The sequence below is a fragment of the Hominimerdicola alba genome (assembly GCF_900109655.1).
In the GTDB taxonomy this organism is placed as follows: domain Bacteria; phylum Bacillota; class Clostridia; order Oscillospirales; family Ruminococcaceae; genus Hominimerdicola; species Hominimerdicola alba_B.
Map to the genome: position 1 here is coordinate 1 of NZ_FOAT01000012.1, position 57,671 is coordinate 57,671.

General features: G+C 46.2%; 48 protein-coding genes and 1 pseudogene (1 of these 49 running past the window's edge). 14 read left to right on the forward strand and 35 right to left on the reverse strand.

Features of this window, described 5'->3' with window-relative positions:
* Positions 1–273: DUF4368 domain-containing protein (locus tag BMY75_RS12335; protein ID WP_139199816.1), on the forward strand; the 273-nt coding region annotated here is incomplete at its 5' end.
* A gap of 822 nt (positions 274–1,095) precedes the next feature.
* On the forward strand, positions 1,096–2,991 hold the full coding sequence (locus BMY75_RS12340) for a glycosyl hydrolase (protein ID WP_074834174.1): 1,896 nt from the start codon (positions 1,096–1,098) through the stop codon (positions 2,989–2,991).
* A gap of 104 nt (positions 2,992–3,095) precedes the next feature.
* Here BMY75_RS12340 and BMY75_RS12345 read toward each other — a convergent pair whose 3' ends face one another.
* The 5 genes from BMY75_RS12345 to BMY75_RS12365 all read right to left on the reverse strand — a co-directional run bounded on the left by BMY75_RS12345 (position 3,096) and on the right by BMY75_RS12365 (position 10,756).
* The gene (locus BMY75_RS12345; RefSeq protein ID WP_074834175.1) at positions 3,096–5,447 is read right to left on the reverse strand and encodes an HD-GYP domain-containing protein; all 2,352 of its coding nucleotides are present in this window, start codon (positions 5,445–5,447) and stop codon (positions 3,096–3,098) included.
* 22 nt (positions 5,448–5,469) lie between these two features.
* Positions 5,470–7,170, reverse strand: a complete 1,701-nt coding sequence (locus tag BMY75_RS12350) for a sensor histidine kinase (protein WP_074834176.1) — start codon at positions 7,168–7,170, stop codon at positions 5,470–5,472.
* A 12-nt stretch (positions 7,171–7,182) separates the two neighbouring features.
* Positions 7,183–9,219: an HD-GYP domain-containing protein gene (locus BMY75_RS12355; RefSeq protein ID WP_207646275.1), complete on the reverse strand. Its 2,037-nt coding sequence runs from the start codon at positions 9,217–9,219 to the stop codon at positions 7,183–7,185.
* Between the two features lie 383 nt (positions 9,220–9,602).
* The gene (locus BMY75_RS12360; RefSeq protein WP_242940233.1) at positions 9,603–10,469 is read right to left on the reverse strand and encodes an endo alpha-1,4 polygalactosaminidase; all 867 of its coding nucleotides are present in this window, start codon (positions 10,467–10,469) and stop codon (positions 9,603–9,605) included.
* A complete protein-coding gene (locus BMY75_RS12365) occupies positions 10,466–10,756 on the reverse strand; it encodes a hypothetical protein (protein WP_074834178.1) in 291 nt (96 codons plus the stop codon). The genes BMY75_RS12360 and BMY75_RS12365 overlap by 4 nt, the downstream gene beginning before the upstream one ends.
* Before the next feature lie 244 nt (positions 10,757–11,000).
* On the opposite strand from BMY75_RS12365, the gene BMY75_RS12370 reads away from it, so the two are divergent.
* Genes BMY75_RS12370 through BMY75_RS12390 form a run of 5 tightly spaced genes read left to right on the forward strand, consistent with a single transcriptional unit; the run spans position 11,001 to position 14,657 of the window.
* Positions 11,001–11,387 carry a GntR family transcriptional regulator gene (locus BMY75_RS12370; protein WP_074834179.1) on the forward strand — a complete coding sequence of 129 codons (387 nt, stop codon included), beginning with the start codon at positions 11,001–11,003 and terminating at the stop codon, positions 11,385–11,387.
* Positions 11,380–12,258, forward strand: coding sequence for an ABC transporter ATP-binding protein (locus BMY75_RS12375; RefSeq protein WP_074834180.1), 879 nt, complete (start codon positions 11,380–11,382; stop codon positions 12,256–12,258). Before BMY75_RS12370 ends, BMY75_RS12375 begins: the two co-directional genes overlap by 8 nt.
* Positions 12,258–13,043: a hypothetical protein gene (locus BMY75_RS12380; protein WP_074834181.1), complete on the forward strand. Its 786-nt coding sequence runs from the start codon at positions 12,258–12,260 to the stop codon at positions 13,041–13,043. The genes BMY75_RS12375 and BMY75_RS12380 overlap by 1 nt, the downstream gene beginning before the upstream one ends.
* On the forward strand, positions 13,043–13,765 hold the full coding sequence (locus BMY75_RS12385) for an ABC-2 transporter permease (RefSeq protein WP_074834182.1): 723 nt from the start codon (positions 13,043–13,045) through the stop codon (positions 13,763–13,765). The genes BMY75_RS12380 and BMY75_RS12385 overlap by 1 nt, the downstream gene beginning before the upstream one ends.
* On the forward strand, positions 13,755–14,657 hold the full coding sequence (locus BMY75_RS12390; RefSeq protein WP_074834183.1) for a CPBP family intramembrane glutamic endopeptidase: 903 nt from the start codon (positions 13,755–13,757) through the stop codon (positions 14,655–14,657). Before BMY75_RS12385 ends, BMY75_RS12390 begins: the two co-directional genes overlap by 11 nt.
* Positions 14,658–14,713: 56 nt before the next feature.
* Here BMY75_RS12390 and rlmD read toward each other — a convergent pair whose 3' ends face one another.
* The 9 genes from rlmD to BMY75_RS12435 all read right to left on the reverse strand — a co-directional run bounded on the left by rlmD (position 14,714) and on the right by BMY75_RS12435 (position 28,486).
* Positions 14,714–16,084 carry a 23S rRNA (uracil(1939)-C(5))-methyltransferase RlmD gene (gene rlmD, locus BMY75_RS12395; protein ID WP_074834184.1) on the reverse strand — a complete coding sequence of 457 codons (1,371 nt, stop codon included), beginning with the start codon at positions 16,082–16,084 and terminating at the stop codon, positions 14,714–14,716.
* Positions 16,062–17,531 carry a coproporphyrinogen dehydrogenase HemZ gene (gene hemZ / locus BMY75_RS12400; RefSeq protein WP_074834185.1) on the reverse strand — a complete coding sequence of 490 codons (1,470 nt, stop codon included), beginning with the start codon at positions 17,529–17,531 and terminating at the stop codon, positions 16,062–16,064. The genes rlmD and hemZ overlap by 23 nt, the downstream gene beginning before the upstream one ends.
* Positions 17,531–18,175, reverse strand: a complete 645-nt coding sequence (locus BMY75_RS12405; RefSeq protein ID WP_081350546.1) for an MBL fold metallo-hydrolase — start codon at positions 18,173–18,175, stop codon at positions 17,531–17,533. The genes hemZ and BMY75_RS12405 overlap by 1 nt, the downstream gene beginning before the upstream one ends.
* A 6-nt stretch (positions 18,176–18,181) precedes the next feature.
* The gene (locus BMY75_RS12410) at positions 18,182–20,470 is read right to left on the reverse strand and encodes a RelA/SpoT family protein (protein WP_081350547.1); all 2,289 of its coding nucleotides are present in this window, start codon (positions 20,468–20,470) and stop codon (positions 18,182–18,184) included.
* 19 nt (positions 20,471–20,489) lie between these two features.
* Complete coding sequence (gene recJ / locus BMY75_RS12415; protein ID WP_242940234.1) at positions 20,490–22,538, reverse strand: single-stranded-DNA-specific exonuclease RecJ; 2,049 nt, start codon at positions 22,536–22,538, stop codon at positions 20,490–20,492.
* 138 nt (positions 22,539–22,676) lie between these two features.
* Positions 22,677–23,741, reverse strand: a complete 1,065-nt coding sequence (locus tag BMY75_RS12420; protein ID WP_074834187.1) for an ATPase — start codon at positions 23,739–23,741, stop codon at positions 22,677–22,679.
* Positions 23,742–23,875: 134 nt separating this feature from the next.
* Positions 23,876–24,709: an alpha/beta hydrolase gene (locus tag BMY75_RS12425; RefSeq protein ID WP_074834194.1), complete on the reverse strand. Its 834-nt coding sequence runs from the start codon at positions 24,707–24,709 to the stop codon at positions 23,876–23,878.
* Between the two features lie 35 nt (positions 24,710–24,744).
* Positions 24,745–25,701 (reverse strand): M15 family metallopeptidase domain-containing protein, encoded by a 957-nt coding sequence (locus tag BMY75_RS12430; RefSeq protein WP_074834195.1) that lies wholly within the window; start codon positions 25,699–25,701, stop codon positions 24,745–24,747.
* A gap of 139 nt (positions 25,702–25,840) precedes the next feature.
* A complete protein-coding gene (locus BMY75_RS12435) occupies positions 25,841–28,486 on the reverse strand; it encodes a glycoside hydrolase family 2 protein (RefSeq protein WP_207646276.1) in 2,646 nt (881 codons plus the stop codon).
* A gap of 234 nt (positions 28,487–28,720) precedes the next feature.
* Here BMY75_RS12435 and dprA point away from each other — a divergent pair, with 234 nt between their 5' ends.
* Together dprA and BMY75_RS12445 are read left to right on the forward strand one after the other, a co-directional pair.
* A complete protein-coding gene (gene dprA, locus BMY75_RS12440) occupies positions 28,721–29,581 on the forward strand; it encodes a DNA-processing protein DprA (RefSeq protein ID WP_074834198.1) in 861 nt (286 codons plus the stop codon).
* A 155-nt stretch (positions 29,582–29,736) separates the two neighbouring features.
* Complete coding sequence (locus BMY75_RS12445) at positions 29,737–30,072, forward strand: hypothetical protein (protein ID WP_074834201.1); 336 nt, start codon at positions 29,737–29,739, stop codon at positions 30,070–30,072.
* An 82-nt stretch (positions 30,073–30,154) separates the two neighbouring features.
* Here the strand turns inward: BMY75_RS12445 and tsf are convergent, their stop codons facing one another.
* From tsf to BMY75_RS12460, 3 genes are all read right to left on the reverse strand, one after another.
* On the reverse strand, positions 30,155–31,072 hold the full coding sequence (tsf, locus tag BMY75_RS12450) for a translation elongation factor Ts (RefSeq protein ID WP_074834204.1): 918 nt from the start codon (positions 31,070–31,072) through the stop codon (positions 30,155–30,157).
* Positions 31,073–31,168: 96 nt separating this feature from the next.
* Entirely contained in the window at positions 31,169–31,906 is a 738-nt protein-coding gene (gene rpsB, locus BMY75_RS12455) for a 30S ribosomal protein S2 (protein WP_024856846.1), read from the reverse strand.
* Positions 31,907–32,113: 207 nt separating this feature from the next.
* Positions 32,114–32,413: a YlmC/YmxH family sporulation protein gene (locus tag BMY75_RS12460; protein WP_074834205.1), complete on the reverse strand. Its 300-nt coding sequence runs from the start codon at positions 32,411–32,413 to the stop codon at positions 32,114–32,116.
* Between the two features lie 187 nt (positions 32,414–32,600).
* On the opposite strand from BMY75_RS12460, the pseudogene BMY75_RS12465 reads away from it, so the two are divergent.
* Positions 32,601–32,888 (forward strand): annotated as a pseudogene (locus tag BMY75_RS12465) (sigma-70 family RNA polymerase sigma factor); the annotation flags it as partial.
* Between the two features lie 21 nt (positions 32,889–32,909).
* On the opposite strand, the gene BMY75_RS12470 reads toward BMY75_RS12465, so the two are convergent.
* Both BMY75_RS12470 and BMY75_RS18665 read right to left on the reverse strand, forming a co-directional pair.
* On the reverse strand, positions 32,910–34,268 hold the full coding sequence (locus BMY75_RS12470; protein ID WP_074834207.1) for a recombinase family protein: 1,359 nt from the start codon (positions 34,266–34,268) through the stop codon (positions 32,910–32,912).
* A complete protein-coding gene (locus BMY75_RS18665; RefSeq protein ID WP_278289266.1) occupies positions 34,265–34,390 on the reverse strand; it encodes a hypothetical protein in 126 nt (41 codons plus the stop codon). The genes BMY75_RS12470 and BMY75_RS18665 overlap by 4 nt, the downstream gene beginning before the upstream one ends.
* Positions 34,391–34,543: 153 nt before the next feature.
* Here BMY75_RS18665 and BMY75_RS12475 point away from each other — a divergent pair, with 153 nt between their 5' ends.
* On the forward strand, positions 34,544–35,710 hold the full coding sequence (locus tag BMY75_RS12475) for an MFS transporter (RefSeq protein ID WP_074834209.1): 1,167 nt from the start codon (positions 34,544–34,546) through the stop codon (positions 35,708–35,710).
* Between the two features lie 80 nt (positions 35,711–35,790).
* Here the strand turns inward: BMY75_RS12475 and BMY75_RS12480 are convergent, their stop codons facing one another.
* Genes BMY75_RS12480 through BMY75_RS12490 form a run of 3 tightly spaced genes read right to left on the reverse strand, consistent with a single transcriptional unit; the run spans position 35,791 to position 38,696 of the window.
* Positions 35,791–37,311 carry a nicotinamide phosphoribosyltransferase domain-containing protein gene (locus tag BMY75_RS12480; protein ID WP_074834211.1) on the reverse strand — a complete coding sequence of 507 codons (1,521 nt, stop codon included), beginning with the start codon at positions 37,309–37,311 and terminating at the stop codon, positions 35,791–35,793.
* Between the two features lie 18 nt (positions 37,312–37,329).
* Positions 37,330–38,148, reverse strand: a complete 819-nt coding sequence (locus tag BMY75_RS12485) for a ribose-phosphate diphosphokinase (RefSeq protein ID WP_074834212.1) — start codon at positions 38,146–38,148, stop codon at positions 37,330–37,332.
* Entirely contained in the window at positions 38,148–38,696 is a 549-nt protein-coding gene (locus BMY75_RS12490; RefSeq protein ID WP_074834213.1) for a cysteine hydrolase family protein, read from the reverse strand. Before BMY75_RS12490 ends, BMY75_RS12485 begins: the two co-directional genes overlap by 1 nt.
* Positions 38,697–39,033: 337 nt before the next feature.
* On the opposite strand from BMY75_RS12490, the gene BMY75_RS12495 reads away from it, so the two are divergent.
* Positions 39,034–39,516 (forward strand): sigma-70 family RNA polymerase sigma factor, encoded by a 483-nt coding sequence (locus BMY75_RS12495; RefSeq protein WP_242940235.1) that lies wholly within the window; start codon positions 39,034–39,036, stop codon positions 39,514–39,516.
* Here the strand turns inward: BMY75_RS12495 and BMY75_RS12500 are convergent.
* The 5 genes from BMY75_RS12500 to BMY75_RS12520 all read right to left on the reverse strand — a co-directional run bounded on the left by BMY75_RS12500 (position 39,505) and on the right by BMY75_RS12520 (position 44,208).
* Complete coding sequence (locus BMY75_RS12500; protein WP_074834215.1) at positions 39,505–40,368, reverse strand: histidinol-phosphatase HisJ family protein; 864 nt, start codon at positions 40,366–40,368, stop codon at positions 39,505–39,507. The two genes, BMY75_RS12495 and BMY75_RS12500, sit on opposite strands and share 12 nt — an antisense overlap.
* 3 nt (positions 40,369–40,371) lie before the next feature.
* A complete protein-coding gene (locus BMY75_RS12505; RefSeq protein ID WP_074834217.1) occupies positions 40,372–41,151 on the reverse strand; it encodes a sugar phosphate isomerase/epimerase family protein in 780 nt (259 codons plus the stop codon).
* A 141-nt stretch (positions 41,152–41,292) separates the two neighbouring features.
* Entirely contained in the window at positions 41,293–42,648 is a 1,356-nt protein-coding gene (locus BMY75_RS12510; protein ID WP_074834218.1) for a PFL family protein, read from the reverse strand.
* Positions 42,649–42,666: 18 nt separating this feature from the next.
* Positions 42,667–42,936, reverse strand: coding sequence for an ACT domain-containing protein (locus BMY75_RS12515; protein WP_024856856.1), 270 nt, complete (start codon positions 42,934–42,936; stop codon positions 42,667–42,669).
* Between the two features lie 105 nt (positions 42,937–43,041).
* Positions 43,042–44,208 carry a tRNA(Met) cytidine acetate ligase gene (locus BMY75_RS12520; RefSeq protein WP_074834220.1) on the reverse strand — a complete coding sequence of 389 codons (1,167 nt, stop codon included), beginning with the start codon at positions 44,206–44,208 and terminating at the stop codon, positions 43,042–43,044.
* 180 nt (positions 44,209–44,388) lie between these two features.
* On the opposite strand from BMY75_RS12520, the gene BMY75_RS12525 reads away from it, so the two are divergent.
* Positions 44,389–45,585, forward strand: coding sequence for an acetate/propionate family kinase (locus BMY75_RS12525; protein WP_074834222.1), 1,197 nt, complete (start codon positions 44,389–44,391; stop codon positions 45,583–45,585).
* Between the two features lie 91 nt (positions 45,586–45,676).
* Here the strand turns inward: BMY75_RS12525 and BMY75_RS12530 are convergent, their stop codons facing one another.
* The 8 genes from BMY75_RS12530 to BMY75_RS12565 all read right to left on the reverse strand — a co-directional run bounded on the left by BMY75_RS12530 (position 45,677) and on the right by BMY75_RS12565 (position 56,142).
* Positions 45,677–45,937, reverse strand: coding sequence for a stage V sporulation protein S (locus tag BMY75_RS12530; RefSeq protein ID WP_024856859.1), 261 nt, complete (start codon positions 45,935–45,937; stop codon positions 45,677–45,679).
* Positions 45,938–46,033: 96 nt separating this feature from the next.
* Positions 46,034–46,804, reverse strand: a complete 771-nt coding sequence (locus BMY75_RS12535) for a TIGR00282 family metallophosphoesterase (protein ID WP_074834224.1) — start codon at positions 46,802–46,804, stop codon at positions 46,034–46,036.
* Between the two features lie 119 nt (positions 46,805–46,923).
* Entirely contained in the window at positions 46,924–48,942 is a 2,019-nt protein-coding gene (gene ftsH, locus BMY75_RS12540) for an ATP-dependent zinc metalloprotease FtsH (RefSeq protein WP_074834226.1), read from the reverse strand.
* Positions 48,943–49,046: 104 nt separating this feature from the next.
* Positions 49,047–50,381: a tRNA lysidine(34) synthetase TilS gene (tilS, locus tag BMY75_RS12545; RefSeq protein WP_074834229.1), complete on the reverse strand. Its 1,335-nt coding sequence runs from the start codon at positions 50,379–50,381 to the stop codon at positions 49,047–49,049.
* Positions 50,371–51,747 carry a replicative DNA helicase gene (gene dnaB, locus BMY75_RS12550; protein WP_074834232.1) on the reverse strand — a complete coding sequence of 459 codons (1,377 nt, stop codon included), beginning with the start codon at positions 51,745–51,747 and terminating at the stop codon, positions 50,371–50,373. The genes tilS and dnaB overlap by 11 nt, the downstream gene beginning before the upstream one ends.
* Complete coding sequence (gene rplI / locus BMY75_RS12555; RefSeq protein ID WP_074834235.1) at positions 51,748–52,194, reverse strand: 50S ribosomal protein L9; 447 nt, start codon at positions 52,192–52,194, stop codon at positions 51,748–51,750.
* 20 nt (positions 52,195–52,214) lie between these two features.
* Positions 52,215–54,233 carry a DHH family phosphoesterase gene (locus tag BMY75_RS12560; protein WP_074834238.1) on the reverse strand — a complete coding sequence of 673 codons (2,019 nt, stop codon included), beginning with the start codon at positions 54,231–54,233 and terminating at the stop codon, positions 52,215–52,217.
* Positions 54,234–54,285: 52 nt separating this feature from the next.
* Positions 54,286–56,142, reverse strand: a complete 1,857-nt coding sequence (locus BMY75_RS12565) for a ribonuclease J (RefSeq protein ID WP_074834240.1) — start codon at positions 56,140–56,142, stop codon at positions 54,286–54,288.
* Positions 56,143–56,625: 483 nt separating this feature from the next.
* Between BMY75_RS12565 and BMY75_RS12570 the strand changes: the two genes are divergently transcribed.
* Positions 56,626–57,671: the beginning of an ATP-dependent helicase gene (locus BMY75_RS12570; RefSeq protein WP_074834242.1), read on the forward strand. Its footprint extends 1,297 nt past the window's final position; 1,046 of the gene's 2,343 nt are visible here — the first part of the coding sequence; its start codon is at positions 56,626–56,628; its stop codon lies beyond the right edge, outside the window.

The following is a 57,671-nucleotide window of genomic DNA, read 5'->3' on the forward strand; positions in this document are numbered from 1 at the left end:
AAAGTCGCAGAGCTTACCAAGTTCATCGAGGACAAAGAGCAGAAATGCTCGGATATTCACGATTTTATAGAGCTAGTCAAGAAGATAAAGCACATCGACGAGCTGACACCAAAGAACCTGCGTGAAATGATCGAACGGATAATAGTCCATGAACCCGATAAATCCAGCGGTCACAGACAGCAGGAGATCGAGATCATTTTCAGGTTCAATGTTGTTAAATCAAGGATAGTCCTTGACGGCAGAGATTTCGACAGGCGTAAAAAAGCCGCATAAAGCGGTATTAGTGCTTTATCGCTAGTGAACATTTGGTCAAGCTTTTCGCGAAAAGCTTGCGGATGAGCACACAGTCAGAAAAGCTGTCTGTTAAGGGCAGAGCCCTTCGGTCAAGGTGCAAAGGCGAAGTGGCAACAAAGTAATAAATAGCAAAGCAAACTTCCGAACAATATGGCGCGGCAATACCAAATTATACGAGCGTATACGACCGTATGCGCTCGTATAATTTTGTACGTGAATTATTTATTCCCCGCGTTCATAATCAAACAGCAACAGCGTTTCCGATGACTCGACCCGTCAGAGGCGACAAATGTCCACGCTATTTCTCCGTCCGTAAAATATTGCCGCGCCCGCTGTCAAACAGCGAAGCGTCTTTGACAGCTCGACCCGAGGAACGAGGGGCGGCAACCAGCAAACTTCTAACCAAAGCAAATATCCGACTATCACAACAAAACCGGATTCACAATAGCAGACAAATCTTCATTATGATTATACATCTTATTGATGAAATGTTTATCTGATAATATAACTATATGAAACTATCACATTACATTAAACCCACGTGACCAAAACTTCTGACCTCATATTTCAGGGCGTTAACTATTAAGAAACAAATGTTCCACGTTCGACATTTGAGATTTATCGCCAACTTTGTGAATTGTTATTATATTCAATTAATTTTTACTCAAAATGCTAAAATTATTTAAATTGTTAATCGATTACATAAATTGACAAAATACAAATTTCGCTGTATAATACAAAAAAAGAGGAATTAATGACAATTTTTTATTGTTATTTTTTATTTAATGGAGGGTATATGACATGAAAAACTATCTGAAAAAAGCAATCTCGGCTTTGGCAGTATGCGCAGTTGCATCTGCCTCGATGTCGGCAGTTATGCCTGTAAATGCTGCGGGTTCAAGTTCTGCTGCCGATACTTTCCCATTCGTAATCGAAGGCGAAGACATGGAGGGTGCTTCACTGTGGACACAGAACTACGGTCCTTCACCCAAAAACAGTTCGGGCAAGGGATTTTTCTACCTGACTAACAGTGGTGCTTCATTCACCGTTAATGTTCCCGAGGACGGTATGTACACAATCACAGCAAGAACTGCCCAGACACTGGATAAAAACGGCAGAATGGAATCCGTTAAGGTAAACGGTGTTAAGCGTATGATGAATATGCCTTATTCCGAGGAATGGACTGATTTCAATTTCGGCAGTTTCCGCCTGAACAAGGGTGAGAATACCATCGAGTTCATCAATGAATACGGCTATATGGCTATCGACAAGGTGACTGTAAGTGTTACTCCCAAGCACGATTATTCGGTGGCTACCGATGAACTTAGTGACAAGAATGCTACACCCGAGGCTAAGTCGCTGATGAAGTACCTCAAGAGCGTTTACGGCAGCCATATTATCGCGGGACAGCAGGAAATCTACGGCGGCGGTCACAGCAATAACTACGAGTGGGAGAATGAATATCTTGAAGACCTGACAGGCAAAGTTCCTGCTATCAGGGGCGTGGATTTCATGAACTACAACCCGCTGTACGGCTGGGACGACGGCACTACCGAGCGCTGCATCGAATGGGCTACCAAGAGAAACGGTATCATCACCGCTTCGTGGCACATAAATATCCCCAAGGATTTTGACAATTACGTTCTCGGTGAGCCTGTGGGCTGGCAGCAGTGCAGCTACAAGAACTATCAGAGCGGCGAGGGTTCCATGAGCTTTGATACAAGGAATGTTGTAGTTAAGGGCACTAAGGAGTATGAATACTTCCAGCTGGCTATGAAAGACCTTGCTGAGCAGCTGCTGAAGCTTCAGGACGCAGGCGTTCCCGTTATCTGGAGGCCTCTCCACGAAGCACAGGGCAATGAGGGCAATTACTCCGACGGAACAGCATGGTTCTGGTGGGGCGACAGAGGCGCAGAGACCTACAAGGAGATCTGGAAGCTTCTGTACAAAACTCTCACCGAGGAATACGGTCTGCACAACCTCATCTGGGAATTCAACAGCTATGACTACTCAAATTCCGCAACATGGTATCCCGGCGATGAGTATGTCGATATCGTAGCTTATGACAAGTACAACGTTCAGTACAACCGCGGTGACGGCAAAAACAGCGGACCCAATCTTCTGGCTATAGCCTCTAAATTCGATTCGCTGTATGCGCTGACAGGCGGCAAGAAGATGATCGCTATGGCTGAAAATGATACCATCCCCGCTGTTGATAACCTGATGGTCGAAGACGCAGGCTGGCTGTATTTCTGCCCTTGGTATGACGGCGGTGAGGACGGCGGTGTGCCTTTCCTCGGACCCGAATATCAGGACATGGACGAGCTGAAAAAGATCTACCAGAGCGACTACTGCATAACTCTCGACGAGCTTCCTGTTGATCTTTACACAAACGGCGGAAACAACGATCCTCAGAAAGATACTTATCCTAAAAACATCAAGGTAAATTACAGTACGAAGTATCATCAGGTACAGTTCATCTGGGATAAGGTACAGGGCGCTGATAAGTACGGTATCGCTGTTTATCTGGCAGGTAAATGGAGAGTCCAGACTTCAAACATCACTACTAACAGCTATGTAACTCCCAAGAACCTGACACCCGGCATGAGCTACAAGGTAGCTATCGCTGCCAGAGTCAACGGCAAGTGGGATACAGCTAATGCTATAAAGAACGCTGTAAGTGTTACTATCAAGTAATTGCAGATCCACAATAATATCAATTGCATAAAAATACGGGACGGCCGCTTGGGTCGTCCCGTATTTTAGGTTTAACAACTTTAATAAGAGGTACAGATATCTACTTACAGAAACCTTATGTCCGTCAGTGCCACCTGATCTCCGGTCAGCGCGGCATACACTTTTGCAGATTGATCGACCGTTGTGATGCACTCTATCTCAATGCCAAGGTTGTTCGTCCTGACAATGACACTGTTATTTCTGCGCTCAAAGTAAACTTCACATTCCATGCCTTTACGGTTGTTCTCTTTCCATACGTCCCAGCCGGGGAAACCCTCATTCTTTTTCACATAGAAGCTGTTCTGCCCAAGGCTGTTTATCTCCTCGTTTTCACCGTTCAGCTTTATCAGGGCGTATTCATGATAATTTGCGCCATTCACCAAGCCGTCATCTGAACAGAACAGAACGATATAAGGGCAGTGCCATATGAGATTAGCACCGGGCAAACTCATAGTATGGAAAGCCAGCTTGAATTTATGGTCTATCTCAATGCCCTCGGTGGATACCGACCTTGTTCGGTCTACCTGAATATTCTTCAAATCTGATTCGATATGATCGGTATAGTTTATGGTTTTGGCTATCCTTGGGATATCCCCCTCAGACACAGTAAAGCCTGTGGTCTCAACTTTTATATCTGTGATATCACAGTGCTCCCCTGTTATGCCTATGTACGCAGACCTTGAACCATCAGGCAGGGCGATTATCATCTCTTTAGTACACTGGGGACTGCCCATCACAAGGCGGATATGGTCTTCGTATTTCGCCGCCGAGACATTATACCTGTTTCCGGCTGCGTTTTCCTTTTTATCCATCTTTGTTACTTCGATCCTGCGTATGCCAGTGGAGATCATATATTCATTGAACCAGAATTCACCGTACTCAAAGTAGTGGTATTCCTTGATGGTCTTTTCGTTGCGGTGTACACGATCATCAAAGGAATCGAAAAGGATTATGGAAGGTGCGCTGAAAACATTGTCACCCTCTTTGTTTGGCACACAGTCAAAGCTGATTATCTTGGTATCGCTTTCAACTGATACACCAAGTGAGATGCTGTCACGGTACTCGCCGCAGGACAAGGAAGTTTCCATCACAGGTCGTCCTTCGCCGGAATCATTTTTAATGTTCTTATCTATTATTTTCACCATGATCTCAGCGAAGGTGGGATCAAATTGTTCTCCCGAACCTTTTACGAAAGCTTCGCGTGCAACAAAATCCGGACGTGCGCCACGGTACCTTTTCTTAGTGGTCATTGAAACATAAGCATCAGCCACTGCGACTATCCTTGCTATCTCGGGGATATCTGTGCCTTTCAGCCCATCGGGATAGCCTGTGCCGTTGTATCTTTCGTGACTGTAATGGGCGGCTATGCTTAGATACGGATACTCGGTTATACATGATAATATCTCTCTGCCAATGAGGGGCTTCTGCCTTAAAAGTTCCGTATCAGCAGTCTCGGGCGAGGTATTGTTGATCACACTATCGGGAACACCAATAAGACCAACATCATGAAGAAGTGCCGCATAATATGCCTTTTCACAACACTCTTCGCTTTTTCCGCTCATTTTGGCAATCATTCGGGCATATTCAGCCACACGCACAGAACTGCCTTTGAGGTAGTCATCCTTTTTCTCAACGGCAGAAACAAAAGCTGTGGCTGTCTGATCGAATATCTTTTGCATACGCTTCTGTTCGCTTTGCATATACTCTATCTCCAGCTCGTGCATACGCTCAACAGTGTCGTTGATATCGATATAAGTTGATATATAAAGGGATACGGACACTGCCACCATAGACATATTCACTATGGAGATGCCGTAGGTGAATATCTGCAGTATCCCGCAGATTATTGGCACGAAGAGATAAAGGGTCAGTGTGATGAACATCTGCTTGCTGAAAAGGTTTCTATACTGAATAATGACCGTATAGAGTATAACAGGAGTAACAACAGGAGTTATATAGGCAATAAGAAAGCCGCTGCCTCTGTGATAGAGGTTGCTTTCATCAAAATAGTAGTAGAGGTCCGTCATCGCCGATACAACCGCAAGCATCATACCAAGTATGGTTATACTCCCGACTATCTTCATTCGCTTCGGCAGTTCTTCAAGCTTAGCTTCTTCCATAAGTATACCACCCAGATATCTGTAAAATCCAAATACCTCCGCAGGTGTCAGGAAGAATACCACAAAATTGCTTATCCTGACCATATAGTACGCAGTCATAGTTTCATCGCCTGCGTATATGTACGCCAGCCTGTCGAACCACAGCAGGAACAGTGCTATGACCTCCATGAGGAGTATATCACGCTTGCGCCGCGGGGAAATTGACCTTGTAAGCAGCAGAAGAAGTATAAGTATCCCGCAGCATCCACAGAGAAAAAGCATTATATTCAATTGATGATCTCTAATAAGCGCCATCATATGCTACAACTCCTTCGGATAGTCATTTTTCGCTCAGTCTGCTGAGTTTATCTTTGTAGGCTCCGTACATTGTCAGAAAATCTTCGATATGAGTATCGACAAATTCCATGTCATGGCTTAGAGCTGCTCTTTCAATTTCATCTGCGAACCTAGAAAGCTCCAGCGCACCGATTATCCTGGCTGAACGGCTCATGGAATGTATCTTGAATTTGAGATGCATAAGATCATTGACCTCGTAAAGACTTCGTATAGTCTGTATATTTGAGCCAATAGTTGCCGAAAACATTCTGAGGGCTGATATGAAAGTCTGTACACCGCCACAATTCCTTATGCCGTCAGCTGCAGATATTCCATCGGTCTCATTAAGCCAGCCCAGATCCCATGGTATATCCTGCGTGTCGGCGTTATCAGGGAGATTGGGAGGATCCTGCCTTATCTTTGAAGGGATATGCTTCAGTATAGTCTTTTCCAGGGTCACTCCGTCAACCGGCTTGGGGAGATAGCCCGTAAAGCCAATGGAGGTATAATACATCTCGCTTGACGCCGAATTAGATGTCAGCAGATAGATCGGCAGGTCGGGGTCTGATCTGCGCATATTTTCTATTATCTCAGCGGCGTTTTCCGGTATGAGCATCTGATCTATAAACACCACACTGAAAAGTGTATCATTTATCCTGTCGATACAGTCCTCGATACTTGCAGCCGAAGATACGAAAACATCGGTGTCCTTCAGCAGACCCTTGATTATCTTCAGGCTCATAGGGTCGTTGTCAATGACCAGTATGTCAGCATCGGGAGCAATAAACTGCGGGATAAACGGACCTCTGCCTGAAATGCCACCGGAATCGGTGATATCTCCAACAGGAGTCTGGTCTGTCATTTTCTGTGGAATGGTGAGTATAAATTCTGCGCCCTTGCCATACTCGCTTTTGCAGACCAGGTCACCACGCATAAGTATGGCGAATTTTTTTGATATATCCAGTCCGAGACCTGTGACTGTCTTATCCATACTCTTGTTTTCGTCAAGGCTATCATACACAGCAAAGATCTTTTCAGCTTCTTGCGGCGTAAGACCCATTCCCGTATCCTTTACGGAGTACTGAACTTTACAATAATTGTTCTCTCTTTCAAGCATTGAAACGGAAAATACCACTCCGCCGACCGCGGTATACTTTACCGCATTAGTCAGAAGATTTGTAAGTATCTGAGTTATCTTGTCAGTATCTCCGTACATTCCGGAGGGAAGAAGCTCATCAATATCAGCTTTGAAAGTCAGTTCCTTTTCGGCACATCTTCCCTGCGCCCTGCTTATCAGCGTAGACAGCATATCCTTTGTGTCGTAGTCCTGCTCTTCAAGATGTGCCTTGCCCGATTCGATATCCGACATGGCAAGCAGGTCGTTTATGAGGGCTACAAGGGATTCGGAAGCATCTCTGATATCAAAACAGTAATTCATTATCGACATGAAGTACTGGGTAGGAACATTCTCAGCATTTTCTCTCATCGCCATCTCGTTCATACCTACTATGGTATTAACCGGGGTCAGCAGTTCGTGGGAAATATTTGAAAGAAACCTTGTCTTTGCGGCATTAGCTGCAATGACCTCTGTCTTTGCCTTTGCAAGTTCTTCGCTCTTTCTGCGCATAACAAAGACCATCATGTACAGCCATACCAGAAATCCGGCTGCGGAGGCAGAAACAAGGATAATTATCACTGTATGCATGATGAACCTCCCTTACCCTTGATCGTACTTTCTGAGTACCTTCTTGACTTCCTCAAGAGAATCCATAAACGCCTCAATACATCTGGGGTCGAACTGTGTGCCGTTTCCTTCTGCGATAATAGAAAGTGCCTTATCCAGCGGATACGCAGGCTTATAAACACGCGGAGAAGTCAGGGCATCGAAAACATCAGCCACTGCCATTATCCTTGCAGAAAGGGGTATAACCTCACCGTGAAGCCCCTCGGGATAGCCCTTGCCGTCCCAGCGCTCATGGTGGTATGCCGCCATATTACGAGCTTCCTTGAGGTAGCTGTCACCCTCGACGGTTTCTATGGCATGCTCCATTATCTTTTTTCCGGCGATGGTATGTGTCTTCATTATCTCGTATTCCTCGGGTGTCAGCTTTCCGGGCTTATTGAGTACACCGTCGGGGATATTTATCTTGCCCACATCATGAAGAGGTGCTGAGCGCACAACATCTGACATGAACTTCGGAGTTATCTTCTCGGCATAGTAGCCCTTTTCTTTCAGTCCCTCAACTATTATCCTTACATAAGCCGCAGTCTTCTGGATATGATCACCCGTATCTGAGTCGCGGTTTTCCACCATATCCGCCATGGTTATGATAAGACCGTCCTGCATCTTCAAGGTGGAATCCGAAAGCCTGCGTATGCTTCGCATCTGCTCGGACTGATTAAGGGTCATGGTACACAATGACTGATAAAGCTGTTCTATTTCGTCGCCTGTATGTATCTTTAATTTTCTGATCTTTCTGACATCGTTGTCGAGACTGTCCTGATCGTCCCCTGATCTGGATATCTTATCTATCTGCATGGTAATAGATCTCAGCGGAAAGATGATATGATAATCCGTCAGCCAGATGACAAATGCACATATGATTATCAGTATGCTGGTGAACACGCTTATCATTTCAGTGAGAAAGCTATGCTTATCTTTCATAAGCATCTTGACATCAACATCTGCAATGGCATAGCACTGGCATACGCCCGCAGAATCAAATACCGGTTCCGCAACTGTCAGCAGATGACCGTACTCGTCATCGGTAATGATCGGTTCCACAGGCTCACCTGCCAGAAGTTCGGACATATAGGGCCCAAAACCCGAATCGTATGGCAGAATAGTTCCGATCTCATCCGCCGGGGTATCATCTGTTTCAACATCGAAAACAACATGAAATCCATCAAGCTCCATTCGATAGACATACAGATATGTTATCTCAGGGGAACTGTAAAGGATATCTTCAAGAAGCTTATGAGTTCTGCGATAATCCTCTGAATCGCCATTACATGTAACGAATTCCTCGATCATATCGCCGTCAACCGCTTTAGATGCAAGCTTTGCAGTGCCCTGAGCGAGAGCAATATGCTGGTTTATCATGGATTTGTAGTACACCCTTACACTTATGTAGGTCCCTGCCGCAGCAACGGTCGAAAGGGCTATCATCAGAACGATCAACATTTTAATTCGCATTGAAACTGCGCGGTTCTCAGACTTATCCTTATTTATTACTTCCTCTCCCGTGGTGGGGGTCTGCTGCCAACCCGTAAACTTAAACTTACGGCTGAATTTTACAGGAATAATCCGATACAGCAGAAGTGCAATAATGACCGTGAGAGTCTTATCCAAAAAGTTCGTTGCGGTATTGGATATCATATATGAAACGAAAGGTTCGAAAAAGCCTGTTTTATTTATCTCACCCGAAAGGGATTCACTATCAAGGGCAAGGCCGTCCATATACCATGGTATAACAGCCCCCAGTATGCCTGAAATCAAGGTAAGCGAAATTGCAAGGGCTATAAGTCCGCTGGGCTTTTTAAGCTTATTGCGTTCTGAAAGATGAGATGCGGCAACAGCGATCAAAACATTTATAACACCGTAATACAGCGAAGACGGCTGAGAGAAGCTGATGATAAAATTTGTGGCAAATCCCACCAGTACACCCGGGAGTGTACCGCCGAGGACAGCAGCAAGCACAGTACCGATAGTATCAAGATACAGCGGCACAGGAAGTTCGAACCTTGAGATCATGTTATTGAACAGAAGATTTATAAATACGCAGGCTATACAAAGTATAAGCGGCGCCGGATTATGTTTATTGTTTTTTACAGGTGCGGTTTTCCGTTTTAACATTCAGTATGGCACCTCCATTACGAATGAACTTTTTTATAATGATAGTCTGTTGAACTATACTAATTAATTATAACACATTCATTCATACTTTGTCAAATAATATTTCATTTATTTAAATCATTTACGCAATTATATCGTCAAAATATTCAAAATCAATGCATATGTCCTGACTATCTGTGTTAAATTTTGCAACACCAAAAAGTAAATTCAATGCCCCGAAGCAATATAAAAAGCTTCGGGGCAGAATATCTATATGTGTATCTTTTATTCGATCTGAAATTTTATTTTTTCTGTGAGCCTTTCTTCTGGGCAGGTGCGAGAAGTTCCAGTTTGTCCGATGCGTAATAGGTGTAACCTTTTTCGGCGCAGTAATCATCGATCTTTTGGATAAGACCGCTGTCCGTGGTATATTCTAGCAGATAAACATCTTTGCCGTAGCCGCTGACAAGATCGACATATTCCTGAAAATATTCGGTTTCGTTTTTTTCGTTCGATGTGAAAGTCTCATCGTCCCAGTTTATCTTACTGAATATAGTTTCCTGATTTTCTGCGTCCATGATGCTGTCAAGCTCCGAATTACGCTTTGCATACTCGGTAACATAGGCATCTCCGCCGTTGATGATAACATAGGTATCCAGATTTTTGAAACCTTTCAGAATATTCGTCACGCCGTCGAAGATCTCATCGGTGGGATAGTGATAGTAGACATCAGTGTTATCAACAAACAAACCGTCAACACCCTTATTTATGATATTTACCGCAAGTTCATCCACCACAAAACTCTGCCATTCAGCCTTAGATACATCGACCCACTTTTCTTCTTCCCAGTTTTCGTAAACTTCCAGCGTTATACCTTCATAATCCTTATAATATGGACGGAAATCCTCTACCGAACCGAGATTGATGTAGCTGTACACTGTATGACCAGAATCTTTCAGCGCAGCTATCTCCTTTGCTGTGAAATACTGCGCATCAATAACGACTTTTTCGTATTCATCCATATACTTCAAGTCATCTGGTGAAGCCCCTAAAAACACGCCGTAGCGGTACTTTATGCCATCGCCGCTCCCGCAGGAAGAGATCATCGTTGCCACTGCGATACAGCATAAGACCGCCCAAAGAAAGCTTTTATAATGAAATTTGCTCAAAATCCTTTTTCCTTTCGTATTTCCTTGAAATGTTCAAATTCCTTTGTAAGGTCAGCAATGCAGGCTTCAAGTCCCTCAGCCGAATATTCCTCCGAAAATTGTGCCACCAGTTCCTCAGTGATATCAAAGCACTTTGTCCCGTACCACACATCGACTTTCAGCTCTTTCTTTTCGTCAGATTTTTTCGGTGTTATGCGGTAGTTGAAATTCGTATACAAACTGCCTGTCCAGATATTTCCTTCCTCAAAAAAATAAAAGGTCGGCAGGTCAAAATAACCGTGAAGCATTTATCTTCCTCCTAGTATGATCGTTTATCTCCATTAGATTATATCATATTCCCGGTTGAAAATCAACCCCGTGCCGTTTATGCAGACAATAATATAGACCGTTTATAGTGATACAAACGGAATGCATTGCTCTTCGTTTGATTTAGAGTTATCTTAAAAAAATTTTCGGAACCCTCTTGACAAGAAGCTATGTTTATGCTACACTGTGTATAGTGTATATATACAATTTTCCTTGGAGGATTATATGGACATTATTTTACGCAATGAATCAGACGAGCCGATCTATCAGCAGATAACAGAGCAGATAAAGGCACAGATAATGGATGGTACGCTGACCGCAGGAGACGCTCTGCCGTCGATGCGCACTCTCGCGGCACAGCTGCGCATAAGCGTTATAACGACAAAACGCGCTTACGAAGAGCTGGAACGCTCAGGCTATATCGAAAATTACACGGGAAAGGGCTGTTTTGTTAAAAAGCAGAACACGGATTTTCTTCGTGAAGAAACTATCAGACAGACCGAGGAGATGCTTGCGCAGGTTTGCAAAAAGGCAAGGCTGTGCGGTCTTAGCGCAGATGACCTCAAAGAGATGGTGGATATTATGTATACGGAGGGGAATGACAATGACTGAATACGAGAATGCTATCGAGATAAAGAACATAACAAAAAAATATGATGGCTTTACACTAGACGATATCAGCTTCACCGTTGCAAAGGGCTCGATAATGGGATTTATTGGGCAGAACGGCGCAGGCAAGACCACAACTATCCGTTCACTGCTGAATATCATCGGTATAAACAGCGGCGAGATAAAACTGCTTGGGCTTGACCACATCAAAGACGAATACGCCATAAAAGAGCGTATCGCCGTGGTATTCGATGAACTTCCATTCCATGATTCCTTTACGGGTGAAGCCCTTTCAAAGATGTTTTCGGGGCTGTACGGAACCTGGGACAAGGACGAGTTTTTCAGGCTGTGCGACAGATTTGGTCTGCCCGTAAAGAAAAAGCTCTCGAAATTCTCCAAGGGCATGAAGATGAAAATGCAGATAGCCACAGCACTTTCCCACAAAGCGGAACTGCTGATAATGGACGAAGCAACCACAGGACTTGACCCCATAGTGCGCAACGAGATACTTGATATCTTCCGCGAGTACCTCATGGACGGCAACAGGTCGATACTCATGTCATCCCACATCACCAGCGACCTTGAAAAAATAGCCGACAGCGTAGCTTTCATCGATAAGGGCAAGATACTTATAACAGGCTACAAGGACGATATCCTGGATACCCATGGCATCATCAAATGCACCAAAGATGATGTCACCGAGATAGATCCTGCGGACTACATCAGCGCAAGGCTCAGCGATTTCGGCGCAGAGCTTATGACTACCGACCGCAGGAGCGCCACTAAAAAATACTCGGGGGCGATAATCGAAAAGCCGACTCTTGAAGAGATAATGCTGTTCTATGTCAACCGCTGCAAAAAGGAGTGGTCTTGATGAAAAAAGGTTCATTCACAGGGCTTTTGTACCGCGAATACTATCTCGGGAAAATCAGCTATAAAACGGCTCTGCTGTTTTATTTAGGTTCGGTGCTGCTGGGCTGGCTGATGCTTCTCAGTGTTAAATACGGCAACTTCGGTCTGCTGTTCGGCAAGGATCTGAAGGGCGGAATCATCAAAAACAAAGAAGCGTCTGAGATCTTAGGGCTCACTATCATTTTGACCATGAAGTTTTTTCCGCTCATGTCAGCAGCTTTGATGTGTACGGTTTCAGCGGATACGGTCGGAAAAGATATAATGACCAAATGGAACAGGTTTGAACACTGCACCCCCATGACCCCCATGAGATTCGCAGCTGTAAAGACGGTATCATCAGCCATACAGACAACCTTAGGGGCTATACTTTCCGTGGTATATCTTTTTACTATGGATCTTGCCCTCGGAGAAAAACTCACATACGGTGATATTTCGCTGATAGCGGTAACTATAGCTGTAATGTCCATGATAAGCATTTTGGCGCAGATATTTGTCACACTGCTTAAAAGCGTAGATAAGGGCTGGCTGTGTACTACTTTTCTGCTTATGGCTTCCTTCATCATCTTTGCAGTACGCAGTAATAAAAATACTAATGTTACAGACAAAACTATGGATATCAGTGAGATATTCTCTGAAGTAACGAAAGTGACCCAGAAATACTGCCCTATGATGCTCATTATGCTTGGTGTTTCATTCGGCCTGCTGTTCGTATCCATGTATCTGCTTTACAATAGGAGGGAGAAATAATGAGGGGTCTGCTTTACAAGAACTTTCGGATAAACCTTTCTTCTTTCCGCTTAAACATTATCGTCACGCTGATATGCTGCGGGATAGCGGTCATCTGCTGTGCCCTGAACGGCAAAGATTTAATTTCCGAAGAAAACGGCGGCACTTTGATGTTATTACTGCTGTACTATTTTGCCTTTATGATGCCCTCACTGACCTCTAACCTGCTGTTTGAAGCCGATGAAAACAAGACCGCCAGCGCCTTTGCCATGTCACTGCCGCAGGGCGGAAAAGGTCACATTGAATCCAAATACTGGTATATCCTAATACAATTCCTGATCGTGCTTTTCATCTCATTCTTGACCGATACAGTGATATACGGAATCCTGGGAGGAGCTTTCTCCGCTACTGCCCTGCTTGCGATGATATTCAGCTGGCGGCTCCTGCTTTCAGCGATAGAGATACCCTTTGTGATACGCTTCGGCTCGCAGAAAGGCATCGCCATCAAGGGTCTTGTGATAGCCTTTATCGCTATGATACTGCTGATATATCTTATGTTCGGGAATATCTCATGGCTGATAAACAGCGATGACCCATTGAAAGCATTGATGAACTGGCTGAATTGCGGCAAAGTACTTTTCCCCATATCCCTGTTCCCTTTTATAAGCTGTGGGGCATATCGGCTTTCCTGTAAGATATCCGTCAAGGTGTTCAGAGAGGGGGCAGAGAATTATGAGCAGTAAGAAAAAGCTGACTGTCAAACGGCTGGTGATATTTCTTGTGATATCATTCCTGCCACTTTCGATGCTGATACCAATACTGTGGGCAGTCTACGGAGAACCGCTGTATTCGGGCAAAAACGAACAGCTTGCGGTTATCTCATACCTCACAGGTGTTTTCGGCATGATGGTACCCGCTGTCGCTCATCTCATCACAAGGCTGGTAACAAAAGAGGGCTTTGACAACACCTATCTCGGCGTACATTTCAAAGGCAAAGAGGGCTACTGGTTCGCAGCGATGGCGGTTAAACTGATTGAGGGCTGGGCAGGACTTTTTCTACTGTGGGCGGTATTCATGAAAGGCACTGCATTTAATGAAGCCTACCCGAATATCAATATGCAGAATATGGGCGCGTATCTGTTACAGCTTGCGGCATCAATTATTATTTTCTTCCCTGCCTTTGGCGAGGAATGGGGCTGGCGTGGCTACATGATGCCTAAGCTTCTGGAACTTATGCCCAAGCCCGCAGCAGTAATTGTGGGCGGCATCATCTGGGGACTTTGGCACGCGCCCCTCACCATAGCAGGGCACAATTTCGGCACGGATTATCCCGGCTATCCCTTTACTGGAATACTGATGATGTGCCTGTTCTGCGTGCTGATGAACTGCTTCCTCACCCTTGTGACCGAAAAGACACGATCGATATATCCCGCATCTTTTATCCACATGATAAACAACAGCCTGGGTGCCGCGATTCTGCTTACCGTCTTCGGCAGTGAGACTGCCATTAAAAAGGTACAAGAGCTGAACAGCATTGAATTGTTCTTCGCTATGACGTGCTTCACCGCCATGACCGCGGTCATAAGCTTTGTGCTTTTTATAAAGAAAGATAAATCAAAGATAGAATCTATCTGAAAAAAACCGCTCTCTGAACTATCAGGGAGCGGTTTGCTATTTCAATGTATAATTGATCAAACATCTTTTTTGCGGGTCAGCAGGATAAGGGTCTCAACGCTTGTGGTGCGAGGGAAAAGATCAAATCCCATGACCTTATCACAGCTGTAGCCCAGTTCACCGAGGATAGCGCAGTCGCGGGCGGCAGTCGTGTGATTGCAGGATATCATAACTATCCTGTCCGGTGACATCTTCGCCATATACTCCAGCGAAGCCCTGTCACAGCCCTTTCGCGCAGGATCGGCGATTATCACATCGGGACGTTCGCCACGCTCGTACAGCACTTTCGCAACCGTACCCGCATCGCCGCAGATAAATTCGGCATTTGTGATTCCGTTGGCTTTTGCGTTGACGTTCGCGTTATCGATAGCAGCCTGAATGACTTCAACTCCGACAAGTTTTTTTACTTGTCTAGCCATTGAAAGTCCAATGGTGCCTGTACCGCAATAAAGATCAAGCAGGGTCGAATTCTCGGAAAGCCGAGAAAATTCGGCTGCTTTGTAGTACAGCAGTTCAGCCTGCCGGGTGTTGACCTGATAGAAGGACAGAGGTGATATATATATATTATTTCCGCACATGGTATCGGTTATAGTACCATCGCCTACCAGCGCTTTCATCTTATTACCAAGTATAACGTTGGTATTCTTTGGGTTTTCGTTGAGTACGACTGTTCTGATATCGGAAAATTTCTCCGTCAGCAGCGAAGCGAGTTTGCCAAAAACAGCCGACTTTTTAAAATCAGTTACAACCAGACAGACCATTATCTGCCCAGAATATGCTCCACGTCTTAAATAGATATGCCTTAAAAGCCCTTTCAGTGCTACTTCGTTATATGCGGGAATATGATGCTCGTTGACAAAAGCTATGATAAACTCAACTATCTCGGAGAATATCTCAGGCTGAAGTCGACACCTTGTGTACTCAACTACGCGGTGAGAGCGCCTTGCGTAAAATCCGCAGATGGCTTTTCCGTTGTCGTCCGCTACGGGATACTGTGCCTTATTTCTGTAAAGGTCAATATCGTTACAGCCGCAAAACGGCAGATATTCGGGAGAAAGCTTGCCTATCCTCTCAAAGGAATCGCGGATAAATTTATCCTTGGCTAGACATTCAGCCTCATAGTTGATATGCCTGAAAGAACAGCCACCACAGAACTTACTTACAGGACAATCGGATTCGATCCTGTCATCGGAAGTCTGTATCAAGCTTTCAACCCTGCCATAGCAAAAGGAGCTTTTCACCTTAACGATACGGCAGCTGATAACATCACCCACAGCCACCGCAGGTACGAAGATAGTGATGCCGTTGTAATGCCCGACGCCGTTTCCGTCGTTGGAAATATCTGTTATTTCAAGTTCTAAAAGATCATTTTTTCTGAGAATTTCCATAAAATTCCTCAATTACATCCTTTCTGGAAAGCATAAGATCAAAATGCTTGTTGTATTCAAGGGGGAATTTATAGTTAAAAACACGTTCCAGCCTGTCAGGATAATCCACAAGCTTGGTTGAAGCCCCCGCGCCGATGGCAAGGATAGTCTGGACTTCCTCCATGATATAGATATTGTAAAGACTTTCATGCCCAGGCTTTGACCATCCGATATTTTCGAGATTTCCCACCATATTTTTCTGCCTGTACAGATAATATGGCAGATAACCGCACTCCCACAGGCGTTTTGTGGCATGATCCACCATTTCATCTGTTGGGTTTTTGAGAACTTCCTTATCTCCCTGATTCAGCAGTGCAGCCCTTTTTATCGAGAGAGTGTGTACTGTGAAATTTTCAGGCGACAAGTTGAGTAACTTGTCGATAGTATCTGAGAAGCTCTCAAATGTATCATTCGGCAAACCTGCGATAACATCGGTATTTATGCAGTAAAATCCAATTTTGCTTGCCATATCATAGCTGTCATAAAACTGCTCTACGCTGTGAGAACGTCCAATCGCCGCAAGAACATCAGGATTAAGGCTCTGGGGATTTATCGAGATGCGTGTACAGCCATTTTCCTTGATAGTCCTCAGCTTTTCCTCGGTGATGGTGTCGGGTCTGCCTGCTTCTACGGTATATTCCCTGACCGATGACATATCAAAACTATGCTCGATACACTTCATTATCGCCGCAATCTGAGAGGCTTCTATGGAAGTAGGTGTTCCGCCGCCAAAATAGACTGTATCCAATTTCAGCCCAAGGCGTTTTGTTATCAGCGCAGTATGCCTTATCTCACGGCACATTTTATCGATATACTCGTGTATCAGTTTTCTGCCGCTGTCGAGGGTCTGAGAGATAAATGAGCAGTATGAGCACCGTGTTGGGCAGAACGGTATGGACACATAAAGACTGAAAGACATCTTATCAAGAGTGTCAAGTATCTGCTTCTGGGTGTTGGCGGTGGCGAAAGCGATATCGCATTTCTCCTTGCTGCAAAGGTATTCATTTTGCAAACGAGAGTATATCTCCGCCTTGTCACAGCCCTCGTTCAGCCATGTATTGACCCTTTTCACGGGTCGTATACCCGTCAGCACTCCCCATTTCGGGACAATGCCTGTTATCTCCGACAGGACTTTATACAGTATACGTGACAAGTAAAGTTCCTTGTCGATATTTGGATTATCCGCCTTGTAAAGCAATGTACCCTGTCGCTTTTTGATACCTTTATAACTGCATATAACATACATCAGCACGGTATTATCTGTTTCCTTGACCCTTGCGAAAACATAATCATCGGAAACATCGGTGTTATCCGCATATTTATGCTCGAACCTTGTGGCGGGTATGAAGAGTTTCAGCACACCCTCCAGCTCGTATTTGTAGTCGTTACCGCTGAGAATTAGCGTCATCAGTAGCCACCGCCCGAATTCTCCCTGAGATAGGGGTTATACTTTCTCTCGGTATCAAGGGTAGTGGTACCCATGTGTCCCGGGTAGATGGTGAGGTCGCCGCCCAAATCAGCTATGCGGCCCAGGGATTTTTTCATCTGCTGGAAGTTTCCTCCTTCAAGGTCGGTACGTCCTATTGACCTGCTGAACAGGGTATCCCCCGAAAACATCGCATCACCGCAGATATAGCATACCGAACCCGGAGTATGCCCGGGAGTTTCAAGTATATCGAATTCCAGTTCATCGAGGCGCAGGATATCGTTCTCGGTGAACAGCTTTACATCGCCGTTATAGCACTTGTATCCCTTAGACCTGAAAAGCGTTGCCAGCATTTCATCTCCTGTGCGGAGCATCTTCTCGTCCAGCGGGTGAATATACACATCACAGCCCGTAGCTTCAACCAGATCTGCTACTGCACCGATATGGTCGAAGTGACCGTGGGTCAGGAAGATCTGTTTCAGCGTGCAGCTGTTCGTTTTCAGTTCTTCTAATATATAAGGCGCATCATAGGGCGCATCTATCAGCACTGCATTATTCTGCTGGCTGATGACCAGATAACTGTTGGTCTCGCAGATGCTCAGCGGCTTTAATTTGATTACTCTCATTATGACCTACTTTCCGCTTCTCTCGACAGAGATCACATTCTTTATCTTCTGAAGCTTGCTCATAACAGTTTTAAGCTGATCCATGCCCGCTATGCTGACGGTTATCGACATTAGCGCGTTGCCGTTTTTAAGTTCACGTGAGGTGGATTCGTAAATGAACACGTTTATCATCGCCAGAGTTGAAGATACGTCAGCCAGCAGACCTATTCTATCCACAGCAACGATATCCAGCGTTGTTTTGAAATACGTGGTATTGTTCTTGCCGCTGGTCTGTGCCCAGGTGACATTTACCCAGCGCTCTGCATTTTCGCCCTTTTCCAGCTGAGTAAGATAATTCACGCAGTCCTTTTTGTGTACGGACACACCGTGACCTCTGGTTATGAAACCAATTATCTCATCACCCGGCAGAGGGTTACAGCACTGTGCGAACTTTATCATACAGTCCTCAATGCCGTCAACTATTACACCGGACGATGATTTTACGGGCTTAACAAGCTGTTCTTCGGGTTCTTCCGCCTTTTCACCGTACTTCTTGTTATAGGAATCCTTCAGCCTCTGCATAAGTTTTGAAAGCTGAACTCCACCATATCCGATAGCTGCAAGGAAATCGTCAAGCGTTTCGCAGTTGTGGCGCTTCATATCCAGATGCAGGAACTCTTCAAGCTCGTCCTCGGGCACACGTATCATATGCTTTCTGAACTCTCTTTCAAGGGCTGCCCTGCCCTCAAAGATATTCTCCTCACGGCGCTCTTTCTTGAACCACGAGCGTATCTTGGATTTAGCTTCGTTGGTCTTGGCGATATTAAGCCATGACCTGCTTGGTCCGTGACCGGGCACATTTGAAGTCAGTATCTCGATTATCTCTCCTGTGCTTATCTTATGGTCATAAGACACCATCTTCTCGTTGACCTTTGCACCACTCATACGGTGTCCTACCTCGGTATGTATAGCATATGCAAAGTCGATTACCGTTGAACCCACAGGCAGGGTAATCATATCGCCCTTGGGGGTGAACGCAAAAACGTCCTCGGGAGAAAGGTCGCTCTTTATCGCCCTTACTATCTCCTCAACGTCGTTGGATTCTTTCTGGTTCTCGATTATCTGCCTTATCCACGCCAAGCGCTTGTCGTCCTTAGCGTTGCTCTTTACGCCCTCTTTATATTTCCAGTGGGCGGCGATTCCGTATTCAGCCAGACGGTGCATATCCCATGTTCTTATCTGAACTTCAAAGGGTATGCCCTCTCTGCCGATGACAGTTGTATGCAGTGACTGGTACATATTCGCCTTAGGGGTGGAGATGTAGTCCTTGAATCTGTTGGGTATGGGCTTGAACATATCGTGGATTATACCCAGCACGTTATAGCACTCGTTGACGGTGTTAACAATGACCCTGACAGCGTATCTGTCATATATCTCATCGATGTCCTTGCCGTCACGGTATACTTTTTTGTAGATGCCGTAGTTGCTCTTAACTCGACCCGAAACTGTGGGTGCGGGCTTGAATTCCTTGGCAAGTCTCTCAGCTATCTTATCCTTGATGCTTTCAACAAGAGCTTCACGGCTGTCACGGCGCATAGCCATCAGCTGTTCAATCTCCTCATGGGCAAAGGGGTCGAGGTAGAAAAACGCAAGGTCTTCCAGCTCGTCCTTTATGGAACGTATGCCAAGTCTGTGAGCGATGGGCGCGTAGATATTCATGGTCTCGCGGGCGATAGTCCTTCTCTTGTCGTCACGGCAGAAATTCAGCGTGCGCATATTGTGGAGCCTGTCAGCCAGCTTGATTATGATAACACGGATATCTTCGCTCATGGCAAGAAGTATCTTTCTGATGTTCTCGGCTTTCTGCTCGTCCTTGGTGAATATCTCCACCTCGCCCAGCTTTGTGACGCCATTTACCAGCATGGTAACATCTATACCAAACATTTTGTGCAGCTGTTCAAGAGTGCAGTCGGTATCCTCAACCACATCATGCAGAAGTGCCGCACAGACGGTATCGGTATCCATGCCAAGTTCAAGCAGGATATAACCTACTGCTATAGGATGAGATATATAGGGCTCTCCCGATTCTCTCTTCTGGTCATGATGATACTTTTCAGCAAGTTCGTAGGCAGATACTATCTTTGAAAGGTCGTACTGCTTCTCACTGTCTATCACTTTCTGGATTATCATATCAATCGTATATACCTGCTTGCTGGCTTTAAGTATATACGCAGGTATCGGCAGACTTCCCTCTGCTGTTTCGTAAGTGCTTTTTCTCGGCACTTCCTCACCGTTGGTTCGATTGTTCTCAGACATCAGCTTTTACACCCTCTCATTAATTTTCTTCAGTCATTTTCCTTAACTTTACAAGTGTATCCGATTCTTCCAGCTCCACTTTTTTGTGGGCGGGAAGCATATTTATCATCATTGTAGCCCCGTCATAGGATATCAGCTCTTTATCCTTGAAAATATCTATGATTATCCTGAGCTTGCAGTAGTTCATGCTGTCGCTTGAAAGTCTCATAAACAACGAATCGAGACTTATCTCCCTGACGGAGTTGAGATACTTGTACACTGCCACAAGCTCGGCACGCTCGGGTATGACCTTTTTAACAAAGCTTACAGGGACTTCCTCACCGTTGAATATCTTCTCGTAGGTATCCTTGGCGGCGAAGTATCTCTCCTGCTTAACACCGCTTAGTCGGTGATCAACTACTTTCACTGAAACGGATTCTTTTCCGTTAAACACATTTATATCCAGCTCCACCATCATATCGATGAGGTCGCCCTTGGCAAAACACAGCTTTGTGGGGTCCTGTCCGAACATCAGGGCATAGGCATTAGTCCTGCCATAGCTGAAAGCCACCTTTGTGTGGGCATTGTCTTTCAGCCCGATTATATCAGTTACTCTCGCACCCAGTATGGCAAAAAGGGGCTTGGGGTTGCCCTCGCCGATGGGTTCGAGAACGCTCAATCCCTTGACCATCTCAACATCGATATCCGCGGGCATAAGTACTTTATCCGCATAAAGTGTCTTGACTGCGGGCTTTTCTATACCTGCCGCAAATTCATAGACCTTTGTCCTGAACTTTTCGATGTCCTCTTCTTTCAGCGAAAATCCGCCTGCACATTCGTGACCGCCGAATTTTGTCAGCAGTTCAGCGCAATGAGTCAGACAGCTGTGTATATTCAGCCCCTTTACCGACCTCGCAGAACCTCTCGCCATGCCCCCATCTTCGATGGAGATTATTATGGCAGGCTTGCTGTACTTATCCAGTATCTTTGAAGCCACTATGCCGATAACACCGTGATGCCAGCCTTTTCCCGCCAGCACGATGACTCTGTGGTCAAGTACATTGGGATTATCCCTTATATAATCCTCGATATCCTTCATGATATCCTGTTCACACTTTTTACGCTGTGTGTTCAGGGTTATCATGGTATCTACATAGCTTTCAGCATCTTCGGGGTCTTCGCTGAGTATTGCTTTAACAGCTGTCAGCGGGGAACCGAATCTGCCCGAGGCGTTTATAACAGGCCCTATCCTGAAACCGATATGGTCGGAAACTATCTTTGTCCTGTCGATCTTCAGTTTGTCCAGAAGTATCCCCAGACCAGCATTTTCCGTATTCGGCAAATATCTGAATCCCGATTTCACCAGCGCCCTGTTCTCGCCTTTAAGCGGAACGATATCAGCCACTGTGCCTATGGAGCAAAGGTCGGAATACTGTTCCAGAACCGCATCATAGTTACCGCCGTCAAGTGCCGCACAGAGTTTCAGCGCAACACCCGCACCGCAGAGGTCTTTGAAACTGCTGGGGCAGTCGGGGCGGTGGGGGTCAACTATGGCTTCCGCATCGGGAAGAACTTCACCCACCTGATGATGGTCGGTGACCACAAGCTTTATGCCAAGCTCGCGGCAGCGTTTTGCTTCTTCCACCGAAGAAATGCCGTTATCCACAGTAACTATGAGCTTTACGTCCTTTTCGGCAAGTTCTTCTATAGCCGGAATGTTCATGCCGTAGCCCGCTTCTCTCTCGGGGATATAGTACATGACATTCGCGCCCATGCTTTCAAGATAATTGAAAAGTATCGAAGTCGATGTAATACCGTCGCAGTCGTAGTCGCCGTAAACGCAGATAAGTTCGTAGGCATCAACAGCCTGTTCAATTGTTTCTACAGCCTTGTCCATGTCCTTAATTGCGAACGGGTCTTCAAGCTCCTGCTCGGTAAAAAAGCTTACAATACTATCCTCATCATCTATCCCTCGGGCGGAAAGAATCTCAAGCACCAGCCTGTTAAGGTCGGTCTTTTTCAGAAAATATTCGACCTTTTCGGCATCGGGCTTGCCTATCCTCCACTTGAACATCAACACTACCCCCATTTTAAAATGATTTTCTATAAATTATACCATATCTTAAGGTTTTTTACAAGAGTAAATTAATTAAATTTATTATTATATATAACAAAAGGAAAGAAAAAGCACTTCTGCCATGCTAATGACAAAAGTGCTTTTTTCGGTCTATCTGCGTTTTATCTCGGCTATAAGTTCCTCAGCGAGTTTATCCAGACTTTCAAAGTCCATGGCGGCGATATAGTATTTTTCTATATCATCGTGAACCACTTTCGCCGACTTTATAGTTTCATAAACTTCGTCAGCAAGACTTGCCATGGTCAGCCTGTTCATTTTAAGCCTGCTGCGGTATCGCGTTATGGCTGACCTGTCGTAGAAACGTGAAAGATTTATCTTTGCACAGCCCTCTGGAACAAGCTTATTCAGCGGTGTTGAGGATATCAGCGCTAGACCCAGTTCGGGTATCAGCAGATGTTCATAAGCTGTATTGTTCAATCCGTGGCATGGGCATAGTATCACATCAAAACCACGGCGGACAGCTTCTGCGGCGGTCTTTTCGCAGATCAAATGGGCGCAGGCGAAGTCATCGTCATGGAGCAGGTATTTCTCGATATAACAGCCGATGGTCTCGGTTTGGGTCATACAGCCGTACTCGGTAAGTACGGAAAGCTGTCGGATATCCTGCCTTCCCGTGCCGCTGCCCTTACGCGGGAGTATCTTTTTGTAAAAGCGCATAAGGAACGCTTCAAGCTTTTCTTCGTCAATGCAGCCACGGGAACAGCTGAAACTGTCATTGCAGACATTCGACAGCGCCGCCGAGAACCTCTTTGCCCTGGCAAGCTGAGACTTGTTCTTATCAGTGACTTCGATTATTTCATCTTTGAACGCCATCAGTTTTTCAGCGTCCCAGAACTGTCCCAGATCAACTATCTTCTGCCTTACGGCGGGATACGCCGGGTCAAAAACATGGGGCGAAGTGCCGTCCACGATCAGCACGCCCTCGTTTTCAAGCATCACCGCATCAAGAGAAGCGGGGTCAGAAGAACAATAGAATCTTACAACGTGCCCGCTTTTCTCAAATTCATCGGCTATGCGCTTCATAAGCGATGATTTTCCCGTACCTGCGCCGCCTTTAAGGATATAAGTAAAGCGGTCGTTTTCCTCCATAAGCCTGCCAAACTCCGTCGAGAACCCCTGCTGTGTCATACAGCCAAGAAAATATTTTTCCGACATAAATGCACCTCCTGTCGATCATGGTACATATTATGCAGGAAGTAACCGACGTGTTAACACAAAGCAGAAGCCCGAAAACAGCCTGGTGCTGCTTTCGGGCAGAGTGCTTATATGAAACAATTGAAAAAATCAGGTTAAACTCTCAGCGCCCACTTTACAGCGGCATCTGTCCATGCCTCGCAGATGGGCTGGATATGACCATCCCATGTTGCTGTGGATTCGTCGCAAAGACTGAGACCGTGTCCGCCATGCTCGTAGATGTGAGATTCAAAGGGTATCCAATACTTTGCCAATTCGGTCATGTAAAGCAGAGAATTCTGTACCCTTACACAACCGTCATCGGAACAGTGCCATAGGAAAGTGTGGGGAGTGTGAGGACCAACGTGCTTTTCCATAGCCAGATAATCCCTGAGCTCCTTGTCATCTTCCCTGCCTCTCAGCAGATTCAGTATCGAACCCTCATGGGTGAATTCGGGGTCACTGGTGATAACGGGATAGCAAAGCATCGAAGCGTTGACCTTGATATCCTCGGGAGTGCAGTCCAGGGGCTTGGTGAGTATCTCGTCGTTCCAGAGATTTGCCACTGTTGCCGCAAGGTGTCCGCCTGCTGAAAAGCCCGTTACGATTATCTTGTCGGGGTCGATATCGAATCTCTCAGCATTCTCCCTGACATACTTTATCGCCGCCGCACATTCAAGTGCATTCTGTGGAAAAGCTCTCTGGCAGGTGTATCTCAGCACAAAACAGCATATGCCGTATCCGATGAACCTGAAAGCAATAGGCTCGGCTTCCCTTTCGGAACAGAAATCATATCCGCCGCCGGGACAGATTATCATGGCGCGGTGCTTCTTTCTGCCTATCTCCTCAGTGAGGGTGTGATAGTAGCAGTCAAGGGTCGCCCTGTCGTCGATATCCTTGATGCCCGCCTTGTCGTAGTCAAAACTAAGTTCGATAGTTTCCTTCTGCATAAAAATTCTCCTTACCAGTCGGCTAATGGCAGAATTTACTCTGCGTCATTTTCCGGATCTTTATTGGCTTCGCCTGAAAGATCTACGAAAATAATATAGCCGTCAACATTATTACCCGATATAAAAGTTTTATAATCAGATTCGTCCGCCCTAGTGGGCACAGGGATACTTGTTGTCGCACCATCGCTAAGAGGCACAAAATATCCTGCGTACTCCACGCCGTTGTCAGCCGTGAAGTACAGAGGCTTTTCAAAAGTATAGTCCTTGATATCAGCAAGCATGGTATCAAGGTCCGCCGGACCGTCAGCCTTACCCATATCCCTGATGCAGGCTGCCGCTTCTTTGCCTATGTACCTGAGTCTGTGAGTACCCCGCATAACAAAACCGTACTTGTAGCAGTTATTGGGTATCCAGGCATAATCCTCAGTACCGGTGAACTCCTTGTATTCTCCGTTCACGTTGATCATTAGATCGGCGCATGAACCGATAAAGGCCTCATCTGTCTTCACAGAAGATCCATCATCCGGCATAAGTGAAGTGATCATCAATGTATCGAGCCCATAAGCACCTTTGAAATCGACTGCAAGATTATTCAGCTGTCTAAGCATCTCGGCGAGCGCTTCATCGTTAGGATAAGCCGCGCTCATCAGCATCTTGCCATCCTTTGCGAAAAGGTACGGATAAAGCGGTTCGGTCTCTCCCAACGCTCCCGTGAAAGGGTGAGCACTGTCGACCTGAACCAGCAGACCCTCACCGACGCTTTTCATTTCTTTATATCTATAGCTCTTTGTGAGCCTGCTTTTGCCGCTGTCTTTATCTTCTTCCGCCACAACAGAAGACTCGGCAGTATCAATATTTTTGCTGTTTACCTTTTTACCTGATGCACTATTTCCGCAGGAGGTGGAAAGCGCCACCAGTGATAAGAGCATCACAGCCAGTGCCGCTGCAATATTTTTATATTTGTATACTTTTATTCTGTTTAGATCCGACATAAAGCTGCACCGCCTTCATAATTGTTTATTCAATTATAGCACATCTTTTTGTCAAATTTCAACATTTTAATGAACTTATCTTACACTTTCATCACTAGATACAAATTGAAACACAGCAATTTGTACAAAAGCACAAGATTCACAGAACATCGCGCACATAATCGGCAACTGACCGTAAAAACACCCTGCCTTCAGGAGATTCCATAAGCTTTTCAAAGTCACTTGTACAGACAACTACCCTGCCGCCACCCATGTCATATTCGTACAGGATTGCAAGATCGTGATTTCTTTCAAAATTGTCGATCATGCGCACTATCACACGCTTATCCGCTGAATTTCCGTCAAGTATCTCGCACTTAGACGACATCACGATATGCCACCATGCAGGAGTTGAATACTTTCTGCACTCAAAGCCTTTCAGCGCAGGATGAGATACATCATTCACAAGACCCATAGTACCGACAGGCTCGGGCTTATCCATCATATTTGATATCTCGCGGAACATGGGATAGCACCAGAAATCCTGACAGTAAAAGCCCTCGATGGAGTTTTCAAGCTTTGCAAGCTCGGGGAATATCAGCACTGTTTTGCCCGCGGCAAGCAGCTTCTCAGCTTCAGCGCTGACATCTTTGAAGATATGTACGCCCTCCATGCTGACATTACGAACCTCGGGGATAATTTCTATCTCGTAGTGATTTCGGATATCCGTGCCCTCGACTTCAACAGTCAGGACCGCAGGAGTGATATTAACTACCAAGGGAAGCGAAACTATGCCACCGCATACGTCCGCATAGTTTTCATCGGAAGAAATAACCGCACTGCCCGTTTCGCAGATATCACCGCACTCGAATCGGTAAACTGCCTTTTTGCCTGCAAGAGATTCAAGTCGGAAGTTTACCAGCCTGATATCAAATGCGAATTCACTGCCCGCCAGCGGAGTGTAGCTGTCAAATACTGCCAGTATCACAGCATCGTTGCAGAATTCCCGCCATTCTTCGGGGGTAATGATGCCCTTGTTATCCATAAAAGCATCCAGCATACCCACCAGCGCAGTTCCCTGTCCTGAGAAATCCTGAATATCCAGTATCTGGAATCCTGCCAGAAGTTTCGAGCGAAAAACGGCTTCAAGCTCCTCTTTGTAGCAAGCCTTAGCCAGCTGACCCGAGCAATAGAAGAAATCCTTGGCGAGATGACCAAGACCCTTTGCTTCAAGACGTTCACGGAACACTTCGAAATTGCGGGCTTTCAACGAACCTGTGTACTTATCTATCTCATCAAAATCGGGATAAGTCTCAAACTGCCCTATCTCGTGGGTGACTATCGGAATCTCGGGGACTAGCTCAATATCTGCTTCGGTGGCTTTAACGGTCTTCATGGTGGTGCCGTACTGAATCTGCACTGTGCCTTCCTCGGATATAGCAGACGCAGAATGGTGATCTTTAGGCTTAATAGCGCTGTCATATGAATGGTTTGCGGCAGGCTTGTCAGTTTGTATATGACCAAGAGGTGCATCGCACATAGCGTAAGAACCGCGTATCAGCCTGTCTTTAGCAAGCCTTACACCCACAAAGAAATCGTCATTTTCAACCACACAGGGTGTCCACTGGAAATTATTGGAGCCCTGTGTATACAGATGTCTTTTGTCCGTATTTTTGTACAGACCAATAACCTCATTGATGCGCTCCTTACTGCCCCAGAGCTCATTACCCATGGACATCATGCAGAAAGATGGGTGATTGCCGAATTCCCTGAGCATGGCAAAGCCCTCGGAGATAAGGAATTCCTGCTCAACGGCGTTGTAACCCTCTTCATCGGTAGCATGGACAGTCCCCCAGAACGGAAGCTGAGGTTCCATATAAATACCCAGGATATCCGCCGCGATAAAGGCAGCTTCGGGTGGACAGCAGGTGTGGAAGCGGTAGTGATTTATGCCGAAACTGCGGGATATACGCATTACCCTCAGCCACTCTTCAACATCACAGGGAGCATAGCCGGTCTTCGGGAATATCATGCCGTCGTGCTTGCCCCGCAGAAAAGTCTGTCTGCCGTTAACGGTGAATTTACCATCTGCGGTGGCAAATTTCCGCATACCAAAAATACGACTGGTAGAATCACCGCAGATATCTATACAAAGTTCGTACAGATCGGGAGTATGTTCGCTCCAAAGTTTAAAATTCTTACACATTGGGTATTCTGCGATAAGTCTGCCGTCAGTAAAATCAAACTCCACAGGCTCAGAAGCAGGTGTACCGTCGGGATATTCAGCAACAGAAATCACAGCCTTGCCATTTTCTGAACCAATGATATCAGCAGTGACCCTGACCGTTCCTGTGTGGATATCGGGAGTGATGACCACATTTTTGCAGTGTGCCTCACCATAACCTATAAGCTCAATCCTGCCAACGATGCCGTTCCAGTTGGTCTGGGTATCGGGTGAAGTCATATGACCGCCCTTTGTCTTATAGCCCACATTCGACACTTTTATGACAAGCTCCCGCTCACCTGTGCCGATGAATTCGGTAAGATCATAAATATGCGGTGCGCAGAAACTTTCCTGTACCCCAAGAGAAACTCCATCCACGAAGACCTCTGTGATGCGCGTGCGTTCAAGAAAAAGCTCCAGCGCCGAGCATTTCATAGCATTTGTATCTATCTTCCGCCTGAACCACGCCCAGCCCTCAAATTTGTAAGTATCTGTCAGATGACCCGTTTCACGCTTTTCATTTATCTTTCCCTTTCGTGCATTGGAAGTCGTGTTCGGAAGTTTAATATTTTCGTTAAACACAACATTTTTACCTGTGCACTCATAATCGAGATAAAGCTCCCAAGTCCCTTGTAAATCAGTTTTACTTATCAATCAGATCACCTCTCGTCCCTATAATATGAAGATATTATAGCATAATATATTTGCAATTTCAACGCTAAGTTGTAACTTCGTCAGAAAAATCATAAAATCTGTTGAAATCCACAAAAAGATATGATACAATAAAATAAAAAACAACATAAGGGGTGATGTGATATGTCTATGACAGATAAACAAGCATTGTTCGCACTTTCACTGATCTACACGCCGGGCAAGGCAGGGATCGATTCTCTGATACAGAGATATGATGACCCTGCAAAACTGCTGGACGTTCTGCAAAATGAGACCGACAAGGATATTCCGCACAGCTTTTCTGCCGCGGCGAAAGCTTTTGACTTCTCGCTGATCGAGCAGATACAGAGCTACTGTGACGATCGGGGCATCGGGATAATAACGCGATATGACGAGGATTTTCCCGAAAACCTCCTGGAGATCGACTGCCCGCCCATGGTGCTGTATTGTCTCGGTGATGCAAAAGTTCTCAAAGAGCAGTCATCTCTGACGATAGTAGGTTCCCGTGAAGCCACGCCATATTCCGTCGATGTTGCAAAATACTTCGCCCGAACCAAAGCGAGGGAGGGTCATGCCATAATAAGCGGATTTGCACGAGGCATCGACTCCGCAGCCCACGCGGGTGCGATCGAATGCGATGGCATGACTGTGGCAGTACTTGGCTGCGGTATTGACTATGATTATCCCAGATACAGCGGCGAATTGAAAAACTCCATCGCGCAAAAAGGCGCAGTGATATCGGAGTATCCGCCCCTTGAAAATCCCGCGAAGGAGTATTTCACCATACGAAACCGCCTTATTGCTGGGCTTTCCAAGGCTGTGCTGGTAGTTCAGGCAGGAGTACACAGCGGTTCAATAAACACCGCCAGCCACGCCATTTCTCAGGGCAAGGACGTTTACTGTATCCCGCCTGCTAATATCTTCAACGAGATTTATAGCGGACAAAGCGTACTTCTGCGTGACGGCGCTATCCCCGCATTTGAGCCCCATGATATCATTTTGTAAACGGAGAGATTTAAATGTTTAAAAAGAAGAAATAATCACTTATCATCGTCAGCGTAATACTGTTTGTAGCCCTCACGTGTCTTGCAATTTATAACAGGACATTCTACGATCGTTCAAAAGATAATATTTTTGAGATACCAAAAGCTCATCATCTCATGGACGACAGAGATGGCGGATATATCTATGAAACTTACTTTTTCATACAAAAAGTCCCTGAATCAGAAGATAAACTCGAAGACGAAATAAGAACTTTCATATCAGAGAACAAAATAATCGAAGACGCTAAAAGCGCAGGAGCAAATTCATTAACATTAAAGTTCATGGAGCCTGATTTCAGAATGCCTGTCTATTTTAAAGAAAATTCAAGTTTCATCAAAAAAGACGATTATGCAGAACACTATTATAAAACAAACATGACAGCCATCTACAATTATGATTTCGATGATGATACAGAAATGATGGATTTCTCTAAAGTAAAACACTCGTTATAAATCAGCCCGAAGGAACCATCAAACAAAAAGACCGCAGCATACCGAAATATGCTGCGGTCATATTTATTTAAGATATAATCAATTACTTGATCATGCTAGCGATCTCGTCTGCGAAGTTTTCTTCCTTCTTCTCAACGCCCTCGCCTCTCTCGAAACGAACAACTTCAGCGATAGTGATGCTGCCGCCCAGCTTCTTAGCCTCAGCTGCAACGTACTCCTGTACGGAAACCTTGTCGTCCTTTACGAAAGCCTGCTCCAGCAGACAGTTCTCCTTGTAGTACTTGCCTACCTTGCCTTCAACGATCTTAGCTCTTACCTGCTCAGGCTTGTTAGCCATCTTAGGATCCTCAGCCATCTGAGCCATCATGATCTCCTTCTCCTTGTCAAGTACCTCAGCGGGAACTTCATCTCTCTTGAGGTAAGCAGGATTCAGAGCTGCGGACTGCATAGCTACGTCCTTACCGATTGTCAGAACAGCGTCGTCCTTGATATCAGTGTCCATCTTAACCAGAACGCCGATGCTGCCGCCGTTGTGAACGTAAGAAGCAACAGTACCCTCGAGTCTTACGAAACGACGGATAACGATGTTCTCTCTGATCTTCATGCCAGCCAGCTCGGTCAGAACTTCGTCAACAGTCTTGTCGCCGCCGCTGATAGTAGCAGCCTTCAGAGCGTCAACATCAGCAGGGTTCTTCTCAACGATGGTGTTAGCAACGCTAGCAGCGAAAGCCTTGAAATCATCGGTGTTAGCAGCGAAGTCAGTCTCAGTATTGATCTCGACCATAACGCCTACGCCGTTGTTAACAACAGTAGCAACAACGCCCTCAGCAGCTGCTCTGCCGCTCTTCTTAGCCTGTGTTGCGAGACCCTTTTCTCTCAGTGCCTCGATAGCCTTATCCTGATCGCCGTCAGCTGCAACGAGTGCTCTCTTGCAGTCCATCATGCCGACGCCTGTTATGCTCATAAGTTCCTTTATAGCCTGAACTGTTACGTTAGCCATTTTTAATTCCTCCGATTCTGTTATTTTACTCACAACAAGGCAGACAAATCATCTTATTGCCTGCCTTGATAAATTCTGTATTAGTCAGCCGAGAGATTACTCAGCGTCCTCAGCCTCTGCCTTCTCAGCTTCCTCAGCAGCAGTAGCGTCCTCGCCCTGTCTGCCTTCGATGATAGCGTTAGCCATGCAGCCAGCGATCAGCTTAACTGCTCTGATAGCGTCATCGTTACCGGGGATAACATAGTCAACATCGTCAGGATCACAGTTGGTATCTACGATTGCTACTACGGGAATACCCAGCTTCTTAGCCTCAGCTACAGCGATCTTTTCCTTTCTGGGATCAACAACGAAGAGTGCGCCGGGCAGCTTCTTCATGTTCTTGATACCACCCATGAACTTCTCGAGCTTCTCGATCTCGAGCTTCAGCTTGGTAACTTCCTTCTTGGGGAGCAGCTCGAAAGTGCCGTCCTCTTCCATTGCGTGCAGCTGCTCAAGTCTCTTGATTCTCTGCTCAATGGTCTTGAAGTTAGTCATCATACCGCCGAGCCATCTAGCGTTTACGTAGTGAGCATTAGCTCTAAGTGCTTCCTCCTTGATGGAGTCGCCAGCCTGCTTCTTGGTACCTACGAACAGTACCTCCTGGCCGTTTGCGGAGATCTCTCTGATGAACATATAAGCCTCTTCCAGCTTCTTAACTGTCTTCTGGAGATCGATGATGTAGATGCCGTTACGCTCTGTAAAGATGTAAGGCGCCATTTTAGGGTTCCATCTTCTTGTCTGGTGACCAAAGTGTACACCTGCTTCAAGAAGCTGCTTCATTGATACTACTGCCATGGTAGTAACCTCCTGTTTGGTTTAAAATTTCCGTTATACGGATGATACATAACCTCCGGACGATATTGCCGGCTCAAACCCCGCAGAATGCCGCAAGCGGCACATAGCACCAGATGATGCCATTGCGCATAGGGACCAAAAGCCATACTTCGTCCGTGCGAATTACCATAATATTATAGCACACTTTTCTCACGATTGCAAGTGTTTTTATCTCGATGTTTTTAACAAATTATCGACCTTGTACCTCGGCTCTTTTGAAGGTTTTGCTGTATCGCCTATATCTACCAATATGGTATCCTCACCTATAAGCCTGATATCACTGCATCTGATGACCACATCATCATCTCTTCCCATCAGCCCAAGAGCACGCGATCTCCCGTAGATTATAATGGATATTACCCTGCCCTCGGCAGTATCAAGTTCGATATCATCGGCATAGCCTATCTTTTCACCGCTCCTGACATTCACGACTTCCTTGTTTCTAAGTCCCGAAAAACTGCATATCATACCGTTTCCCCCTTGCCGTATGTCATTCACACCGACTTTTACATTATATAATGATATGCAGATATCACTCGCCATATACTTCAGAACTTTATCTTACACCAATCCCATGAATATCCCCACCATCATAGGGTAAACTTTCTGTAAAGGACTGCCAATTCGGGCAAAATAACCTTAACGGAGGACAAATATGCAATACAACAAAGTTGAGATAAGCGGAGTAAATACGGGAAATCTGAAAGTGCTGACGGAAGAAGAAAAGCAGGAACTCCTGAAAAAGACCCACGCAGGTGACAAGAAAGCCCGCGAACAGCTCATCAACGGAAATCTCAGACTGGTGCTCAGCGTTCTGCAAAAGTATTCGTCCGGCAAGGAAAGTCCCGATGATCTTTTTCAGGTTGGTGTGGTGGGGCTTATCAAGGCCATCGATAATTTTGATGTGGGACTGAACGTCAGATTTTCTACCTACGCAGTGCCGACAGCATAGGATAATCGAAAATCACACCAAGTAGACTATATCTATATCCTCATCGTTTAGCACTATCCTGTCTATACAGGTGCGGAGTGCTCTGCGTTTTTCAGCGACAGTCATTTCATCCCACAGCCCCGCAAGATTTTCAAGAACGCCCCGCTTGTAGGCAAGTTCTTCCTCAACTGCCTTGGTCTGCTTTTCGTTCTCTATCGCCGCCGAGATATCAGCAAGCTGTGCTTTGTATTCGTTTATAGTCTCAAAAAGGACTTCTTCGCCATCGCGGGCATAAAGCTCGTAAAGTCTTTTGAGCTTTCCCGCCGCGGTATCGTACTTGCGTTTAAGCACTTCTTCAGCAGATATTTCCCTGCGCCCGCCGCCATTTGCGGTTATGCTCCGTGTTTTCTCGAAAACATCTGCTATCACCGCATTCTCGACTTCGTCAGCATCATATCTCATGTTGACACAATCGGGGTCTTTTATCAGCGTGGGTTTGCTTTTCTGCTGCGAGTAGCAGTATATCTTCAAACCCCTGCCCCACTTCTGATAGCGCATCTTCGCACCGCATTTTCCGCATACAAGAAGCCCTGTCAGCAGGTAGGAAGTGTTACCCGCTTGTCCACGGGAGCGCCTGCGTCTTTCTTCACGCACCCGCCGCCATGTTTCTTCATCTATTATGGCTTCATGACAACTCTCCACCACCTCACCGCGAAAGCGTATCCGTCCCAGATAAGTTTCCCTGTCAAGTATCGCCGAAATGTGCTGATTGCCCGAAACATCGAACATACCCGCCAGCTGAGTTGTGGAGTAGCCCTGTAAATATAGCTGAAATATCTGCCTTACCTGCTCAGCTTTTTCGTTTGGGACAAGGGTGTTTTTCTCACGGTCGTAGTCGTAGCCGAAAGGCACCCGACCGCCACCCATCCACAGCCCGGATTTCACACGTTCGTACATACCCATGCGTGTCCTTTCGCGGATATTCTCCCTTTCAAGCTGTGCAAAGACAGAAAGTATGCCTATCATCGCCTTGCCGTATGGTGTCGAGGTATCAAAGTTCTCGTTCAGCGAGATAAAGGCACAGCCGTTGGGTATGAATACATCTTCCAGCAGAAAGACTGTGTCCTTTTGAGAACGGGAAAGCCTGTCAAGCTTGTATACCACAACTGCGTCGATCTTTCCCGACTTGATATCCGTGATAAGACGTTTTATCTCAGGTCTGTCGATATTGCTTCCCGACCAGCCGCCATCGATGTAGAACTCATAATTCTCGATATCTTTCAGCTTGCAGTACTGGGCAAGCTTTTCTTTCTGCGCATCGACGGAGTATCCTTCTTCAAACTGCGCATCCGTAGATACCCTGATGTACAATGCTGTCCTGCGATTTTTCATCGGCTGTCACTCCTGCGGGAGACTACTTCTCCCAGAAGCCCGGAAAGTTCACAACTGTGTATCTCAGCGCTGCGAGAAAGCTTTTCGCCCTTGCTGTTATAGGTATTCCTTATCCTAAGCATAATATCACCCCGTGATATTATTGCCTCAGAACTACGCCATAATCACCCGCACAGAAATTTAACGCTTTGTGACCTTATCATCTATTGACTTGCATAACCGCGGGTGATATAATTTTTATTCAGGTAAAATGACAACAGATATGGAGGATTTTTATGGAGAAAAAAGAACGAAGACTAACAGCTATACTTTTCTGCGCCATGGTCATGACTATAACCGCAGCTTCCGATGCACTCAGAGGAGTTTTTCTCCCCCAGTTCCGCACAGCTTTTTCACTAAGCGAGCCTCAGGCGGGGCAGATAATAATGGTAAGCTACATCGGAAATCTGCTGTTTCTGTCCATCGGCGGATATCTTTCCGACAGGCTTCCCCGCAAGCGATTCATCGGCGGAGTTCTGCTTTTATGGTCAGCGGCACTTGCAACCTACGTTTTCACAGAAAACTACTATATCTTGCTGGCGGCAATGATATTCTCCATGGGCGGTTCTACCATGCTTTCCACATCGGTGAACATCATAACCCCCATGCTTTTTGCTCCGCCTGCGCTTTTCGTAAACATCTTCAACTTTTTGCAGGGAGTGGGTATATTTACCTCACAGAATGTGGGCGGACGCTTTGCCGAGAAACTTAGTGCATGGCATATCGCTAACGCTATTATCCTTACAATAGCCGTTGCCAGCATTATCCTGCTTATGACCATGAAACTCCCCGACCCGGAAAAAGAAGATAAACAAAACGGCGGGTACTCCGAAATGCTCAAAGACCCCGCAACGTATCTGCTTATACTGATATGCGGCTGTTACTTCATAGCCGAGCATGGACTGATGAACTGGCTGACCTCTTACGGCAGCGTGCATCTGGGTTTCACCGTGCAGAAAGCTGCTATGTACCTTTCGCTTTTCTACGGAGGACTTACAGTTGCAAGGCTGGCGCTGGCGCCTTTTGTAGACAAAGTCGGCGTGTTCAAAATGCTGTTGATATGCTCATCTTTGGGAGCTGTACTGCACACCCTTGGAGTGACACTGGGCAGAAATGGACTGCTTTTCTTTGGCGCATCGGGGCTGGCTTTCTCGGTCATCTATCCGCTCCTTGTTATGCTGATCGGCAGTTTTTATGACCGTTCAAAAGCAGGCACGGCAACTGGTTTGATACTCAGCATCGCTACATTTTTCGATATAGGCTTCAATGCATTTTTCGGTTCGCTGGTGGAAAATGTGGGCTATGGAAAAGCTATGACTGTCCTGCCAATATGTGCTGTGTTGATGTGCGCTATGCTGTATGTGCTAAAATTCTCGGTGAAGAAAGCTAAAGATATACGATGATAATCAAAGAAATAATCCCGCGGGGAACGCCAAAAAAACTTTTGTCAGTTTCCCGCGGGATTGCTTTATATCCGCATCAATCAGAACGCATTATTATTCAGCCTGTTCCTAATATCGCTGAGTGTATACTCCTTAATAAGCTTGCCGTCCTTGAACACCGTTTCAAGCAGATTGTCCTCGGGTATCGTGCTTCCGACATAGCCGTCTTTATATGCAAGTTCGCCGTTCTCATCTCGGTATACGTAGCAAAGACCTTTCTGACTTTTCTTGAAACCACCCTCCTTGGGGTCTTTAAAGATCGGATATTCCTTACCGTCTATCTCAGCATAGCAAGCCTTTATGCAGCTTGAGAAAGTATCGCGGGTAAAGGGTTTGAGCATCGTAGCTTTGCCTACAAACTTCTGACCGTCCTCAGCTTTGAGGGTCATTTCCTCAGCTTCTTCAATGCAGTGCATCGAGAACGAACCTACACCCAGCGCAACATTCGAACAGGCAAAGCCGTTCTTCATCAATATCTCATAGATCTGCTCACAACGCTGTACTGTTATGCTGTCGCCATAGATTGCCTTGACATGAGGGTCAAGCACCTTGAAGCCCTTGCTGTTAACAGTTCCGCCGAACTGCTCCCACAACTTGAAGACAGTCTTTGTTACAACATCAACGCAGTCACCCGAATCTCCTCTCATCAGCATACAGCCGTTGTGAGCCATTATCTCATCGTGGAGTTTCGGCAGTATATTATCGATGACGTTCCAGTAGTCGTAGGAATCCAGCACTGCCGAGAAACTTGTGTTGGGGTAAAGTTCTGCCAGCATTTTTCTCAGGAATGTTTCCTCGTCACCGTCAACTGCGAAATTCGAGCACATTACAAAGTGCTCTGTGCTGACAGCACCGTATGCCACAGGCTCCTTTGTGCAGTCGGCGCCGAACATCTTTTCAAGATAGGGTATGGCAGGTACGGTTGCAGTATTCACAAAAGACATACACCAGCCGGCAGCAGCCTTCAGCGCCGCGTCAAGTCCCTGGTCGCCGCGGAAATCGAAAGAGCCCAGTGCCTTTGCACGAGGAATATCGTCTTCACAGGTGAGACCGTAGTACTTATCAACGATATCGCGGTAGGTCTTGCCCACAGTTGCGGTAATCTGCGGATACCACATTTCAGCGGAGATAAGGCTTTCAAGTGCCTGCGGGAGCCACGCAAAATCGGGGTGAGTATTAGTAATACCAAACATGGGAACGTGTATCGGAACAAGAGTACCCTCGGGCAGTGCGATGATCTCCAGCGGCAGATAGCCCAGTCTGTGAAGTTCAACTATCGAGGTAGTATTGTAAATGCCCTTGCCGAAAGAATTATCCAGTATTCTCTGATAATCCGCAACTATCTCCTCTTCGGGAACTTCAAAGAAATTCTCGTTGAAATAGTCGATCAGCCAAGTCTTGCAGAACATCTGCAAACCAAACATTACCACCTTATCCCAGCGCTTAACGCGGCTCATTCTGGGAGTATAGTAAGACATGGATTTTGTCATTTTTTGGTTTATCATATCTCTGTGGACTATCTTGTAAAAATCGCACATCAGTGCTGCGTTTATGCCTTTCATACTAATCCTTCTTTCAAATCAGTCAAGCTTTAACTTTTTGAGTATGCTATTATCTGGTAGAGTGCATATTGAATCAGTGGTGTAGATATTCTTTATCATACCGCAATCAAACAGTTTGCCCTTTGCTATTGAATCCTCACAGTGGCTGAAAAATACGCTGATATCACCGCAACCAAGTTCTTTGAGTTTCTGTGCCGAATAGTACACCGTACCGCCGTAAGCGCATATATCATCGATGATGAAAATATTCCTGCCTGCGGGGTCGTCGCCCTCAACTTCAAGGCCGAGTATCTTTCCCGTAGACCAGTCTCTCTTCTTTATACCGAAACCAACGTGCTTCGCGGTGAACATTGAAGAATATCTTTTCATCGAACCCTCATCGGGGAAGAACAGATAGTCATCATCAAAGGAGAATCCTGCTTCTTCCATAGCTTTAAGGATATAATCCTTAGGAGAAAGATTAACAACTCTGTCGATAAGCGCCGCGCCAACAGAAGAATGAACGTCCAGAACAGTCACCCTATCAAAGCCCATAGAATTTATGAACCTGCAAAAGTATTTCAGCGTGAATACTTCCATATCAGCGTAAACTCTGTCCATGCGGGCATTTGGAAGATAGGGCATGAACAGCGTGAATTCTGCTTTCGGGAAGCGTTCTTTCAGGTTGCTGACAATATAGTACAGCTGTATCTGTTCAAGTTCGTTCTCGTAATGCCAGCGGATATCTACGCTTGCGCTCGCATCCGACGGCACAAGGTCAATCTTCATGGTACCGTCAGGATAATTTTCGGTTTTCAGTTGAATATATCCGCCGTTATCTATACGGTAGCTAAGCATCAGTTACCATTCCTTTCTATCTTCATCTGACATACAGCCATGGCGCTAAGTGCGTTCTCGTGGCTTTCGGGAGTTACACCAGCGCAGCATTCAGCGGTAATCACTATGGGTACTTCGGGAAATGCCGCTTTAACTATCATAGCGTTGGAGATAACGCAGATATCTGTGCATACGCCAATGAATTCTATCGCTTCTATTTCTCTGCCATCAGCCAGCTTTTTCAGCACTGCAGGAAGTTCTGCCGAACCAAACGCGGGCTTTTCAACAAGGATATCATTTTCTTTTCTAATTGCCTCAATTCGGGGGTCAAGCTTCCAGCCCTCGGTGCCGCGGATACAGTGTACAACAGGAAGATTTTTGCCCTCCTGAGTTTCCATATAATTTTCGGCGTGAGTATCAAGAGTGAACACCACAGGAACATCGGGCTGTTCCTCACGGAAAGCAGCTATCCTTTTTGCAGCCTTTTCAGCCGCCGCATCACATTCAGCATTACCGAGAACGCCGTTTGTAAAATCCTTTTGCAGGTCTATCGCAACCAAGATCTTCATAATGATACCGTCCTTTCATTTTCTTTGTAACCTTTAGTTTGTATCTTTTTGTTGTTATCATTATAGCACTATACTTCCCTTTTGTCAACAGGACCGATTCAACAAATTTAAAAGCGTCATTTTGTACATACCGTGCAGAATATACAATTCGCGCATAAAATTCAGCCATAAAAGCAAATCCATCGTGATAATCCACATTAATTGTGTCCGATATACAACAACATTGTTAACATTATATAATAACACGGGTGAAATGTCAACATGGATATTGCTATAAAAAAGCAGCCCACACAAATGCATGGACTGCATAGATTTTCGACTTTACAACGCTGTGCCAATGATATTGGGAGAAATAAAGCGCTATATGCGGGATTTTCGACCTATCCGCGTAAGCCGTTCGCTCCGCGACCTTGCATACAAGGTCATGCAGACGAAAGAGAATTTCATCGCCGAAAACCAGCGTGAACCCACTATCGATGAAATAGCAGAGATAACAGGTGAAAAGCGAGGGGATATCGTCACGGCGCTGGAATCCGTCACCGACCCTGTGTCTATTTACGAACCCGTTTACACCGATGGCGGAGATTCATTATATATAGCCGACCAGATCTGCGACGGCACCGATGACCGAAGCTGGCTGGAAGAACTAACAATGAAAGAAGCCCTGAAGTCTCTTCGACCCAGAGAAAAGAATATCCTCTTTCTTCGATATTTCAAAGGACACACTCAGATGGAAGTCGCCCGGGAGATAGGGATATCACAAGCACAGGTCTCGCGCCTTGAAAAGAACGCTCTGGACAAGATAAAATCACAGCTTTAAGAACTGTGCTTCATGTTTTTTGAAGTATGAAACGTATTCAAATCCCGCCGCCTTGGCAAGCTCCATGCCCTCGGGTATGCCTTTTCCAAGGTCGGCTGTCCTGTGGGCGTCCGAACCGATGGTGAGTATCTCACCACCCAGTTCACGGTAAAGCTTAACGGTATCAAAATCAGGGAAAGTCCTGCCGTACTTCTGCCGCAGACCCGAGGTGTTTATCTCGATGCCCTTGCCGCGTGAGATAAGTGTTTTGAAAATTTCTCTGATAAATTCTTCGTAAGCGACTAAATTCACCTCTCTGCCGTACTCCCCGCAGATGTATCTGAGCGGATAAGTAAGGTGTCCTAGGACATCAAAATCGGCATAATGGCACATATCGAGGGTTTGCATAAAGCAGTCATTCAGCAGAGAGCTTATCTCAGCATCGGACATTTTGCCGTAATCGAGATAATAGAAATCGTCAACGCCCGCATTCATGTGATGTGAACCGATTATAAAATCAAGCCTGTCATCACCCGAAAGCTCACGAGCCCTTTCCTTATCCTGCATGGGCTGACCCATCTCAACACCCACGATGATATCCAGCTTTCCACGGAATTTTTCACGCAAAGCCACTTGCTCGGTTATACTGTCAAGGGCATATTTTCCAGCACCGTACATCATCGCATCGGTGACATCTTCCCTGCTCCCGAAATAATGCTCCGCAGGATGCCAGAAATTAACATCGCAGTGATCGGTCAGGGCATAAACCGATAATCCAAGTTCAAAAGCACGAAGGCACATCGCCTCAGCACTGTCCTCAGCATCGGGTGAAAAACTGCTGTGGGTGTGCATATCAAGCAATATCTTTTCCATTTACTATGCCCCCGCAATCAGAGTATCCAGCTTCTGAGCCGCCTGTTTAGCTCTTTCAACAAATTCCGCGGGACTCATCTGTGCATACTGCTCAGACCTGTCCTTGAAAACTTCCAGCGATAACGCACCCTCATAACCCAGAGCTTTCAGCTTTTTTGCAAATGGCTCGTAGTCAATATTGCCGTCAAAGGGCAGCATATGAGAATCGGAATCGCCGTCATTATCGTGGATATGCAGAGCCTCCAGAAGACTGCCGTGCTTCATCAGCCTGTCATCGCCTTTGGTAAAGCAGTTTTCGTGACCAACATCATAGCAGAAACCCACGCTTTCGCTTTTTCCGAACTTATCAAAAAGAACATCAAGAAAATCGGGGAGCTGGATATTCTCGAAAAGCAGTTTGATACCGTAATTCGCCGCAGTGGAGATCAGTCCGTCAAAATTTTTCATGCCAAATACAGTCACCTGAGGCGGCACAAGGCCATCCGTGGGGTGAACAACTATCTTACTTACATTGTTTTCAGCGCATATCCTGATGCAATCCGCGGTGCGATTGTATATAGCGGTGCTGTCACTGCGCTTTTCCCACAGAGAATTCATTCTGTCAAATGGCGAGTGGACATTTTCCACAGCAAGACCAGCCTTGTCAGCAAGCTCGAACTGCGTATGCCTGTATTCCTCGGAAAATCCCAGCATAACGCCGTCAAAGCCGTGTTCCTTTATAATTGCAAGACGTTCTTCAAGTGGTATTGCGGAAGTAAAATCCGCGAACATATTCAGCTCCATATTTTCCTCCAAACATAGTCTCAGACTGCGAATATACAGTAGATGTCAGTAGATATAAAAATACCCGCATCTGCCACAAGCCGCATCTGTCCGCCAGATGCGGAAACAAACGCGGCAGAGTAACAGACGCAGGTAATAATATCAGTTTTTCAGCGAATGCAGAGGTGCAGGTATCTGACCGCCTCTGTTTATAAATTTGCTTGCAGATTCTTTCTTCAGCGGCATTACAGGTCCGCAGCCGAACAGACCGCCCCAGTCGAGCTCCTCGCCTACGTCCTTGCCGATAGCGGGGATAACTCTTACAGCTGTTGTCTTGCAGTTTACCATACCGATAGCAGCTTCGTCCGCGATGATAGCAGAGAGTGTATCAGCGGGGGTATCGCCGGGAACAACTATCATATCCAGACCAACAGAGCATACTGCGGTCATGGCTTCAAGCTTTTCGATGCACAGCGCACCGCTCTTAGCAGCAGCGATCATACCTGCGTCCTCGGATACGGGAATGAATGCGCCCGAAAGTCCGCCGATACGCGAGCAAGCCATTACACCGCCCTTCTTTACAGCGTCATTGAGCATAGCGAGACAAGCAGTAGTGCCGTGAGTACCGCACTTTTCAAGACCTATCTCCTCGAGGATATGAGCAACGGAGTCACCCACAGCAGGAGTAGGCGCAAGTGAAAGATCAACGATACCGAAAGGCACGCCCAGTCTTTCAGATGCGATGGTACCAACAAGCTGACCAACGCGGGTTATTTTGTAGGAAATTTCCTTTATAACATCGGCGATGCCTGTGATATCAGCATCGGGATACTTTTTCAGTGCAGCTCTTACAACGCCGGGACCCGAAACACCTACATTTATCATGCAGTCAGGCTCACCAACACCGTGGAATGCACCTGCCATGAAAGGGTTATCCTCAACAGCATTGCAGAATACAACCAGCTTTGCAGCGCCGAAACAAGCCTGATCTACGGTCTTCTCAGCGCACTCGCGGATTATACCGCCCATCATCTTTACAGCATCAAGGTTGATACCTGTCTTGGTAGAACCGATATTTACGGAAGAGCATACTCTCTCGGTAGTGGCAAGAGCCTCGGGTATGGACTTGATAAGCTCAACATCACCCGCAGAGAAGCCCTTGGGCACAAGAGCTGAATATCCGCCGATAAGATTAACGCCGACAGTCTTCGCAGCCTTATCCATAGCGTGTGCGAACTTAACGGGAGAACCCTTGCAGGCAGCGGAAATGATAGCGATAGGAGTAACGGAGATACGCTTGTTGATAATCGGTATGCCAAGCTCCTTCTCTATCTGCTCGCCCACCTTTACGAGGCCTTTCGCCTTGGTGGTTATCTTCTCATAGACCTTTTCGCAAGCCTTGTCAATATCGCTGTCGATACAGTCAAGCAGGGATATGCCCATGGTTATTGTACGTATGTCAAGACAATCGTCCTGGATCATGCGTATGGTTTCAAGAATGTCATATACATTTATCATTTTACAGATATCCCCTTATCAAATATGGTGCATACAGTTGAAAATATCCTCGTGCATAACGTGTACCTTAACGCCCAGTTCGTCGCCAAGGGCTGTAAGGCTGTCGCTGAGGGTAGCAAAATCCGAAGTAAGCTTGGAGATATCAACTACCATTATCATAGCGAAAAGCTCCTGCAGAACGGACTGAGTAACCTCCTCCACGTTTGCATTGAGCTCTGCACACTTGGTGCTTACCTTTGCAAGTATACCAACAGTATCCTTGCCGATAACAGTTACAACTGCTCTCATATATAAAACCGCCTTTCTGTCATATCTTTTTTAACCTATTAATTATAACACATTATAACTATTTTGCCAATAGTATATTTTATAAACATTCTATTAACGTGAGGATCACCGTGTAAGCACTATCTTTCTGGTGTACTCGCTTTTGAAATCAGGAGCTCCGCTTACGCACATCTGCTGGAATGAAGCCGCGTTCCTTTCAAGTTCGGATATCCTTGCCGCACGTGACGAAAGCTTTTCAAGTTCAGTCAGAGAAGTCGCGTACTTCATGGTCATATTGCCGCAGGCAGAAAATATCTCCCGCCCCCTGTCATTCAGGGCGAGTATCCTGCCGTAAGGCACATCGAAAAAGTCATGTGATGTCACCCCAAGCGCAAGATACATCATCATTCTCCTGACCCTTGCAAGTGTCACCGCCTTGTGCTTGAACTGTTCTGCAAAATCATCGGGAGTTCGTATCAGCTCGCATTTAGTCTCTCGTGTGTTGACGAATCGTCTTGCCAGATGGGTGGAAACATCGGGAAGACGCTGTATCTCAGCAGATGAAGCTGTCATTATCTTCAAAAGCAGAGCCTTGTCCGCATTTTTTATAAGGTAAGGCTCGATTTCCAGTGCTTTCGGGACATATGAGGAATAATCCTCACCCTCCGCAATAAGCCTGCGAATATGTGAAGCACAGGCGATATCCGCCGAAACGATGCCGCTGTCATGATCGGCACCCTTTCGCCTGACTGCAGTGGGCGTTATCCAAGGGGCGATTTTTTTCAAGGCTTTTATGTACTCGATGGCAAGCATATTGTTGGGCTTGTCAAAAAGCGCCTTTATGACGGGTATCCCCGCCGCCGAAGCTACTGCCGCAGGATAGGACATACCGTTTTCCAGCATTTCCTTTACCTGTTCGGAATCATCCAATCCCGCAGATATCTCCGCCGCTTTTTCCAGCAGAGGAGTATCATCGTTCTCACATCCGAATGATAGCATAGAAACTCCGCCCTCGCCAAAGCCCGCAAGTATCTGCACGGCACCTCTGGCAAAACGTTCTGCACTTGAACAAGAATATGGGCATGGCAGCTCGATGACAAGATCAGCGCCGTTCTCAACAGCGGTCTTCGCACGGAAATACTTGTCCGTTATCGCTGTATCACCGCGCTGAACTGCAGCACCGCTCATCACTACAACGATATGGCTCGCCCCCATACGGCGGGTCTCTTCAAGGTGATATTTGTGTCCGTTGTGAAAGGGGTTATACTCGGCTACTACTCCTGCAATTTTCATAGCTTCACCTCCCGAGGGTCATTAACAAATTCATAGAATAAATATTGTGCAATATGTATATTTAAGCAAAACAGACTTGCAATTTATCACAAAAATTGTTATACTAATATTATATGATATCAGGGCGGGATTGTCAAGCCCGATATAATATCCATCTATAAATTGAGAGGAGTTTTTCCAATGAAAATTCTGGTAGTAAATGCTGGTTCCTCTTCGCTGAAGTATCAGCTGCTGAACATGGAGGACGAGAGCGTTATCGCAAAGGGCAACTGTGACCGTATAGGTATCGACGGTCACGTAAGCGCCAAGACAGGCGACGGCAGAAGCTATGAAGCTGACTGCAACTTCCCTACTCACACCGAAGCTTTTGAAAAGCTTGTAGAGATACTGACAAGCGGTGAGACCAAGGTCATCGATTCTATGGACGAGATCTCCGCAGTAGGTCACAGAATAGTACAGGGTGCTGAGATATTCAGAGAGACCTGCGCTGTTACCGACGAAGTTATCGATAAGATCGACAGCCTGGCTGAGCTGGCACCTGTTCACAATCACCCCCATGCGCTGGCACTGAGAGCTTGTAAGGCAGTTCTTCCCGAGGGTACTCCTCAGGCCGTTGTATTCGATACTGCTTTCCACGCAACAATGCCCAGAAAGGCTTACCTCTATGGTCTGCCCTATGAGTGCTACAAGGATCTGCACGTAAGAAAGTATGGCTTCCACGGTACATCTCACAGATTCGTATCCGGCGAGCTGGCTAAGGTTATGGGCAAGAAGCCTGAGGAACTGAAGATAGTTTCCTGCCACCTTGGCAACGGTTCTTCCATCACTGCTGTTGACGGCGGCAAGTCCGTTGATACTTCCATGGGCTTCACTCCTCTGGACGGTCTGGTAATGGGTACACGCTGCGGCGCTGTTGACCCCTCCGCAGTTGAGTTCGTAGCTAAGAAGAAGGGCTTCACTCCCGATGAGATGACAGCTTACATGAACAAGCAGTCCGGTTTCCTGGGTGTTTCGGGCATCAGCTCCGATAACAGAGATATCCAGAAGGCTGCTGCTGAGGGCAACGAGCAGGCTCAGGCTGTTAACGAGATGCTGACATATCAGATCAAGAAGTACATCGGTTCTTATGCTGCTGCTATGGGCGGCGTTGACGCTGTTCTGTTTACAGGCGGTATCGGTGAGAATGCTCCTGAGGTAAGAGCTGACGCTTGTGAGGGTCTGGAATTCCTTGGCATCAAGATCGATGCAGAGAAGAACAACTGCCGCGGCAAGCTGGTAGAGATCTCCACTGCTGATTCCAAGGTCAAGGTATACGTAATACCTACCAACGAGGAACTGCTGATCGCAAGAGATACTCTCGCACTGATCTCCAAGTAATAGTGTATAATCAAAACTCCCTTGTGTATTTTTACACAGGGGAGTTTTTCTATAAAAACAAAAGCACGGAGATCACCCCGTGCTGTAATTATCATCTCTGTTCACAGATAAGCTTGATAGCCGTTCTCTCCTCGCCATCTATAACAACATTAGCGAATGCGGGAACGCAAATCATGTCTATGCCGACAGGTGCAAGATAGCCTCTTGCTATCGCAATAGCCTTGATCGCCTGATTTGCAGCGCCTGCGCCGACAGCCTGAACCTCGACTGAGCCCTGCTCCCTTATCACGCCTGAAATAGCGCCTGCTACTGAATTAGGTACAGATCGTGATGAAACTTTCAAAACCTCCACCATCTATCCCTCCTTTTACGAAAACGTTTTGCGCTTCACAGCAATAACATTATACTACATATTGGAAATTTTTGCAATAGGCATTCGTCTTTTTTGTTATTTGCGACTAATAATCCTTGTTATATTTGTAGATTTTCCCGATTTTTCATCGAAACTGACCACCACACCATTCAAAAAACACGGCGAATCGCTCTCTGTGAACTTCACAGGGCAGTGATACCTGAACTTATCTATAACAATATCGCTGTCAACACCAAGCACGGAAAACTCGGGACCTGTCATGCCAACATCGGTGATATAGGCGGTGTGCCCGCCGAGGATCACTTCGTCAGCCGTCTGCACATGGGTATGAGTTCCCATAACAGCAGTCACACGACCTTTGAGATAGTGCCCCATAGCTTTTTTCTCGCTTGTAGCCTCAGCGTGAAAATCCACAAAGATATTGGGTGTATCAATACCATCGAGTATTTTGTCGATCTCGGTGAATGGATTGTCAAGAGCTTCCATATACATCGTGCCCATGAGATTCACAACAGCGATCTTAACAGGACAAAGGTCGATGATACCAACTCCCCTGCCGGCTACGCCCTCGGGAAAATTAGCAGGTCGCAGGAGGAATTCGCTACTGTCGTAAAGTTCCATAACTTCACGCCGACGAAAACAGTGATTGCCCGTGGTGACGACATCAACACCCATGCTGATAAGCCTGTCAAATGACTGTGGCGTTATACCGTTCCCCTGAGCCGAATTCTCACCGTTTACCACCGTCACATCAATATTATACTTTCTTTTTATCCCGTAAAGCTGTTCTTCAAGAAAATCCGTGCCCGAACAGCCCACAACATCGCCAATAAACAAAAGGTTCATATCCTTACCTCATATTTCATATAACATAAAATTTAAAATCATTATACTACTTCCGCGAAGAAAAATCAATAGCTGTCAAAAAAAGCCGATACCGTTCCCGATATCGGCTCATAATTATCTTATTCGATGCTGTCTTTGTTATCCTTGCCAAGAGAAACGCTTGTGCTCTCGGAGATTTCTGATTCATCTACAGAATCTTTGGATTCTTCGGTCACAGCGATATCCTCAACGGTATCCTTGATCTCGATATCCTCTACAGTCTCCTTTGCATCATCTTCAAAATCAGATTCGGGAAGCTCGCCCTTCATCAGCTTTTCAAACTTGATGCCGTCGATCTTCTCGTTCTTCATAAGATACTTGGCTACCAGATGCAGCTGATCGATATGCTCTTTAAGCAGAGTTTCAGCCTGCTCGAAAGCAGTTTCAACTATTGTCCTGATCTCGTTATCGATCTCAGCAGCAACGTTATCGGAATAGCTGGGAGTATTGGTGTAATCTCTTCCAAGGAATACCTCGTGCTCACCCTGACCGTAAACCACAGGTCCCAGATTGTCACTGAAGCCGTACCTTGTGACCATGTTTCTCGCGGTAGCGGTAGCTCTCTCCAGGTCGTTTGAAGCGCCAGTAGAGATATCATCGAGTATCAGCTTCTCGGCAACACGTCCGCCCAACAGTACTACGATGTTATTATACATCTCGTTCTTGCTGACGAAAGCCTTATCCTTCTCGGGAAGGCTCATGGTGAAGCCGCCTGCCTGACCTCTGGGTATGATAGTCACCTGATGCACCTTGTCAGCCTTCTGGCAGTAGTATGTGCAGATAGCGTGACCTGCCTCGTGGTAAGCAGTAAGTCTCTTTTCAGCCTCGGATACCACCTTGGATCTCTTCTCGGGACCTGCAACTACCTTGATAGCTGCTTCTTCCATATCAGCCTTGGTAATAGCCTTCTTGTTCTTCCTTGCAGCCAGCAGTGATGCTTCGTTAGCAAGGTTTTCAAGATCAGCGCCTGTAAATCCGACTGTGGTCTTGGCAATAGTTTCAAGACTAACATCGGGAGCAAGGGGCTTGTTCTTGGTGTGAACTTTCAGTATCTCTTCCCTGCCCTTGATATCGGGATAGCTGACAAGTATCTGCCTGTCAAATCTGCCGGGCCTCAGCAGAGCGGGGTCAAGTATATCACGTCTGTTGGTAGCCGCCATAACTATGACGGACTCATTATCCTCAAAGCCGTCCATCTCAACCAGAAGCTGGTTAAGGGTCTGCTCACGTTCATCGTGACCACCGCCCAGACCTGCGCCTCTCTGTCTGCCGACAGCGTCGATCTCATCTATGAAAATGATAGACGGAGCGCTCTTCTTAGCCTGTTCAAAAAGGTCACGTACACGGGATGCACCCACGCCGACGAACATCTCAACGAAATCGGAACCCGATATCGAGAAGAAAGGCACGTTAGCCTCGCCTGCAACTGCTCTTGCAAGCAGGGTCTTACCTGTACCGGGAGGTCCCAGAAGCAGAACGCCTTTGGGTATCCTCGCACCTATCTCGGCATATTTTCTGTTATCCTTAAGGAAATCAACGATCTCCTTCAGTTCTTCCTTTTCCTCGTCAGCGCCTGCAACATCAGCAAAAGTAGCTTTCTTGCTGCTGGGAGCCAACCTTGCATTTGTCTTGCCGAAGCCTGACATCTTTCCTCCGCCTGCGCTCTTCATCATGAAGACAAAGAAGAATATCATAACACCCAGCATCAGGAATGTGGGTATAAGATTCAGCCAGAAGCTGTTGTCCGATATGGGCACCAGATCATATTCCAATGGCTCTTTGGGGTTTGCTGCGTCATATTTCAGGCGGTAGTTAACTGCTTCCTCACCGCCCAGCACCTCATTCACGAACAGTGAAACGTTAGGTACTTTATAGTTGTGCTCAGTCTCGGGATCCTCCTTGAGCTTGTATTTCAGCTCACCGGAACCGAGATCAAGCTTGAACTCGCATACTTCCAGAGCGTCAAATTGTCCCATTACCTCGGAATACTTTACTTCATCGCTCTTGGTGCTCATGCTCATCAGCATATAGACCAGACCTGTGATTATGCATATGGAAACCACAAGATAGATCAGAAGAGATTTTCCTCCGTTTTTCAATTTATCACGACCTTTTGTTCTAAATTTGTGTTATTATCAGCCTTATCAGATAATTATAGACCCTTTCTGTGAAAACAATGTGAAAGTAAAGTCATAATATTGAGTTATTCATCAATAACTTCAAATACCAGCACAACCCTGGTACTGCTGTCTATCCTTACTCTGTCAGCTGCGCCGAAATTCTCTGCAAGAACTATGCCCTCATCATCAGCGAGTATCACCGCTGAATCGCGCTTATGCACGGGAAAACCCTGTTTCATCAGCACCCTGACATCGGAGCTGTGCTGACGGTTGACTAGTCTGAACCTGTCCCCCGCCCTGCGTTTTCTTAATACAATAACACCTTTTATTTTATCATAATCCAAACAAGAATTTGCAAACTTTTTATTAACATTTTCGAATTTCCCGTCAATTGTTACCAATTTAAAACTTACAGACCTTCCCTGCCAGTTAACGACACTTTCAGGTTCGATCTTTAGTTCGTCCTGCTGATTATTTTCATCGTTTTTCTCAGTAAAAATATACAGCGTTCCGGATTTTGTATATGCAAAGCAATTTGACTTGACATTTGCTTTTCCGCCCTGATTTACAAGCGTTTCGATGATCTCTATCTTATCCTGTCCGACTTCGATATCGTACTTTGTCAGTATGCGCATGATAACTCTGCGCCTTACGGGATAATCAAGTTCTCTTATCATCTTGCAGGAAAAACTGTCCCCACAGGTGACTTTTTCAAAGGCTTCATCAGAAAGCTTATCCAGAAAAGCACTGTCTTCCCGCAGGAATCCAAGAGTCTTCGCAAATGTGTCCATAAGTGAAGGATTTATCTCCCGCAGAACAGGCACAACCTTATGCCTCAGCTTGTTACGTGAATATTCATCCAGAAGATTCGTAGAATCCGTCACAAAATTCTGTCCTTTTTCTGCCAGAAATTCCTCGATATCTGCTCGGCGGCACTCTATAAGCGGTCGTATGATGTTCTCCCTGACAGGCGGTATCGAAGCTATACCTTTAAGTCCCGAACCTCTCGCCAGATTGAACAGCGTTGTCTCAAGACAATCGTCAAGGTTATGAGCTGTACATATCTTATCGGCATCGATTTCCTGTAAAGCTTTGTACCTTAACAATCTCGCACCTTCCTCTTCGGAAACGGGATTTTCCCTGCAATAAGCGGGAACATCTACCCTTTTGACGGTTATCTCTATCCCCAGCCCGCGGCACAGTTCTTCGCAAAAATGCTGATCTCTGTCAGCTTCTTCACCACGTATACAGTGATTAACGTGGCAGGCACAGACATCATACCCCAGCTCATACAAACACAAAAGGAGCGCAGCGCTGTCTGCCCCGCCCGAAAGCCCGACCAGTAAGCGCTCGCCCTTATGAGCCATATTGTATTTTTCAATCGTCCGACCGACTCTCTGAACAAGCTCACTTTTCATCTTTTCTGAATTCCAATCCTCTGAACAATGTATACTCGCCTATCCAGCTGAGTTTGATCGTACCGAGCTGACCATGTCTGTTTTTTGCAACGATACATTCAGCCACTGTCTGATCTTCCTTTGAATCGGAATAGTAAGCATCACGGTACAAAAATAGTATGATATCCGCGTCCTGCTCGATAGATCCCGATTCTCTCAGGTCAGAAAGCAGAGGACGCTTGTCGTCACGCTTCTCGGCGTTACGGGAAAGCTGCGAAAGTGCGATAACAGGCACACTCAGTTCCTTAGCCATAAGCTTTATCTGTCGCGTTATCTCAGAAACTTCGTTAACACGGCTGCTGTGCTTGTTTGGTGATTCCATCAGCTGTATATAGTCTATGACCACAAGACCCAGATTATTCAGTCTTCTGAGCTTTGCTTTCATCTGAGGCACAGTAACGCCGCCCGCGCCGTCATCGAGGTATATAGGCAACTGCGAAAGAACATCGGCAGCTTCGGCAAGCTTCGTCCAGTCCTCGTCCTTCATCTCGCCGTTTCTCAGCAGGGTGTTGTTCACCTTGCCCTCTGAAGCCAGCATTCTGCCAACCAGCTGTTCTTTACCCATTTCGAGTGAGAATATGGCAACGTCCCTTTTTGTAGCTTTGCAGCAGTTCACCGCGATATTCAGGGCGAATGCAGACTTACCCATCGCAGGACGAGCCGCAAGCACTATAAGGTCGGTCTTCTGAAGACCTGTGGTAACGTGGTCAAGCTGAGAAAAACCAGACCTAGCGCCCTGATATTTCTCGGCATCGGGACCCGATATCTCTGTCAGATGATGGAAATTCTCAACTATGACATCGCTTATCCTGGTAAGTCCCTGTAAGTCCCTACCCTGTCTGATGCTGAATATCTTCTGCTCTGCGCTGTCAAGCAGTGCTTTCGGGTCGCCTGCGCCGTCACTGACACTTGCGATTATCTCGTTAGCCACATTCATCAGCGAGCGCAACTGCGCCTTCTGCAAAATGATGTTACAGTAGCTCTCGATATTCTTGGTTGATGGAACGTTGTCCATCAGCCCGTAGAGGTACTTCATCGCCATAGCGGAATTCTCGAAGATACCCGCATTGACAGCCTCATCAACGACAGTTACAACATCCTCAGCCTTGCCGGTGGTGAACATTCTCATCATTATGGAGAATATCTGCTGATGCTTCGGACGGTAGAAATGCTCGGGTTTGAGCATCTCCATCGCCTTTTCGCGGCACTCCACGGGGTCAAGCAGCACACAGCCTATGACAGCTTCTTCAGCTTCCTGACTGTATGGCAGCGACCTTCCGGGAAGATCAGAACCGCTGACTGCATTGAAATCGCTAATGTCAGCCATTTATTCCTCCACAACTTTTACCTTGATGCTGCATGATACGCCGTGGGACATCTTTACAGCCGCAGTGAAATCACCGAAAGCCTTGATATCCGAACTCAGCGCGATCTTCTTCTTGTCAACATCAACGCCGTACTGATCTTTCAGAGCATCAGCCACAACGCCCGATGTAACAGCACCGAAGAGCTTTCCGCCCTGACCTGCCTTAGCCTTGATAACGACCTCTTTATCAGCGATTTTATCAGCTATAGCCTTGTTATCAGCGGTCTCTACATCTATCTTGTGCTGAGCAGAAGCCTTCTTGCCAGCCAGATCGTTGAGGTTCTTTGAATTAGCCTCAACTGCCAGACCCTTTGCGATAAGGAAATTTCTTGCATATCCGTCAGCAACGTTCAGGGTATCTCCTGCCTTGCCCGAACCTTTAACATCTTTAAGTAAAATAACTTTCATTTCAAACACACCTTTCTGGTTTACATATTTTTGATGAAATCATCAATGACCTCTCTGAGCTGCCTGTCGGCTGACTCGATATCGGTCTTTATCTGAGCCGCCGCCATTGTAAGATGACCGCCGCCGCCCAGTGCCTCCATGATCACCTGAACATTGTATCTGCCCATGCTTCGAGCTGAGATATTAACCGTATCGCCCTGCTTGTACATAACGAATGAAGCAAATACTCCCGTTATACCAAGCATTTCGTCCGCCGCCTGAGAAGCTGCGACCCTTATGTTCGCAAAGTTTCCGTCAGCACGCGCGATGGCACAGCCTCGGTATATCTCCGCCGAATTGATGACCTTGGATTTTTCGTGATAAGTTTCGATGGAATTTGCGAACATCTGCTTTACAGCAATGGTATCTGCTCCCATCTTTTTAAGGAAAGCAGCCGTCTCAAAAGTAGTGACACCTGTTTTCATTACAAAATTCTTGGTATCCAGCATTATGCCCGAAAGCAGAGCTTCTGCGGCATAAGCATTGATCGTCGTCCTGTCGCCCCACAGCTCGATGATCTCGGTGACAAGCTCAGCCGCCGATGAAGCACCCGGTTCAAGGCACTGGGCTATCAGCGGTTCGATACCGTTGACCATACGCCTGTGATGGTCTATTACAACGATATTCTTTGCCCGCTCTATCATTTCCCTTGATTCAACAAGCTCGGGATTGTGAGTATCCACCACGATCACAAGGGTATCGCTGTCAAGCCTGTCAAGACCCTGCTGCGGTGTTATGTAGTAAGGCATATCCTCATTATCGTCGATATAGTCTATCAGCGATCTTGCCAGGTTTTTCTCCTTATCCACCACAACAAAGCACTCGCTTACCAGCTTTCTAACAGCACAGCAGAGACCTGTAGCCGAACCCACGCTGTCAAGGTCGCCGAATCTGTGACCCATTATCAGCACTCTGCGGAAGCCCTGTCCCGCGTCGCCGTCAGCCCTGTAATTGCCTATGCTCTCGATACTGCCTGGTCTAATTATCTCCAGCAGTGTCTCGGCAAATACCCTGATCTTGACTCTGTTATTGTTGTCAGCACCTGTAGAAACGCCACCGAAGAACCTGAACTCACCGTTATCTCGGTAAGCCGCCTGATCTCCGCCTCGTCCCTGACAGAGCTCCAGTGCCTGTTTAGCCAGCTTTTCACACTCGTCAAGACCCTTGCCTTCCCTGCCGACGCCGATCGAAAGCGTAACATTGGTTTTTCCGCCTATGCGTATCTGCCTTGCTTCTTCAAGTATCCTGAACCTATTCTCTATCTTCCGTGAGAGATATCTTTCCTCCATGAAAACATAGAACTTATCGTCAGATATCTTCTTAGCGATAGCATTCGTTCCCTCAAGGAAGCTTTCCATCAGCTTTTCTATCTCAACTGCAACGTGAGCCTTTTCGGTGTCCCTGATATCGGACATCATAGCATCATAGTTATCGATAACTATGATAATCACGCTGTTGTGAGACTGATAAGCGTCATATCTCAGCTCGGTATAATCGGTGATATCCTTGAAATACACCATAGACAGACCGTTTTTAAGGTCTGTGCGCACAGCCTTGGCGATATAGTACCGCTTGTTCACGCAAATCTGACAGCCGTCCTCTTCATAGGCACGTTCAAGGTCGATATTCATGATATTTTCCAGATGTTCTCCGTATGAATCCTCGGAATACACCTGCCTCTCAAACAGCCTGTTGTACCACATGATAGTTTCTTCGCTGTCGAGTATAACGCAGGGCGCGGGAAAGTGCAGCATCGAATCACGCTGAGTTCTTATCAGCTGTGTTGCCAGCTTTGTGGTATATTTCGTAGTCTGATTTCTGAATATGAAAGCTTCCAACAGAAGCAGCAATATGCTAACTACGCATATCAGTATCAGTACGCTTCCCGCTCCTCTTTTCTCCTCAGTCGAGCGCAGCATAAAAGCTCCTATCAGCGATGTCAGCGAGATGACAGCCATCGTTGCGGACAACAGCATGAGAAAGCTTTTGTTCTTTTTCACTGCCAGTCAACTCCTTTGCTTGATCCTTTTTCTGTTCGACAATTGACAGTATCTATATCTCCATAATTATGGGCAGTATCATAGGACTTCTCTTTGTCTTTGTGAAAATGAAATCCGAAAGATTGTCTTTCATCCTGCCCTTGATGGCATTCCATTCATGCATATTGCTGTCAAGACAGTTCTGCAGAGTTTCGGTGAGAAGTTCTTTCGCTTCATTCATAAGCTCCTCGCTCTCACGAACGTATACAAATCCTCTCGAAACAAGGTCGGGACCTGCAAGTATCTCGCCGACTGTCCTGTCAATAGTGGCAACTGCGATGATAAGACCGTCCTCAGCCAGATGTTTTCTGTCTCTCAGCACGATAGCGCCAACGTCACCAACACCCAGACCATCAACAAGCACTCTGCCAGCAGGCACCTGACCAGTGATATTCATATCAACACCGTCAGTTTCAATAACGTCACCGATACCCGCGATAATGATATTTTCCTCCGGTATACCAACGCTCATAGCCGTCTGCTGGTGCTTCATCAGGTGCTTGAATTCACCATGTACAGGTATGAAGAACTTGGGCTTTGTTATTGAGAGCATCAGTTTCTGCTCTTCCTGACAGGCGTGTCCCGAAACGTGTACCTCGTACATCTTTTCGTATACCACTTCTGCACCAAGCTTCATCAGGTCGTTTACTACCCTTGTGACCAGCTTTTCGTTGCCGGGTATGGGGTTAGCTGATATTATAATGAAATCCTTGGGAGTTATGCTGACCTTGCGGTGCTCGTTCATGGACATTCTCGAAAGGGCGGACATAGGCTCGCCCTGACTGCCCGTAGTAACCAGAACTATCTGCTCGGGCAGATATCTGCCTATCATGTCGATATCAATAAGCACGCCGTCGGGCACTTTAAGGTAGCCCAGCTCGATGCCCACGCTTATAACATTCACCATGCTTCTGCCGGATACAGCAACCTTACGGCCTGTGTTGACAGCATTGTTGATTATCTGCTGAACTCTGTGGATATTGGATGCAAAGGTCGCGATGATTATACGCTTGCCCTCAGCCTTTGCAAACAGCATTTCAAGATTATCTCCCACCTTGCGCTCGCTGGCGGTGTATCCGGGACGCTCCGAGTTGGTAGAATCGGACATCAGTGCGAGAACTCCCTTGTTGCCAAGTTCAGCAAATCTGGGCAGGTCGATGATTCCGCCCTCAATGGGAGTATAGTCTACCTTGAAGTCGCCCGTGTGTATCAGAACACCTGCGGGAGTGTGTATTGCCATGCCCACTGAATCGGGTATGGAATGGTTCACCCTGATGAATTCCACCGCCATACAACCCATTCTGATGGTCTGGCGCGGTGTCACGGTATTAAGCTTTACACTATCAAGGAGAGCGTGTTCACGAAGCTTGCCCTCGATAAGTCCGATGGTCAGCCTTGTACCGTAAACAGGCGTGCTTGGGAATTTTTTCAGGAAATAAGGCAGTCCGCCAATGTGGTCTTCGTGTCCGTGAGTAATAACTACACCGCGAAGCTTTTCAATATTCTTCTCAACATAGGAAAAATCGGGTATAACTATATCAACACCCAGCATCTCGCTGTCTGGGAATGCCAGACCGCAGTCGATAACGAACATATCGTTTGAACACTCGATGACAGTAAAGTTCTTGCCTATCTCATTGAGACCGCCCAGAGGTATTATCTTCACGGGAGTACGGCGCTGTTCCTGCTGTTTGTTGTTATTGCCGCGCTGTCCCCTGCCGTTGGGACGAAGCTTAGCCTGTGAGGGTTCTGTACCCTGCTTGTTGTTATCTGCGCCGCGTTTTATCGGCACACCTCTGATCTTTCCCTTACCCTGTACGTAACGTTTTGATGGCTTTCTTTTTCCGTTGTTAGAATTGTTATTATTCATGATTGATATGCAAAAATGCGCACCATAGTAAACGACATATAAATTTACACATCAGCACCCGAAAATATGAATGCAAAATTATGAATAAATGCCGTTTGCTCTGAGGAGCGCAAAAAGCTCCTTTCCTGCGGGAAAACGTATCCCGTCAATGTATTTGATTTTTCCGTTAGAATAAGTGCAGTCCCATTATATAAGGACATGAGCAGCAGTTTTGGGATGAATGGATATCCCTTTGATAGATGAATGATAAGACGAAACCGCCGACAGAGTCCGCCCCGTTTCAGGCGGGATTGTATCCGAACAAAAATATCTTATTATATTTTACTCTATTTTTGACCGAATGTCAAGTACATATTCTCTAAAGTCTGCATCAGGGAAAATTATTGTACTCAAACGACAATGCTCCAAAAATTTTCATTTGCCCCCTTTTCAAAACCATGCCGATGTGTTATAATATATGTCTGAGATAACGGAGGTATACAGATGAAAGATATTGATATATTAAAAAAACAGGCACTTAAAAGATTTTTCAGCCGAATGAACCCAATGCAGCAGAAAGCTGTGTTCCGTGTGAACGGACCTCTGCTGATACTTGCAGGTGCGGGCAGCGGAAAGACCACTGTGCTTATAAACAGGATTGCGAATATGATACATTTCGGTGATGCCTACAATACCACTGGGCAGATTTTCACCGATGAAGAATCTGCTTTTATCGAGGATTATGCCGAGGGCAGGACAGATGACGGCAGAAAACTTGCCGCCATCATCGGCACAAGGCAGGTAAGACCTTGGAATATCCTCGCTATAACCTTTACAAACAAAGCCGCTGGTGAACTCAAAGAGCGTATCGAAAAGATTCTCGGCGAGGAAGGCAGAGGGATCGTTGCCGCGACTTTCCACTCCGCCTGTGTACGTATTTTAAGGCGTGAATGTGCTAATATCGGCTTTACATCAAGCTTTGCCATATATGATACCGACGATTCAAAGCGCGTGATAAAAGCCGCTATGCGTGCACTGGATATCGATGAAAAAATGTTCCCAGTAAAGACCGTAATGAGCGAGATATCCCACGCAAAGGATTCCATGATAACTCCCGAAGAATTTGCCAAGGATGCTGTGGGAGACTTTTTCAAAAGTTCAGTAGCTAAGGTATATAAAAAGTATCAGCAGGAACTTCTTGCCAATAACGCCATGGATTTTGATGACATAATCTGCCATACCGTGACACTTTTTGAAAACTGCCCCGATGTCCTTGACCACTACCAGAACCTTTATAAATATATCATGGTGGACGAGTATCAGGATACCAACCGCGTTCAGTTCAGGCTGGTTTCCCTTTTGTCGAAAAAGTTCGGTAATATCTGCGTTGTGGGCGATGATGACCAGAGTATTTACCGCTTCCGCGGTGCTACTATCGAAAATATCCTGAACTTCGAGGAAGAATTCGGCTGTTCGGCTGACGACGTTATCAAGCTTGAACAGAACTACCGCTCCACCCAGAATATCCTTACCTGCGCCAACAAGCTTAT

Bases quoted from the DNA above. Each gene is read 5' to 3' on its own strand.
- BMY75_RS12340 (WP_074834174.1), top strand. From the start codon at position 1,096: ATGAAAAACTATCTGAAAAAAGCAATCTCGGCTTTGGCAGTATGCGCA.
- BMY75_RS12345 (WP_074834175.1), bottom strand. From the start codon at position 5,447: ATGATGGCGCTTATTAGAGATCATCAATTGAATATAATGCTTTTTCTC.
- BMY75_RS12350 (WP_074834176.1), bottom strand. From the start codon at position 7,170: ATGCATACAGTGATAATTATCCTTGTTTCTGCCTCCGCAGCCGGATTT.
- BMY75_RS12355 (WP_207646275.1), bottom strand. From the start codon at position 9,219: ATGATCTCAAGGTTCGAACTTCCTGTGCCGCTGTATCTTGATACTATC.
- BMY75_RS12365 (WP_074834178.1), bottom strand. From the start codon at position 10,756: ATGCTTCACGGTTATTTTGACCTGCCGACCTTTTATTTTTTTGAGGAA.
- BMY75_RS12370 (WP_074834179.1), top strand. From the start codon at position 11,001: ATGGACATTATTTTACGCAATGAATCAGACGAGCCGATCTATCAGCAG.
- BMY75_RS12375 (WP_074834180.1), top strand. From the start codon at position 11,380: ATGACTGAATACGAGAATGCTATCGAGATAAAGAACATAACAAAAAAA.
- BMY75_RS12380 (WP_074834181.1), top strand. From the start codon at position 12,258: ATGAAAAAAGGTTCATTCACAGGGCTTTTGTACCGCGAATACTATCTC.
- BMY75_RS12385 (WP_074834182.1), top strand. From the start codon at position 13,043: ATGAGGGGTCTGCTTTACAAGAACTTTCGGATAAACCTTTCTTCTTTC.
- BMY75_RS12390 (WP_074834183.1), top strand. From the start codon at position 13,755: ATGAGCAGTAAGAAAAAGCTGACTGTCAAACGGCTGGTGATATTTCTT.
- rlmD (WP_074834184.1), bottom strand. From the start codon at position 16,084: ATGGAAATTCTCAGAAAAAATGATCTTTTAGAACTTGAAATAACAGAT.
- hemZ (WP_074834185.1), bottom strand. From the start codon at position 17,531: ATGACGCTAATTCTCAGCGGTAACGACTACAAATACGAGCTGGAGGGT.
- BMY75_RS12405 (WP_081350546.1), bottom strand. From the start codon at position 18,175: ATGAGAGTAATCAAATTAAAGCCGCTGAGCATCTGCGAGACCAACAGT.
- BMY75_RS12410 (WP_081350547.1), bottom strand. From the start codon at position 20,470: ATGTCTGAGAACAATCGAACCAACGGTGAGGAAGTGCCGAGAAAAAGC.
- recJ (WP_242940234.1), bottom strand. From the start codon at position 22,538: ATGGGGGTAGTGTTGATGTTCAAGTGGAGGATAGGCAAGCCCGATGCC.
- BMY75_RS12420 (WP_074834187.1), bottom strand. From the start codon at position 23,741: ATGTCGGAAAAATATTTTCTTGGCTGTATGACACAGCAGGGGTTCTCG.
- BMY75_RS12425 (WP_074834194.1), bottom strand. From the start codon at position 24,709: ATGCAGAAGGAAACTATCGAACTTAGTTTTGACTACGACAAGGCGGGC.
- BMY75_RS12430 (WP_074834195.1), bottom strand. From the start codon at position 25,701: ATGTCGGATCTAAACAGAATAAAAGTATACAAATATAAAAATATTGCA.
- dprA (WP_074834198.1), top strand. From the start codon at position 28,721: ATGTCTATGACAGATAAACAAGCATTGTTCGCACTTTCACTGATCTAC.
- BMY75_RS12445 (WP_074834201.1), top strand. From the start codon at position 29,737: ATGGACGACAGAGATGGCGGATATATCTATGAAACTTACTTTTTCATA.
- tsf (WP_074834204.1), bottom strand. From the start codon at position 31,072: ATGGCTAACGTAACAGTTCAGGCTATAAAGGAACTTATGAGCATAACA.
- rpsB (WP_024856846.1), bottom strand. From the start codon at position 31,906: ATGGCAGTAGTATCAATGAAGCAGCTTCTTGAAGCAGGTGTACACTTT.
- BMY75_RS12460 (WP_074834205.1), bottom strand. From the start codon at position 32,413: ATGATATGCAGTTTTTCGGGACTTAGAAACAAGGAAGTCGTGAATGTC.
- BMY75_RS12470 (WP_074834207.1), bottom strand. From the start codon at position 34,268: ATGAAAAATCGCAGGACAGCATTGTACATCAGGGTATCTACGGATGCG.
- BMY75_RS18665 (WP_278289266.1), bottom strand. From the start codon at position 34,390: ATGCTTAGGATAAGGAATACCTATAACAGCAAGGGCGAAAAGCTTTCT.
- BMY75_RS12475 (WP_074834209.1), top strand. From the start codon at position 34,544: ATGGAGAAAAAAGAACGAAGACTAACAGCTATACTTTTCTGCGCCATG.
- BMY75_RS12480 (WP_074834211.1), bottom strand. From the start codon at position 37,311: ATGAAAGGCATAAACGCAGCACTGATGTGCGATTTTTACAAGATAGTC.
- BMY75_RS12485 (WP_074834212.1), bottom strand. From the start codon at position 38,148: ATGCTTAGCTACCGTATAGATAACGGCGGATATATTCAACTGAAAACC.
- BMY75_RS12490 (WP_074834213.1), bottom strand. From the start codon at position 38,696: ATGAAGATCTTGGTTGCGATAGACCTGCAAAAGGATTTTACAAACGGC.
- BMY75_RS12495 (WP_242940235.1), top strand. From the start codon at position 39,034: ATGATATTGGGAGAAATAAAGCGCTATATGCGGGATTTTCGACCTATC.
- BMY75_RS12500 (WP_074834215.1), bottom strand. From the start codon at position 40,368: ATGGAAAAGATATTGCTTGATATGCACACCCACAGCAGTTTTTCACCC.
- BMY75_RS12505 (WP_074834217.1), bottom strand. From the start codon at position 41,151: ATGGAGCTGAATATGTTCGCGGATTTTACTTCCGCAATACCACTTGAA.
- BMY75_RS12510 (WP_074834218.1), bottom strand. From the start codon at position 42,648: ATGATAAATGTATATGACATTCTTGAAACCATACGCATGATCCAGGAC.
- BMY75_RS12515 (WP_024856856.1), bottom strand. From the start codon at position 42,936: ATGAGAGCAGTTGTAACTGTTATCGGCAAGGATACTGTTGGTATACTT.
- BMY75_RS12520 (WP_074834220.1), bottom strand. From the start codon at position 44,208: ATGAAAATTGCAGGAGTAGTAGCCGAGTATAACCCCTTTCACAACGGA.
- BMY75_RS12525 (WP_074834222.1), top strand. From the start codon at position 44,389: ATGAAAATTCTGGTAGTAAATGCTGGTTCCTCTTCGCTGAAGTATCAG.
- BMY75_RS12535 (WP_074834224.1), bottom strand. From the start codon at position 46,804: ATGAACCTTTTGTTTATTGGCGATGTTGTGGGCTGTTCGGGCACGGAT.
- tilS (WP_074834229.1), bottom strand. From the start codon at position 50,381: ATGAAAAGTGAGCTTGTTCAGAGAGTCGGTCGGACGATTGAAAAATAC.
- dnaB (WP_074834232.1), bottom strand. From the start codon at position 51,747: ATGGCTGACATTAGCGATTTCAATGCAGTCAGCGGTTCTGATCTTCCC.
- rplI (WP_074834235.1), bottom strand. From the start codon at position 52,194: ATGAAAGTTATTTTACTTAAAGATGTTAAAGGTTCGGGCAAGGCAGGA.
- BMY75_RS12565 (WP_074834240.1), bottom strand. From the start codon at position 56,142: ATGAATAATAACAATTCTAACAACGGAAAAAGAAAGCCATCAAAACGT.